The organism is Variovorax atrisoli (assembly GCF_014195185.1).
Lineage (GTDB): Bacteria > Pseudomonadota > Gammaproteobacteria > Burkholderiales > Burkholderiaceae_C > Variovorax > Variovorax atrisoli.
Genome location: NZ_JACIBG010000009.1, coordinates 55,890 through 111,130 on the forward strand (window position 1 = coordinate 55,890; position 55,241 = coordinate 111,130).

At 68.6% G+C, this 55,241-nt stretch carries 51 protein-coding genes and 1 riboswitch (1 of these 52 only partly in view); of the genes, 35 read left to right on the forward strand and 16 right to left on the reverse strand.

From position 1 onward, the window contains the following. The 9 genes from FHY06_RS27450 to yfcF all read left to right on the forward strand — a co-directional run. Positions 1-188, forward strand: partial view of an isovaleryl-CoA dehydrogenase gene (locus tag FHY06_RS27450; RefSeq protein WP_126184816.1) — the 3' end only. The gene continues 985 nt to the left of window position 1, outside the view; 188 of the gene's 1,173 nt are visible here — the last part of the coding sequence; its start codon lies beyond the left edge, outside the window; it ends in the stop codon at positions 186-188. Positions 189-335: 147 nt separating this feature from the next. After that, positions 336-2,018 carry an AMP-binding protein gene (locus tag FHY06_RS27455; RefSeq protein WP_184606985.1) on the forward strand — a complete coding sequence of 561 codons (1,683 nt, stop codon included), beginning with the start codon at positions 336-338 and terminating at the stop codon, positions 2,016-2,018. Between the two features lie 117 nt (positions 2,019-2,135). Beyond that, positions 2,136-3,758: a carboxyl transferase domain-containing protein gene (locus FHY06_RS27460; RefSeq protein ID WP_019656409.1), complete on the forward strand. Its 1,623-nt coding sequence runs from the start codon at positions 2,136-2,138 to the stop codon at positions 3,756-3,758. 43 nt (positions 3,759-3,801) lie between these two features. After that, entirely contained in the window at positions 3,802-4,920 is a 1,119-nt protein-coding gene (locus FHY06_RS27465; RefSeq protein ID WP_184606986.1) for a dienelactone hydrolase family protein, read from the forward strand. Further along, positions 4,917-5,717, forward strand: a complete 801-nt coding sequence (locus FHY06_RS27470) for an enoyl-CoA hydratase/isomerase family protein (RefSeq protein WP_184606987.1) — start codon at positions 4,917-4,919, stop codon at positions 5,715-5,717. The genes FHY06_RS27465 and FHY06_RS27470 overlap by 4 nt, the downstream gene beginning before the upstream one ends. Before the next feature lie 25 nt (positions 5,718-5,742). Beyond that, positions 5,743-6,417: a DUF4126 domain-containing protein gene (locus FHY06_RS27475; protein ID WP_019656406.1), complete on the forward strand. Its 675-nt coding sequence runs from the start codon at positions 5,743-5,745 to the stop codon at positions 6,415-6,417. Positions 6,418-6,527: 110 nt separating this feature from the next. Continuing rightward, positions 6,528-8,540: an acetyl-CoA carboxylase biotin carboxylase subunit gene (locus FHY06_RS27480; protein WP_132800918.1), complete on the forward strand. Its 2,013-nt coding sequence runs from the start codon at positions 6,528-6,530 to the stop codon at positions 8,538-8,540. A gap of 72 nt (positions 8,541-8,612) precedes the next feature. After that, positions 8,613-9,569, forward strand: a complete 957-nt coding sequence (locus FHY06_RS27485) for a DUF4349 domain-containing protein (protein ID WP_184606988.1) — start codon at positions 8,613-8,615, stop codon at positions 9,567-9,569. Positions 9,570-9,652: 83 nt separating this feature from the next. After that, positions 9,653-10,282, forward strand: coding sequence for a glutathione transferase (gene yfcF, locus FHY06_RS27490; protein ID WP_126184810.1), 630 nt, complete (start codon positions 9,653-9,655; stop codon positions 10,280-10,282). 22 nt (positions 10,283-10,304) lie between these two features. Here yfcF and FHY06_RS27495 read toward each other — a convergent pair whose 3' ends face one another. Further along, entirely contained in the window at positions 10,305-10,619 is a 315-nt protein-coding gene (locus FHY06_RS27495; protein ID WP_019656402.1) for an EthD family reductase, read from the reverse strand. 128 nt (positions 10,620-10,747) lie between these two features. Between FHY06_RS27495 and FHY06_RS27500 the strand changes: the two genes are divergently transcribed. The 14 genes from FHY06_RS27500 (at position 10,748) to FHY06_RS27565 (ending at position 22,193) form a co-directional block, all read left to right on the forward strand. Continuing rightward, on the forward strand, positions 10,748-11,668 hold the full coding sequence (locus FHY06_RS27500) for a 2-hydroxyacid dehydrogenase (protein WP_019656401.1): 921 nt from the start codon (positions 10,748-10,750) through the stop codon (positions 11,666-11,668). Between the two features lie 96 nt (positions 11,669-11,764). After that, entirely contained in the window at positions 11,765-12,514 is a 750-nt protein-coding gene (locus FHY06_RS27505) for an IclR family transcriptional regulator (protein WP_132753390.1), read from the forward strand. Continuing rightward, positions 12,511-12,909: a cupin domain-containing protein gene (locus FHY06_RS27510; RefSeq protein WP_019656399.1), complete on the forward strand. Its 399-nt coding sequence runs from the start codon at positions 12,511-12,513 to the stop codon at positions 12,907-12,909. Before FHY06_RS27505 ends, FHY06_RS27510 begins: the two co-directional genes overlap by 4 nt. 31 nt (positions 12,910-12,940) lie before the next feature. Then, positions 12,941-13,957: a Bug family tripartite tricarboxylate transporter substrate binding protein gene (locus FHY06_RS27515; protein WP_132800912.1), complete on the forward strand. Its 1,017-nt coding sequence runs from the start codon at positions 12,941-12,943 to the stop codon at positions 13,955-13,957. Positions 13,958-14,084: 127 nt separating this feature from the next. Continuing rightward, positions 14,085-15,311 carry a CaiB/BaiF CoA transferase family protein gene (locus tag FHY06_RS27520; protein ID WP_184606989.1) on the forward strand — a complete coding sequence of 409 codons (1,227 nt, stop codon included), beginning with the start codon at positions 14,085-14,087 and terminating at the stop codon, positions 15,309-15,311. Then, on the forward strand, positions 15,308-16,477 hold the full coding sequence (locus FHY06_RS27525) for an acyl-CoA dehydrogenase family protein (RefSeq protein WP_184606990.1): 1,170 nt from the start codon (positions 15,308-15,310) through the stop codon (positions 16,475-16,477). The genes FHY06_RS27520 and FHY06_RS27525 overlap by 4 nt, the downstream gene beginning before the upstream one ends. Positions 16,478-16,493: 16 nt before the next feature. Then, positions 16,494-16,790, forward strand: coding sequence for an acylphosphatase (locus FHY06_RS27530; protein WP_126184805.1), 297 nt, complete (start codon positions 16,494-16,496; stop codon positions 16,788-16,790). A 139-nt stretch (positions 16,791-16,929) separates the two neighbouring features. Continuing rightward, a complete protein-coding gene (locus tag FHY06_RS27535) occupies positions 16,930-17,850 on the forward strand; it encodes a hydroxymethylglutaryl-CoA lyase (RefSeq protein WP_019656395.1) in 921 nt (306 codons plus the stop codon). 42 nt (positions 17,851-17,892) lie between these two features. Next, positions 17,893-18,528: a homoserine/homoserine lactone efflux protein gene (gene rhtB / locus FHY06_RS27540; protein ID WP_019656394.1), complete on the forward strand. Its 636-nt coding sequence runs from the start codon at positions 17,893-17,895 to the stop codon at positions 18,526-18,528. Between the two features lie 37 nt (positions 18,529-18,565). After that, positions 18,566-19,054, forward strand: a complete 489-nt coding sequence (locus tag FHY06_RS27545) for a YbaK/EbsC family protein (protein WP_019656393.1) — start codon at positions 18,566-18,568, stop codon at positions 19,052-19,054. After that, the gene (locus FHY06_RS27550; protein WP_019656392.1) at positions 19,051-19,320 is read left to right on the forward strand and encodes a DUF1289 domain-containing protein; all 270 of its coding nucleotides are present in this window, start codon (positions 19,051-19,053) and stop codon (positions 19,318-19,320) included. The genes FHY06_RS27545 and FHY06_RS27550 overlap by 4 nt, the downstream gene beginning before the upstream one ends. Further along, complete coding sequence (locus tag FHY06_RS27555; protein ID WP_184606991.1) at positions 19,317-19,964, forward strand: 2-hydroxychromene-2-carboxylate isomerase; 648 nt, start codon at positions 19,317-19,319, stop codon at positions 19,962-19,964. The genes FHY06_RS27550 and FHY06_RS27555 overlap by 4 nt, the downstream gene beginning before the upstream one ends. Before the next feature lie 189 nt (positions 19,965-20,153). After that, positions 20,154-21,848: an MFS transporter gene (locus FHY06_RS27560; protein WP_019656390.1), complete on the forward strand. Its 1,695-nt coding sequence runs from the start codon at positions 20,154-20,156 to the stop codon at positions 21,846-21,848. Between the two features lie 195 nt (positions 21,849-22,043). After that, positions 22,044-22,193: a hypothetical protein gene (locus tag FHY06_RS27565; protein ID WP_019656389.1), complete on the forward strand. Its 150-nt coding sequence runs from the start codon at positions 22,044-22,046 to the stop codon at positions 22,191-22,193. Between the two features lie 113 nt (positions 22,194-22,306). On the opposite strand, the gene FHY06_RS27570 is transcribed toward FHY06_RS27565, so the two are convergent. Then, a complete protein-coding gene (locus FHY06_RS27570; protein ID WP_126184800.1) occupies positions 22,307-23,419 on the reverse strand; it encodes an ABC transporter substrate-binding protein in 1,113 nt (370 codons plus the stop codon). 179 nt (positions 23,420-23,598) lie between these two features. After that, entirely contained in the window at positions 23,599-24,711 is a 1,113-nt protein-coding gene (locus FHY06_RS27575) for an ABC transporter substrate-binding protein (RefSeq protein WP_132753404.1), read from the reverse strand. Between the two features lie 186 nt (positions 24,712-24,897). On the opposite strand from FHY06_RS27575, the gene uvrA reads away from it, so the two are divergent. From uvrA to FHY06_RS27595, 4 genes are all read left to right on the forward strand, one after another. Beyond that, positions 24,898-30,726, forward strand: a complete 5,829-nt coding sequence (gene uvrA, locus FHY06_RS27580) for an excinuclease ABC subunit UvrA (RefSeq protein ID WP_184607131.1) — start codon at positions 24,898-24,900, stop codon at positions 30,724-30,726. 203 nt (positions 30,727-30,929) lie between these two features. Then, on the forward strand, positions 30,930-31,979 hold the full coding sequence (locus FHY06_RS27585; protein WP_184606992.1) for an ornithine cyclodeaminase: 1,050 nt from the start codon (positions 30,930-30,932) through the stop codon (positions 31,977-31,979). A 33-nt stretch (positions 31,980-32,012) separates the two neighbouring features. After that, positions 32,013-33,059, forward strand: coding sequence for a histone deacetylase family protein (locus FHY06_RS27590; RefSeq protein ID WP_184606993.1), 1,047 nt, complete (start codon positions 32,013-32,015; stop codon positions 33,057-33,059). A 125-nt stretch (positions 33,060-33,184) separates the two neighbouring features. Then, entirely contained in the window at positions 33,185-34,162 is a 978-nt protein-coding gene (locus tag FHY06_RS27595) for a tripartite tricarboxylate transporter substrate binding protein (RefSeq protein ID WP_184606994.1), read from the forward strand. Positions 34,163-34,176: 14 nt separating this feature from the next. Here the strand turns inward: FHY06_RS27595 and FHY06_RS27600 are convergent, their stop codons facing one another. Together FHY06_RS27600 and FHY06_RS27605 are read right to left on the reverse strand one after the other, a co-directional pair. After that, positions 34,177-35,241, reverse strand: a complete 1,065-nt coding sequence (locus tag FHY06_RS27600; RefSeq protein WP_184607132.1) for a Fic family protein — start codon at positions 35,239-35,241, stop codon at positions 34,177-34,179. Between the two features lie 106 nt (positions 35,242-35,347). Then, positions 35,348-35,920 carry a TetR/AcrR family transcriptional regulator gene (locus FHY06_RS27605; protein ID WP_019656381.1) on the reverse strand — a complete coding sequence of 191 codons (573 nt, stop codon included), beginning with the start codon at positions 35,918-35,920 and terminating at the stop codon, positions 35,348-35,350. A gap of 90 nt (positions 35,921-36,010) precedes the next feature. On the opposite strand from FHY06_RS27605, the gene FHY06_RS27610 reads away from it, so the two are divergent. Next, on the forward strand, positions 36,011-37,276 hold the full coding sequence (locus tag FHY06_RS27610; protein WP_184606995.1) for an MFS transporter: 1,266 nt from the start codon (positions 36,011-36,013) through the stop codon (positions 37,274-37,276). 181 nt (positions 37,277-37,457) lie between these two features. On the opposite strand, the gene FHY06_RS27615 is transcribed toward FHY06_RS27610, so the two are convergent. Then, positions 37,458-38,288: an HAD-IIB family hydrolase gene (locus FHY06_RS27615; protein WP_184606996.1), complete on the reverse strand. Its 831-nt coding sequence runs from the start codon at positions 38,286-38,288 to the stop codon at positions 37,458-37,460. Between the two features lie 95 nt (positions 38,289-38,383). Here FHY06_RS27615 and FHY06_RS27620 point away from each other — a divergent pair, with 95 nt between their 5' ends. The 3 genes from FHY06_RS27620 to FHY06_RS27630 are packed head-to-tail and all read left to right on the forward strand — an operon-like array spanning position 38,384 to position 41,045. Then, a complete protein-coding gene (locus FHY06_RS27620; RefSeq protein WP_184606997.1) occupies positions 38,384-39,379 on the forward strand; it encodes an ABC transporter ATP-binding protein in 996 nt (331 codons plus the stop codon). Further along, positions 39,376-40,227, forward strand: a complete 852-nt coding sequence (locus FHY06_RS27625) for an ABC transporter permease (RefSeq protein ID WP_184606998.1) — start codon at positions 39,376-39,378, stop codon at positions 40,225-40,227. Before FHY06_RS27620 ends, FHY06_RS27625 begins: the two co-directional genes overlap by 4 nt. A gap of 14 nt (positions 40,228-40,241) precedes the next feature. Further along, a complete protein-coding gene (locus FHY06_RS27630; RefSeq protein ID WP_126184787.1) occupies positions 40,242-41,045 on the forward strand; it encodes an ABC transporter permease in 804 nt (267 codons plus the stop codon). Positions 41,046-41,051: 6 nt separating this feature from the next. Here FHY06_RS27630 and FHY06_RS27635 read toward each other — a convergent pair whose 3' ends face one another. The 9 genes from FHY06_RS27635 to FHY06_RS27675 all read right to left on the reverse strand — a co-directional run bounded on the left by FHY06_RS27635 (position 41,052) and on the right by FHY06_RS27675 (position 50,125). Next, positions 41,052-41,711: an SIMPL domain-containing protein gene (locus tag FHY06_RS27635; RefSeq protein ID WP_184606999.1), complete on the reverse strand. Its 660-nt coding sequence runs from the start codon at positions 41,709-41,711 to the stop codon at positions 41,052-41,054. A 9-nt stretch (positions 41,712-41,720) separates the two neighbouring features. Then, complete coding sequence (locus FHY06_RS27640) at positions 41,721-43,349, reverse strand: peptide chain release factor 3 (protein ID WP_019656373.1); 1,629 nt, start codon at positions 43,347-43,349, stop codon at positions 41,721-41,723. A 73-nt stretch (positions 43,350-43,422) separates the two neighbouring features. Then, on the reverse strand, positions 43,423-44,037 hold the full coding sequence (locus tag FHY06_RS27645; protein ID WP_184607000.1) for a GNAT family N-acetyltransferase: 615 nt from the start codon (positions 44,035-44,037) through the stop codon (positions 43,423-43,425). Next, a complete protein-coding gene (locus FHY06_RS27650; RefSeq protein WP_184607001.1) occupies positions 44,034-45,122 on the reverse strand; it encodes an alpha/beta fold hydrolase in 1,089 nt (362 codons plus the stop codon). Before FHY06_RS27650 ends, FHY06_RS27645 begins: the two co-directional genes overlap by 4 nt. After that, positions 45,119-45,562 carry a hypothetical protein gene (locus tag FHY06_RS27655; RefSeq protein WP_184607002.1) on the reverse strand — a complete coding sequence of 148 codons (444 nt, stop codon included), beginning with the start codon at positions 45,560-45,562 and terminating at the stop codon, positions 45,119-45,121. The genes FHY06_RS27650 and FHY06_RS27655 overlap by 4 nt, the downstream gene beginning before the upstream one ends. Before the next feature lie 51 nt (positions 45,563-45,613). Continuing rightward, positions 45,614-46,534 carry an alpha/beta fold hydrolase gene (locus FHY06_RS27660; protein WP_184607003.1) on the reverse strand — a complete coding sequence of 307 codons (921 nt, stop codon included), beginning with the start codon at positions 46,532-46,534 and terminating at the stop codon, positions 45,614-45,616. Between the two features lie 43 nt (positions 46,535-46,577). Beyond that, the gene (gene phaP / locus FHY06_RS27665) at positions 46,578-47,072 is read right to left on the reverse strand and encodes a TIGR01841 family phasin (protein WP_019656368.1); all 495 of its coding nucleotides are present in this window, start codon (positions 47,070-47,072) and stop codon (positions 46,578-46,580) included. A 168-nt stretch (positions 47,073-47,240) separates the two neighbouring features. Next, the gene (locus FHY06_RS27670; protein WP_019656367.1) at positions 47,241-47,891 is read right to left on the reverse strand and encodes a single stranded DNA-binding domain-containing protein; all 651 of its coding nucleotides are present in this window, start codon (positions 47,889-47,891) and stop codon (positions 47,241-47,243) included. A 155-nt stretch (positions 47,892-48,046) separates the two neighbouring features. Beyond that, positions 48,047-50,125, reverse strand: a complete 2,079-nt coding sequence (locus tag FHY06_RS27675) for a hypothetical protein (protein ID WP_184607004.1) — start codon at positions 50,123-50,125, stop codon at positions 48,047-48,049. Between the two features lie 187 nt (positions 50,126-50,312). Further along, positions 50,313-50,381: riboswitch (S-adenosyl-L-homocysteine riboswitch) on the forward strand. A 66-nt stretch (positions 50,382-50,447) separates the two neighbouring features. Here FHY06_RS27675 and ahcY point away from each other — a divergent pair. The 4 genes from ahcY (at position 50,448) to FHY06_RS27695 (ending at position 54,222) form a co-directional block, all read left to right on the forward strand. Then, the gene (gene ahcY, locus FHY06_RS27680) at positions 50,448-51,887 is read left to right on the forward strand and encodes an adenosylhomocysteinase (RefSeq protein WP_019656365.1); all 1,440 of its coding nucleotides are present in this window, start codon (positions 50,448-50,450) and stop codon (positions 51,885-51,887) included. Between the two features lie 31 nt (positions 51,888-51,918). Next, positions 51,919-52,704 (forward strand): TlyA family RNA methyltransferase, encoded by a 786-nt coding sequence (locus tag FHY06_RS27685; protein ID WP_019656364.1) that lies wholly within the window; start codon positions 51,919-51,921, stop codon positions 52,702-52,704. Between the two features lie 10 nt (positions 52,705-52,714). Then, positions 52,715-53,539, forward strand: coding sequence for a methylenetetrahydrofolate reductase [NAD(P)H] (gene metF, locus FHY06_RS27690; protein ID WP_019656363.1), 825 nt, complete (start codon positions 52,715-52,717; stop codon positions 53,537-53,539). Positions 53,540-53,601: 62 nt separating this feature from the next. Then, the gene (locus tag FHY06_RS27695; RefSeq protein WP_184607005.1) at positions 53,602-54,222 is read left to right on the forward strand and encodes a septal ring lytic transglycosylase RlpA family protein; all 621 of its coding nucleotides are present in this window, start codon (positions 53,602-53,604) and stop codon (positions 54,220-54,222) included. Between the two features lie 28 nt (positions 54,223-54,250). Here the strand turns inward: FHY06_RS27695 and FHY06_RS27700 are convergent, their stop codons facing one another. Further along, entirely contained in the window at positions 54,251-55,204 is a 954-nt protein-coding gene (locus tag FHY06_RS27700) for a 23S rRNA (adenine(2030)-N(6))-methyltransferase RlmJ (RefSeq protein ID WP_019656361.1), read from the reverse strand. Positions 55,205-55,241: the final 37 nt, after the last annotated feature.

Genomic DNA, 55,241 nt, shown 5'->3' on the forward strand with positions numbered 1-55,241 from the left:
TCTACTCGGCCGAGAAGGCGACGTGGATGGCCGGCGAGGCGATCCAGGCGCTGGGCGGCGTGGGCTACACCAAGGAGTTTCCGGTCGAGCGACTGTGGCGCGACGCGAAGCTGTACGAGATCGGCGCGGGCACGAGCGAGATCCGGCGCATGCTGATCGGCCGCGAGCTTTTCGCAGAGACGGCCTAGGATGTTTTTCTCCCTCCCCCTCTGGGGGAGGGCTGGGGTGGGGGCAAGCAGCGTCGAATGAGGCATTGCGCCGAACCAGCGCCGCCTGCCCCCATCCCCACCTTCCCCCAGAGGGGGAAGGTGCCAGACAAGGAGACAAGGAAGGAAATGAGCATGACCGCTGCATTGACCGAGAGCTACGGCAAGGGCGCCACCGACGTCCCCCTCATCGAACAGACCATCGGCGACTTCTTCGACGACATGGTCGCGAAGCAGCCCGATCGAGAGGCGCTCGTCAGCCGCCATGAAGGCAGGCGCTACACCTACCGCGAACTGCAGGCCGAGTCGAACCGCCTCGCCAGCGCGCTGCTGAAGCTGGGCCTCGTGCCCGGCGACCGCGTCGGCATCTGGTCGCACAACAACGTGCCATGGGTGCTGATGCAGATCGCCACCGCGAAGGCCGGCCTGATCCTGGTCAACATCAACCCGGCCTACCGCACCTCCGAGCTCGAATACGCGCTCAACAAGGTCGGCTGCAAGGCGCTGGTGACGATGGCGCAGTTCAAGACCAGCGACTACCTCGGCATGCTGCGCGAGCTGGGCCCCGCGAAGCTGCCGCAGCTGGCCCACACCTTCTGGATCGATGCGAAGCCCGGCGAGGGCGAGGAGCAGCCCGGCATGCAGCGATTCTCGCAGCTGCTCGCGAGCGGCGACGCCAGCGACCCGCGCGTCGCGCAGGTGCAGAAGACGCTGAAGGCCACCGATCCGATCAACATCCAGTTCACCAGCGGCACCACCGGCTTCCCGAAGGGTGCGACGCTCACGCACCGCAACATCCTGAACAACGGCTTCTTCATCGGCGAGTGCATGAAGCTCTCGCCAGCCGACAGGCTGTGCATCCCGGTGCCGCTGTACCACTGCTTCGGCATGGTGCTGGGCAACCTGGCCTGCCTCACGCACGGCTCGGCCATCGTGTACCCGAACGACGGCTTCGACCCGCTGACGGTGCTGGAGACGGTGCAGGCCGAGAAGTGCACCGCGCTGCATGGCGTGCCTACGATGTTCATCGCCGAACTCGACCATCCGCGCTTCAAGGAATTCGACCTCTCGACGCTGCGCACCGGCATCATGGCGGGCTCGCCGTGCCCCATCGAGGTGATGAAGCGCGTGGTCAGCGAGATGCACCTTGGCGAGATCACCATCGCCTACGGCATGACCGAGACCAGCCCCGTGAGCTGCCAGAGCAGCACCGACACGCCGCTGGACCGCCGCGTGTCGACCGTGGGCACGGTGCAGCCTCACCTGGAGGTGAAGATCGTCGACCCCGAGACCGGCGCGGTCATGCCGCCGGGCAAGTCGGGCGAGCTGTGCACGCGCGGCTATTCGGTGATGCACGGCTACTGGGACGACGAGGCGAAGACCCGCGAGGCCATCGACGCCGAGCACTGGATGCACACCGGCGACCTCGCCACCATGGACGCGGAGGGCTACGTCAACATCGTCGGCCGCATCAAGGACATGGTGATCCGCGGTGGCGAGAACATCTACCCGCGCGAGATCGAGGAGTTCCTCTACCGCCATCCGAAGGTGCAGGACGTGCAGGTGGTCGGCCTGCCCGATCCCAGGTACGGCGAGGAGCTGTGCGCGTGGATCATCGTCAAGCCCGGCCAGAGCGCCACCGAAGACGACATCCGCGAGTTCTGCAAGGGCCAGATCGCACACTACAAGGTGCCGAAGTACATCCGCTTCGTCGCCGAGTTCCCGATGACCGTGACCGGCAAGATCCAGAAGTTCAAGATCCGCGACGAGATGAAGGCGCAGCTGGGGCTGGACGAGGCTCGTACTGCATGAAGACGGATGCCGGACGCGCAGGGCTCGAAGGTTTCGCGAAAGACGCGAAAGGACGACCAGACCGTTCGACTGAATTCTTCGCGTCCTCTGCCTCCTGCCCCCGAATTTGATTCCAACATGACCCAACTCGAAACCAAACTCAACGCCCGCTCGGCGGACTTCCAGGCCAACGCCTCTGCCATGCGCGCACTGGTCGACGACCTGCGCGCACAGTTCGCGAAAGTGGAGCAGGGCGGCGGCGAGGCCGCGCGCGCCAAGCACACGGCACGCGGCAAGCTGCTGCCGCGCGACCGCGTGGCCGAGCTGCTCGACCCGGGCACGCCCTTCCTGGAGATCGCGCCACTGGCCGCGCATGCGATGTACCTCGACGGCAAGGGCGTGGAGTCCGCGCCGGGCGCCGGCATCATCGCGGGCATCGGCCGCGTGAACGGCGTGGACTGCATGATCGTGTGCAACGACGCGACGGTGAAGGGCGGCACCTACTACCCGATGACGGTGAAGAAGCACCTGCGCGCGCAGGAGATCGCCGAGCAGAACCGCCTGCCGTGCATCTACCTCGTCGACTCGGGCGGCGCCAACCTGCCGAACCAGGACGAGGTGTTCCCCGACCGCGAGCACTTCGGCCGCATCTTCTACAACCAGGCCAACATGAGCGCCCAGGGCATCCCGCAGATCGCGGTGGTGATGGGCTCGTGCACGGCCGGCGGCGCCTACGTGCCGGCGATGAGCGACGAATCGATCATCGTGAAGAACCAGGGCACCATCTTCCTGGGCGGCCCGCCGCTGGTGAAGGCTGCCACAGGCGAAGTGGTGACGGCCGAGGACCTGGGCGGCGGCGACGTGCACACGCGCCTGTCGGGCGTGGCCGACCACCTCGCGCAGAACGACCTGCATGCGCTGGCGCTCGCGCGCGCGGCGGTGGCGAACCTCAACGCCAAGGCCGCACCAGCCCCGGCGAAGGCCGAGGTGCGCGAGCCCGCGTACCCGCGCGAGGAGCTCTATGGCGTGATCCCCACCGACACGCGCAAGCCCTTCGACGTGCGCGAGATCATCGCGCGCATCGTCGACGGCAGCGAGTTCCACGAGTTCAAGGCGCGCTTCGGCGCCACGCTGGTCTGCGGCTTCGCCGAGATCGAGGGCATGCCGGTGGGCATCGTCGCCAACAACGGCATCCTGTTCTCCGAATCGGCGCAGAAGGGCGCGCACTTCATCGAGCTGTGCTGCCAGCGCAGGATTCCGTTGGTGTTCCTGCAGAACATCACCGGCTTCATGGTGGGCCGCAAGTACGAGAACGAGGGCATCGCGCGCCACGGCGCCAAGATGGTGACCGCCGTGGCCACCGCCAACGTGCCCAAGTTCACCATCATCATCGGCGGCAGCTTCGGTGCCGGCAACTACGGCATGTGCGGCCGCGCGTACAGCCCGCGCTTCCTCTGGATGTGGCCCAACGCGCGCATCAGCGTGATGGGCGGCGAGCAGGCCGCGAGCGTGCTCGCCACCGTGAAGCGCGACGGCATCGAGGGCAAGGGCGGCAGCTGGAGCAAGGAAGAGGAAGAAGCCTTCAAGGCGCCGATCCGCCAGCAGTACGAAGACCAGGGCCACCCCTACTACGCCACTGCGCGGCTGTGGGACGACGGCATCATCGATCCGGCCGACACGCGCCGCGTGCTGGCGCTGGGCCTGGCCGCTTCGCGCAACGCGCCGGTGCCGGAGCCGAAGTTCGGCATCTTCCGGATGTGAGGCGATGACGCTCGCGCCCATGATCGGCTCAAGGATTCGGCGGATGGCGGCCCTGCTCGGGCTTGCCGCTGCCGCGCTGGCATGCACGCAGGCGCTGGGCGCGGCTGCGCTGCCGGAATCGGTGGTGATGGTGCCGAAGAAGTCCGGCCTGTTCACGACCGAGCTGGAGACCACGATCTACCGGCCCGATGGCGCCGGGCCGTTTCCGATCGCCGTGATCAACCACGGCAAGGCTGGGGGCGATCCGCGCTTCCAGGGCCGCTACAGGCCGCTGGGTGCGGTCCGCTTCTTCCTGGCTCGAGGCTACGCCGTGGTGGTGCCGATGCGGCAGGGCTTCTCCAAATCTTCCGGCAGCTACATCGGCGGCGGCTGCAACGTGGAGAGCAATGGCCGCGAGCAGGCCGGTGACGTTGCTGCCGTTCTCGACTACGTGACGGCGCAACCCTGGGCCGACAAGACGCGCATCGTGGTGGCAGGCCAGTCGCATGGCGGCTGGACCACGCTGGCCTTCGGCACGCTGGACTATCCGGGCGTGAAGGGGCTGATCGACTTCGCCGGTGGGCTCAAGCAGGAGCAATGCGTCGGCTGGCAGCAGGGCCTGATCGGCGCGGCCGGCAGCTACGGCAAGCAGACCGGCGTGCCTTCGCTCTGGTTCTACGGCGACAACGACAGCTACTTCCCGCCCTTCGCATGGAAGGGCATGCACGAGAGCTACACGGCTGCGGGCGGCAAGGCGAGGCTGATCGCCTTCGGCACCTTCGGAGGCGACTCGCATTCGATGTTCGGTGCTGCTGACGGCGCACGCATCTGGCAGCCTGAGGTCGCCAGGTTCCTGCGCGAGATCGGCCTGCCCGACGAACCGCGCGCGGAGTTCGCGCGCTACGAAGCGGAACCGCCGATGCCGGCCAGCGGCTATGCGGCGCTCGATGAGATGGAACGCCTGCCGGACCAGAGCGCAGCCGCGCTCGATGGCTACCGCGTCTTCCTGGGCAAGTCGTCTCCCCGCGCCTTCGCCGCCAGCGCGCAGGGCGGCTGGGGCTCCGCCTGGGGCGGAGAGGATCCGCGCGGCCGCGCCATGGAAAGCTGCGCGCGCAAGGCGCGGTCCGGCGGATGCCAGCTCTATGCCGTCGACGGCAACGTCGTCTGGAAATCGACACCATGAACGAATACACCAAGCTCCAACTGAACTTCGAAGGCGCCATCGCCCGCATCTGGCTCGACCAGCCCGATGCGCGCAACGCCTTCGACGACGTCGTCATCGCCGAACTCACGCGTGCCTTCACCGAAGCCGGTGCCGCGCCGCAGGTCAAGGCCGTCGTGCTGGGCGCGAACGGCCCGGCCTTCTGCGCGGGCGCGAACCTCAACTGGATGCGCCGCATGGCCGACTACACGCGCGACGAGAACATCGCCGACGCGGGCAAGCTGGCCGCGATGCTGCGCACCATCGCCGAGTGCCCCAAGCCGACGATCGCGCGCGTGCAGGGCGATGTGTACGCGGGCGGCATGGGCCTCGTTGCCGCATGCGACATGGCGGTGAGCGTCGATACCGCCTGGTACTGCCTGAGCGAAGTGAAGATCGGCCTCGTGCCCGCGACCATCAGCCCGTACGTGCTGCGCACGATGGGCACGCGCGCCTCGCAGCGCTACTTCCTCACGGCAGAGCGCTTCACCGCGGCGGAGGCGCATCGGATCGGCTTCGTGCACGAAGTGGCGAGCGCGGACGCGCTCGATGCGAAGGTCGACGAGCTCGTGAAAGCACTGACCGGTGCGAGCCCTGCCGCGGTGCGCGCCTGCAAGCAGTTGATCGCCGACGTGGCCGGCCGCGAGATCGACGATGCGCTGATGGCGAAGACTGTCGAGGGCATCGCCGACATCCGCGCGAGCGACGAAGGCCGCGAAGGCGTGCAAGCCTTCCTGCAGAAGCGCAAGCCCTCGTGGCTCGAAGCGAACAAGTCCTGAAGACCCATCCTCCGGAGGTCGCGCCATGAACACCAGCCTCGACATGCCGCAGCTGCTCGCACTGGCCGCTGCCATCGGCTGGGCCAGCGGCGTGCGGCTCTACCTGGTCGTGCTGCTGACGGGCCTGGCCGGCTACTTCGGCTGGGTGCCGCTGCCGGGCGGGCTGCAGTTGCTGGCGCATCCGGTGGTGATCGCAGCCAGCGGCTTCATGGTCTTCATCGAATTCTTCGCCGACAAGATCCCCGGCCTCGATTCGCTGTGGGACGTCGTGCACACGGCGATCCGCATCCCGGCGGGCGCGGCGCTCGCGGCCAGCGTGTTCGGTGTGGACCACGGCGTGATGGCGATCGTCGCGGCGCTGCTGGGCGGCAGTTTCGCGGCCACGGCGCATGCGGCCAAGGCCACGACGCGCGCGGCCATCAACACTTCGCCCGAGCCGTTCTCGAACGTCGGCGCCTCTCTGGCGGAAGACACGATGGTGCCCGCGGGGCTGTGGCTCGCGGTGGCGCACCCCTTCGTCTTCCTCGTGCTGTTCGTGCTGGTGCTTGTGGCGAGCGTGTGGCTCATCCGCAAGAGCTGGCGCTTCCTCAAGGCGCTGTTCGCCCGCGTGGCCCGCATCTTCAGCGGCCGGCCCGATCCGGGCGTGGTGCCCGCGTTTCAACTGAAAAAGAATCCTCCGGGAGACACTCCGAATGTTTAAGAAGATCCTCATTGCGAACCGTGGCGACCAGCCGCGAAGCGGCGCAGCGGCGAAACCAGATTGCCTGGCACGCGCAGCGTGCGCAGGCGATTCCACCGCGAAAGTCCACCATGTTTAAAAAAATCCTTATCGCCAATCGCGGTGAAATCGCCTGCCGAGTTGCCGCGACTGCCCGCCGCATGGCGATCCGCACGGTCGCCGTGTATTCCGATGCCGACGCGCACGCCAACCACGTGCGCGCCTGCGACGAGTCGGTGCACATCGGAGGCAGCGCGCCGAAGGACAGCTACCTGCGCTGGGAAAAGATCCTCGAGGCCGCCAAGGCCACGGGCGCAGAGGCTGTGCACCCGGGCTACGGCTTCCTGAGCGAGAACGAGGAGTTCGCGCAGGCCTGCGCCGACGCCGGGCTGGTCTTCATCGGCCCGCCGCCCTCGGCCATCAAGGCGATGGGCCTGAAGGCCGAGTCGAAGCAGCTGATGGAGAAGGCCGGCGTGCCGCTGGTGCCCGGCTACCACGGCCACGACCAGAACCCGCAGCTGCTGCAGCGCGAGGCGGACCGCATCGGCTACCCGGTGCTCATCAAGGCCAGCGCGGGCGGCGGCGGCAAGGGCATGCGCGCGGTCGACAAGGCCGAAGACTTCGCAGCCGCGCTCGCCTCGTGCCAGCGCGAGGCCATCAACAGCTTTGGCGACGACGCGGTGCTGATCGAGAAGTACGTGCAGCGCCCGAGGCACATCGAGATCCAGGTGTTCGGCGACACGCACGGCAACTACGTCTACCTGTTCGAGCGCGACTGCTCGGTGCAGCGGCGCCACCAGAAGGTGCTCGAAGAGGCGCCCGCGCCCGGCATGACGGAAGCGATGCGCAAGCAGATGGGCGAGGCGGCAGTGGCGGCAGCGCGCGCCGTGAACTACGTGGGCGCGGGCACTGTGGAGTTCATCGTCGAGCAGCGCGAGGGCGGCGAGATGAACTTCTTCTTCATGGAGATGAATACGCGGCTGCAGGTGGAGCATCCGGTGACCGAGGCCATCACGGGCCAGGATCTCGTCGAATGGCAACTGCGCGTGGCCTCCGGCGAGGCGCTGCCCGCGAAGCAGTCGGAACTGCAGATCCACGGCCATGCCATCGAGGCGCGCATCTGCGCCGAGAACCCCGACAACAACTTCCTGCCGGCCACAGGCACGCTGCGCGTCTACCGCAAGCCGCAGGCCACCGCCTTCCAGCGCAGCCGCGTACGCATCGACGACGGCGTGCGCGAGGGCGGCGAGATCTCGCCCTTCTACGACTCGATGATCGCCAAGCTGATCGTGCACGGCTCCACGCGCGAGGAAGCGCTGGCCCGGCTCGATGCGGCGCTGGCACAGGTGCAGATCGTGGGCGTGGCGACCAACGTGCAGTTCCTGCGCGGCATTTTGGCGACGCAGTCGTTCTCGAAGGCCAACCTCGACACCGCGCTGATCGAGCGCGAGCGGGCGGTGCTGTTCGACCGAGAGCCGCTGGGGCTGCCGCTGGCCGCGGCCGCCGCGATCACGCGCACGCTGATCGCCGAATGGCCCGGCAAGTTGCCCGAGCCCTTCGCGCGGCGCGACGGATGGCGCTCGCTGGGCGAGTACCGGCGGCACTTCGACTTCGAGTTCCGCGGTGCCGAACAGACCGCCGTGCTGACCTACAGGCGCGACGGCAGCCTGTGGCTCGAAGCCGGCGGTGCCGAAGGTCCGCTGGTCATCGGCCAGTTCCCGACCGGCGAGTTCGAGGTGGAGTTCGCAGGCAGCCGCCAGACGCTCGACGTGCACCTCGATGGCTCCGTGGCCCACGTCTTCGCCTCGAAGGGCGCGACGAAGATCACCGCCATCGACCGGCTGGCCCACGCGGGCGACACGCAGGCCGAAGGCGGCCGGCTCACCGCGCCGATGCCGGGCAAGGTGGTGTCCTTCGCAGTCAAGGCCGGCGACAAGGTCAGCCGCGGCCAGCCGCTGGCGGTGATGGAGGCCATGAAGATGGAGCACACCATCGCCGCGCCGGCCGACGGCACGGTGGAGGAGCTGATGTTCGCGCCGGGCGAGCAGGTGGCCGAGGGCGACGAACTGCTGCGCATGAGCGCGGCGGCGGTGGCGGCTGCCTGAAAAAAATTTAACCCCGTTGCGGGCGCCCCCCCGTATCAGCTGCGGTAGTCAACATTCAAGGGAACACCTTCCATGACCTATCGCATGCCCACTTTCTCCGTCCGCCGCCATGCGGGCATCGCCCTGCTGGCCCTTTTGGCCCTGTCGGCCGCGCTGTCGCTGGCGGGATGCAACCGCAACGGCGGCGAAACCGGCGTGGTCGCCGAATCGGCTCCGCCGCCGGCGCCCATGCAGGCCGCGGCCGGCTATGCCGGCGGCATGGCCATGAAGGACCAGCGCATGCGCTCGGTCGAGCCTGCCGCCGAGCCTTCGGCCTCCGAAGCACAACAGGACGGCACGCCCCTGCAGCGCTTCCTGGCCGTGCGCCAGGATCTGAGCGTCGAGGTGCCGGCCGAGCAACTGGCCGATGCCTGGGGCAAGGTGCGCGACCTGTGCGGTACGCTGAAGTGCGAGCTGCTGTCGTCGTCGCTGCTGCGCGAGACGCCGCAGCAGCCCGGCAATGCCATGCTGGAGATGCGCGTGGAGCCCGCCGACGTCGACAGGCTGCTCGGCGGCCTCGCCGGCGTGGCCAGCGTGGTCTCGCACACCACCACCAGCGAGGACAAGACCGCCGAGGTGATCGACGTCGAGGCCCGCATCAAGAACCGCACCGAGTTCCGCGACAGCCTGCGCACGATGCTGCGCGACACCGTCACCAAGCGCACCATGACCGACCTGCTGGCCATCCAGCGCACGCTGTCGGACACCCAGGCCGAGCTCGACGCCATCGCCACGCAGCGCAAGGTGCTGGCGCAGCAGACCAGCAAGCAGCACATCCAGATCCAGTTCACGGCCAAGCGGGCGCTGGTGAGCAGCGGCGACGGCTACAGCCCGATGCGCAATGCGCTGCGCAACGCGGGCTCGGTGCTGTCTGAAAGCGTGGGCTCGCTCATCACCTTCATCGCGGCGGTGCTGCCCTGGCTGCTGCTGGTGGTGCTGCCGCTGGGCTGGCTGGCGCGGGTGCTGTGGCGCCGCCGCCGCGCCAGCTAAGAATCAGTCAGTAAGATCGCGCACCTACCGCTTCAAGGCCTTTTGTTTTAAAGGCACCCATTCGCGCAGGAGCCTTCTTCCCGATGCCGGACCCGTTACGCCTCTATGTGGACGCCCAGTTCGTCAGCCCCTATGCCATGTCCGTGTACGTGGCGCTGCACGAGAAGCAACTGGACTTCCACATCTCCGCCGTCGACCTGGGGGCGCTGGAGCACCGGGCGGCCGGCTTCTCGCAGCTGTCCCTGACCCAGCGCGTGCCGACGCTGTTGCACGGCGATTTCGCGCTCTCCGAATCGTCCGCCATCACCGAGTACATCGACGAGACCTTCGCCGGCATCGCGCTGTATCCGCGCGACCCTCAGGCGCGCGCCCGTGCGCGGCAGCTGCAGGCCTGGCTTCGCAGCGACCTGATGGCGGTGCGCCAGGAGCGCTCCACGGAGGTGATCTTCTACGGCCCGGCCGGCGTGCCGCTGTCCGCAGCCGCCCACCATGCGGCCAAGACGCTCTTCCAGGTCGCACAGGCGCTGCTGCCCGAAGGTGCCGAGAACCTGTTCGGCGACTGGTCGATCGCCGACGTCGACCTGGCGCTGATGCTCAACCGCCTGGTCATGAACGGCGATGCCGTGCCGAAGCGGCTGGCGTCCTACGCCGACCGCCAGTGGCAGCGGCCCTCGGTGCAGCGCTGGGTGGCGCTGGAGCGGCCGCCGCGCTGAGCCTGCGGCGGCGGCGAATCCGTCAGCCCACCACCACTTCGCTGACCTGCGACACCGGCGCGATGTCGGTGTAGTTCTTCACGTCGCCCAGGATCTCCTTCGCGTGCGGGCCGAAGGACTTCTGGAAGGATTCGATCGATTCGGCGAAGACGTGGCACATGGCGACGTAGGCGGGCGCGGAGCCCGGCGCGCCGCCGGCGAGGCCCTTGTCGATGGTGTACGAGAGGCAGGCATCGCCCATGCGGGCCTTGAGCAGGGGCATGTGCTTGTCGCGGTAGTAGTCGTGATCGAACCGTGCGCCGGGGGTGTGGGGGTACATCACGCTGAACTTGATCATTGCAGGAGTCTCCGGAGGTGGGCGTTCGAGGATAGGAGATGGTCCATGCCCCCACAACCCGGGGGCGATGCCGGGGCGACGCGGGCGCGACCCGGCGCGAGCGTGGGCAGGCCCTAAGATGCGCGCCCATGCGAATCACCGTCTACCTCACCGACAACCGCCCCGAACCCTGGGTCGAAGGCCTGAAGGCCGAACTCCCCGATGCCGTCATCGAAGCCTGGAAGCCCGGCGCGCCGCAGGCCGACCATGCCGTGGTGTGGGCGCCGCCGCAGGAGTTCCTCGACGAGCAGCCGAAGCTGCGCGGCATCTTCAACATCGGCGCGGGCGTCGATGCGCTGCTCAAGCTGAAGGTGCCGGCGCACACGCGCATCGTGCGGCTCGACGACGCGGGCATGTCGGTGCAGATGGCCGAGTACGTCTGCCACACGCTGATCCGCCACTTCCGCGAGTTCGACGTCTACGAGGCCGATGCACGCGAGGGCAAGTGGAGCTACCGCAAGCCGAAGATGCGGCGCGACTTCCCGGTGGGCATCATGGGGCTGGGCGTGCTCGGCGAGCGCGTGGCGAAGGCCGTGGGCCAGTTCGAGTTCCCGGTGCTGGGCTGGAGCCGCTCGCCGAAGCAGATCGAGGGCGTGCGTGTGTTCAGCGGGGAGGCGCAGTTCGACGAGTTCCTGTCGTCCACGCGCGTGCTGGTCAACCTGCTGCCGCTGACCGATGCGACGCGCGGCATCCTCAACCGCGACACGCTGGGCAAGCTGAAGCCCGAGGGCTATCTCATCAGCATCGCGCGCGGCGGCCACCTGGTGGAGGACGACCTGATCCCGCTGCTTGACGCCGGCCGGCTCGCGGGGGCGACGCTCGACGTGTTCCAGGTCGAGCCGCTGCCTTCCGACCACGCCTTCTGGCGCCATCCGAAGATCACCGTGACGCCGCACGGCTCGGCGCGCACGCTGCGCGAGGAGTCCATCGCGCAGATCGCCGGGAAGATCCGCGCGATGGAGCAGGGGCTGCCGATCTCTGGCGTGGTCGATCCGGCGCGCGGCTACTGACGACGGGGGCACGGCCTCCCTCCGGGCCCGCCGGAGTGCATCGCGGGCAGGGGAAACCCTGAAACATTGATTTTTCACAAGTATGAAAATCTTTTCATGACTGTGAAAACTGCGTTTCGGGTGATCGAGATCGTCGAGCTCTTCGCCCGGGAGAAGCAGCCGCTGGCTCTTTCCGAGATGGCGCGGCTGCTCGACATGCCGGTGTCGAGCTGCCTGGGCCTGATCCGCACGCTCGAGGAGCAGGGCTACATGTACGAGACCGGCCGCCGCCAGGGCTACTACCCGACCGGCCGGCTGCTGGCGATGGCGCAGGTCATCGCCGCCCACGACCCGGTGCTCGACCGGGTGAAGGCCACGCTCGAGGAACTGCGCGACGCCGCGCGCGAGACGGTGGTCTTCGGCAAGTTCCGCGACGCGGGCCAGGTGGTGTACCTGGAGGTGCTGAGCGCGCCGCAGAGCATCCGCTACACGGCAGAGTCGGGCGAGACGCGCCCGGCCTACGCCAACTCCATCGGCCGCGCGCTGCTGTCCACGATGGACCCCGATGAGCGCCGCCGGCTGCTCGAAGGCGCGACGCTCGCGCCGCTGACCGACGCCACGCTCACCACTGCCGAGGCCATCGAGGCCGAGCTGCAGCGCTCCGCCGTCCGCGGCTGGTACGGCAACGTCGGCGAGAGCATTCCCGACCTGATCGGCCTGGCGTGGCCGCTGCGCATCGGCGGCGAGGCCTATGCCATTTCCGTGGCCGGCCCGCGCTACCGCATGGAGGCACGCATCGAGGAGATCGCCGCGATGCTGCGCTCCGCCTGCCTCGCCATCGAACCCAAGAACGAAAGCCCCCGATGACAGCAACGACCGCCGCAACCCCCCGCTATTTCGTCCGCGAAGCCGAGATCGCCGGCTACCACCCCGCCAACCACACCGGCACGCTGAACAAGCGCCTCATCGGCCCCGAGACCGTGGGCGCGAAGCAGCTCGAGGTGCTGGTGGGCCACATCCAGAAGGGCAAGGGCGCTCTGCCGCACGCGCACCCGGGCATCGAGCAGGTCTGCTACATGCTCGAAGGCCGCGCGGTCGCCGAGGTGGGCGGCCAGCGGCAGGAACTGCACCCGGGCGACAGCTGCTTCTTTCCCGCCGACGCGATGCACACCTTCACCGTGGTGAGCGACGAGCCGGTGCGCGTGCTGGTGATCTACAGCCCGCCCTACGAGGAATCGCCGGAGCGCGTGATCCGGCCCTGAGAACCGACAGCACAACAACCGGAGACAAAGCATGCAGACAACGAAGAACGCGACCGGGCAACCGGCCGCGATGGCGAACCGTCGCCGTTTCATTTCCATCGGCGCGGCCGCGGGCCTCGCGGGTGCCATGCCCTGGGCCTTCGCGCAGGACGGCTACCCCAGGCAGCCGATACGCATCGTCGTGCCCTTCGCCGCCGGCAGCGGCACCGACGCGGTGGCGCGCATCGCGGGGCAGATGCTCGGCGATGCGCTGAAGGGCTCGGTCATCATCGACAACAGGGCGGGCGCCAACGGCGTGATCGCGGCCGAGTACGTCGCCAAGGCGGCGCCCGACGGCTACACGCTGTTCATGACGACCAACACCACGCACTCGGCCAACCCGAGCCTGATGAAGTCGCTGCCCTACGACCCGGTGAAGGACTTCGCGCCGGTCAGCCGCATGGGCAACCTGCCCTTCATGCTGGTGGTGAACAACGACCTGCCCGTGAAGAGCGTGGCCGAGCTGCTGGCCTGGGGCCGCGCGCACCCGGGCAAGCTCACCTACGCGAGCGGCAACAGCACCGGCATCGTCAGCGGCGCCACGCTCTCGCGCATGAGCGGCGTGCCGATGCTGCACGTGCCCTACAAGAGCACGCCGCCCGCCATCGCCGACCTGATCGGCGGGCAGGTGTCGATGATGGTGGTCGACCTCGCCGCGGGCCTGGCCACGGTGAAGGCCGGCAAGATGCGCGCGATCGCCGTCACCACGCAGGAGCGCACCAAGCTCTTCCCCGAGCTGCCGCCGCTGGCCGACACGCCCGAGCTCAAGGGCTTCGACATCACCTCGTGGAACGGCGTGTTCGCGCCGGCCGGCACACCGCGCGACATCGTGCTGAAGCTCAACAAGGTGCTGGCCGAGATGGCGAACGGCCCGGTGTTCCGCGAGCGCGTGGCGAAGCTGGGCTTCGACGCCTTCGGCAGCACGCCGGAAGAGCTGGGCGCGTTCACCGTGTCGGAGCTGGCGAAGTGGAAGAAGCTGATCCAGGCCGCAGGCATTCAACCCGAATGAGCGAGCCGAATTTCTCCCTCCCCCGCTGGGGGAGGGCAGGGGTGGGGGCAAGCGGCGTACCCGATGGGCGCTCTGCCTGCCCCCATCCCAGCCTTCCCCCAGAGGGGGAAGGAGCCACGACCAAGACATGAACACCTCCGGACCTCTTCAAGGCATCCGCATCCTCGACCTCACGGCCGTGGTGATGGGCCCCTACGCCACGCAGACGCTGGGCGACCTCGGCGCCGACATCGTGAAGGTCGAGCCGCCCGGCGGCGACAACCTGCGCGCCGTCGGGCCGATGCGCAACCCGGGCATGGGGGCGATGGCGATGCACCTCAACCGCAACAAGCGCTCCATCGTGCTCGACCTCAAGCAGCCCGAGGGCCGCGAGGCCTGCCTGCGGCTCGCAGCGGGCTGCGACGCGCTGATCTACAACACGCGGCCGCAGGCGATGGCACGGCTCGGGCTCGGCTACGAGGCGGTGTCGGCGGTGAACCCGAAGATCGTCTACCTCGGCGCCTTCGGCTATGGCGAGCAGGGGCCCTATGCAGGCAAGCCGGCCTACGACGACCTGATCCAGGGGGCGGCCGGCGTCGCCTCTCTCTTCGCGCAGCAAAGCGGCGGCGCGCCGCGCTATGCGCCCGTCACGCTGGCCGACCGCGCGGTGGGGCTGCAGGCGGCCATCGCGCTGCTCGCGGCCGTGCTGCACGCGCAGCGCACCGGCAAGGGGCAGGCGGCCGAGGTGCCGATGTTCGAGGCGCTGTCGCAGTTCGTGATGGGCGACCACCTCGGCGGCCACAGCTTCGAGCCGCCGCTGGGCCCCACCGGCTACGCGCGCCTGCTCGCGCCGCACCGCAAGCCCTACGCCACGGCCGACGGCTACCTCAGCGTGCTGATCTACAACGACAAGCACTGGCAGGCCTTCTTCGACGTGATCGGCCGGCCCGAGCTGCGCGGCTCGCCGATTTTCGGCACGCACACGGCGCGCGCCGCGAACATCGGCGCGGTGTATGCCTTCGTGGCCGAGGTGATGGCCACGCGCACCAGCGACGAATGGTTCGCCGCGCTGGCCGGCGCCGACATCCCGGTCGCGCGCCTGCACAGCACCGAGAGCCTGCTCGACGACCCGCACCTGCGCGCCGTCGGCTTCTATCCCGAGCTCGACCATCCGAGCGAAGGCCGCATCCGCACGCTCGCGCCGGTCGGCCGCTACAGCGCCACGCCGGCCGCCATCCGCCGGCCGGCGCCGCGCATCGGCGAGCAGAGCGTGGAGCTGCTGCGCGAGGCGGGCTATGGCGACGAGGCCATCGAACGCATGCTCGAGCGCGGCGTCACGCTGCAACCGGAACCCACGAAAGACAGCGAAGAATGAACTTCTCCCTCAACGAAGACCAGCGCTCGCTGGTCGCCGCCATCGAACGCCTCTGCGAGGACTTCCCCATCGACTACTGGCGCGACCACGACGACCGCGCCGTGTTCCCGCACGAGTTCCATCGCGCCGTGGCCGAGAGCGGCTGGCTCGGCATCGCCATGCCCGAGGCGCAGGGCGGCGCGGGGCTCGGCATCACCGAGGCGGCGCTGATGATGCGCGCCATCAGCGCATCGGGCGCGGGCATGTCGGGCGCGTCGTCGGTGCACATGAACATCTTCGGACTCAACCCGGTGGTGGTGTTCGGCAGCGAAGCGCAGCGCCAGCGCTTCCTGCCGCCGCTGATTGCGGGCACCGAGAAGGCCTGCTTCGCGGTGACCGAGCCCGATGCGGGGCTCGACACCACCCGCCTCAAGACGCAGGCCGTGCGCCAGCCCGGCGGCGGCTATCTGCTGCACGGCCGCAAGATCTGGATCTCGACCGCGCAGGTGGCCGACCGCATGCTGATCCTCACGCGCACCACGCCGCTCGACCAGGTGAAGAAGCCCACGCAGGGCCTCACGCTCTTCTACACGCCGCTGGACCGCAGCAAGGTCGAGGTGCGAGAGATCCACAAGCTCGGCCGCGCGGCGGTGGACTCCAACATGCTCTTCATCGACGGGCTTGAGGTGCCGGAGGAGGACCGCATCGGCGAGGAGGGCCGGGGCTTCGAGTACATCCTGCACGGCCTCAACCCCGAGCGCATATTGATCGCGGCGGAAGCCATCGGCATCGGCCGCGCCGCGCTGCGCATCGCCTCGCAGTACGCGCAGGAGCGCATCGTGTTCGGCCGCCCCATCGGCCAGAACCAGGGCGTTGCGCATCCGCTGGCGCGCGCCTGGGCCAACCTGGAGGCGGCCGACCTGATGATGCTCAAGGCCGCCACGCTCTACGACGCGGGCGAGCCCTGCGGCACCGAGGCCAACGCCGCCAAGTACCTCGCTGCAGAGGCGGCGCACGACGCCTGCCAGAACGCGGTGCTCACGCTCGGCGGCATGGGCTACGCGAAGGAATACCATGTGGAGCGTCTGCTGCGCGAGAGCTACATCCCGCGCATCGCCCCCGTCAGCCCGCAGATGATCCTGAACTTCATCGCCGAGAAGGCGCTGGGGCTGCCCAAGTCGTACTGATCTCTTCTCTCGAGCCATGAACACCGTCACCCGCCATCTCTTGATCCGCGGCCTCGTGCAGGGCGTGGGCTACCGCTGGTCGATGGTGCAGGCGGCCAGGCGGATCGGGCTGCGCGGCTGGGTTCGCAACCGGCGCGACGGCAGCGTGGAGGCGCTGGCGGCCGGCGAGGCTTCCGCGGTGGAGGAGCTGATCCGATGGGCGCGTCGCGGACCGCAGGGCGCGCGCGTCGATGCGCTCGACGCGGGCGAACCGGCTGGCGCCATCGCGGCCCAGGCGCTGCCCGACGGCTTCGAGCAGAGGGAGACGGCCTAGCAACAGCTGGCTGGCGCCATTTGCAACCTCGCAGGCGCGCATTGCTACCTTCCCCGACTGCCGCCGCGGACAGGGGATTTCCATGTGGCCGACAATCCAGGGCGGTCTTCCATCCTCCAGCGATACAAGAGACATCCCCATGAAACTCCCCACCAAAGTCCAGCTCGTCGACGTCGGCCCGCGCGACGGCCTGCAGAACGAGAAGCAGCCCGTGTCCGCCGAAGTGAAGATCGGCCTCGTGCACCGCCTGCAGGATGCGGGCCTGAAGGAGATCGAGGTCACCAGCTTCGTGAGCCCGAAGTGGGTGCCGCAGATGGCCGACAACGCCGAGGTGATGCACGGCATCGAACGCAGGCCCGGCGTGCGCTATTCGGTGCTCACGCCCAACATGAAGGGCTTCGAGGCGGCCATCGCCGCACCGCGCGAGGAGTGGCCCGACGAGATCGTGGTGTTCGGCGCGGCGAGCGAGGCCTTCAGCCAGAAGAACATCAACTGCTCCATCGCCGAGAGCATCGAGCGCTTCGCACCGGTGGTGGCCGCGGCGCTCGAAAAGGGCATCCAGGTGCGCGGCGCGATGTCGTGCACGGTCGGCTGCCCCTACGAGGGCGAGATCGCGCCGGCCAAGGTCGGCTACCTCGCCCAGCTGATGAAGGGCATCGGCGTGCAGCGCGTGGACGTGGCCGACACCATCGGCGTGGGAACGCCGCGCAAGGTGCAGGCAGCGATGGAGGCCACGCTGGCGCACTTCGGCGTCGACGCCATCTCCGGCCACTTCCACGACACCTACGGTCAGGCGCTGGCCAACACGCTGGCGGCGCTCGAGCTGGGCGTGTGGAACTTCCAGTCGTCCTCGGCCGGCCTGGGTGGCTGCCCCTACGCGAAGGGCGCGACGGGCAACGTGGCGACGGAGGACGTGGTCTACATGCTGCACGGCATGGGCATCGAGACCGGCATCGATCTCGACCGGCTCATCGACGCGGGCGTCTATATCAGCGAGGCACTCGGCCGCGAGCCGAACTCGCGCGCGTCGAAGGCCATCCGCACGAAGCGGGCCGGCTGAATTTCCTTGTCGATTGCTGTATTGAATGAAGGGGAGTAGGTAGTGGATCTGCATGTCTGGCTTGCATTCCTGGTGGCCAGTTGCGTCATCGCTGTGTCGCCCGGTTCTGGCGCTGTGCTCAGCATGAGCCACGGGCTCAGCTACGGTGTGCGGCGCACCACGGCGACCATCGTCGGGCTGCAGCTGGGGCTCGCGGTGATCCTGCTGGTGGCCGGGCTCGGCGTGGGCGCGGTGCTCACCGCCTCGGCCAGCGCCTTCCTGGTCGTCAAGGTGGTCGGTGCGTGCTATCTGCTGTGGCTGGGCTGGCGCCAGTGGCGCGCCCCCGTCGCGAAGATCGAGGGAGACGCGGCGGAGGCGGCCGAGCCCGACCTCAGCGCATCGCAGCGCGTGCTGCGCGGCTTCCTGACCAACGTGACCAACCCCAAGGGCATCGTCTTCATGGCGGCCGTGCTGCCGCAGTTCATCCAGCCGACCCGGCCCCTGTGGCTGCAGCTGCTGGTGCTGCTGGCCACGACGGTGATGGTCGACGTGACCGTGATGCACGGCTATGCCTGGCTGGCCGCGCGGCTGCAGGGCATGCTGCGCAGCGTGCGTGCGCGCCGGGCGCAGAACCGCGTCTTCGGCGGCGTGCTGATGGCCATGGGCGCGATGCTGTTCATGTTCAAGCGCAGCGCCTGAGGGCGCCCCTTCTCAGCCTGATAGATTCGAAGCCATCATGTGCGGATCCGAACTCCATAAGCTCCCCGAAGGCGTCCAGCGCGTTTCCCGCGCCCTGCAGGATGCCGGCCATCCCCATTCCCCACGCATGCTCGACGACGCCTGCCGCACTGCGCAGCAGGCGGCCGACGCGCTCGGCATCTCGGTCGGGCAGATCGCCAAGAGCATCATCTTCCGGCGCAAGAGCGACGAGTCGGCGGTGCTGGTCATCACCTCGGGCGACAAGCGCGTGGACGAGAAGAAGGTCGATGCGCTGGTCGGCAAGACCGGCCGTGCCGACGCCGACTTCGTGAAGTCGCGCACCGGCTTCACCATCGGCGGCGTGTCGCCCGTGGGCCACCTGACGCCGCCCGTGGTGCTGATCGACCGCGAGCTCTTCCGCTTCGAGGAGATCTGGGCGGCAGCCGGCCATCCGCACGCGGTGTTCCAGCTGCGCCCGCACGACCTCGAGAAGCTCACCGGCGCGCCGGTGGCCGACGTGGTGTGAACTTCGCGGAAGCCGAGACGCTGGCCGAACGAGCCGTGGCGGTGCAGGCCGCGGCGGGCGACGTGCCTTCGCCGTGCTGCTCGGTCTGCCGCATGGATCGCCTGAGCGGCTTCTGCGAAGGCTGCCTGCGCACCATCCCCGAGATCGCGGGCTGGAGCAAGATGGAAGACGAGACCCGGCGCCACGTGTGGCGGGCGATCGAGCTGCGGGCCAAGGCCGGCATCTGGCGCGTGCCCGCGGCGAATCCAGGAGACAGCAGCCCATGAAGCACATCGACTTCCATCTCGACTTCATCTCTCCGTATGCGCATCTCGCCTTCGAGCACCTGCCGCAGGCGCTCGAGGGGCTGAGCTACAGCGTCGCCTACAGGCCGGTGCTGCTGGGCGCGCTGCTCAAGCAGCACGGCCAGCTCGGACCGGCGGAGATTCCGTCGAAGCGCAGCTGGACCTATCGCCACGTGCTCTGGCTCGGCCGCACCCACGGCATCGAGATCCGCATGCCGGCCTCGCATCCCTACAACCCGCTGGCGCACCTGCGGCTGGCGGTCGCCACGAGCGACGACGGCACCATCAGCCGCCTTGTGGCCGAGACCATCTTCCGCCACGTCTGGCGCGGCGGCGAGGAAGCCGCGGACCCGGCGCGCCTTGCCGCGCTCACCGGGCAGCTCAAGCCCAAGCGCGACGCGAACAGCGACGAGAGCAAGGCCCTGCTCAAGCGCAACACGGACGAGGCCCTGCAGCAGGGCGTCTTCGGCACGCCGACCTACGTGGTCGACGGGCGCCTGTTCTGGGGCTTCGACGGCCTGCAGATGCTGCGCGCCTACCTCGCGGGCGACGCGTGGTTCGACGGCCCGGACTGGGCTTCGTCCGACCAGCGCCCGGCCTTGCTGCGCAGCAGCAAGCCCGCCTGAGGACAAACCCGCGGTACGCGGGAAAGCGCCCCGATTTCCTACAGGCTGAAACGAGCCGCGCGGGTTTCACCCTAGAACGTAAGCGCCGGTTCAGTTTCGCGAAAGGATCGGGTCAGTCGCGTCTCCAAGAATGCCTTCACGGTCCCGGATGCCGGGTGCCGCAATGAACGCAAACACAGGAGACGACCAATGGCAGCCACACTAGATTCGAGGGGAGTGCCGCACCCGGCCCCCCGGCCCATGTCCTCGGAGGAGAAGAAAGTCATCTTTGCCTCCTCGCTCGGCACCGTGTTCGAGTGGTACGACTTCTACCTCTACGGCTCGCTGGCCGCGATCATCGCGAAGCAGTTCTTCAGCGGCCTCGATGCGGGCGCTGCCTTCATCTTCGCGCTGCTGGCCTTCGCGGCGGGCTTCCTGGTGCGTCCGTTCGGCGCTATCGTGTTCGGCCGGCTGGGCGACATGATCGGTCGCAAGTACACCTTCCTGGTGACCATCCTGATCATGGGCCTGTCGACCTTCATCGTCGGCCTGCTGCCGAGCTACGCGACCATCGGCGTCGCGGCGCCGGTGATCCTGATCGCGCTGCGCATGCTGCAGGGCCTCGCGCTCGGCGGCGAGTACGGCGGTGCCGCCACCTACGTGGCCGAGCACGCGCCGCACGGCAAGCGCGGCGCCTACACCTCGTGGATCCAGACCACCGCCACGCTCGGCCTGTTCCTGAGCCTGCTGGTGATCCTGGGCGTGCGCGAGTTCATGGGCGAGGCCGCGTTCAACGACTGGGGCTGGCGCGTGCCGTTCCTGGTGTCGATCCTGCTGCTGGGCATCTCGGTGTGGATCCGCCTGACGCTGTCGGAGTCGCCCGCCTTCCAGAAGATGAAGGCCGAGGGCAAGACCTCGAAGGCGCCGCTGGCCGAATCCTTCGGCCAGTGGAAGAACCTGAAGATCGTGATCCTGGCGCTGGTGGGCCTGACGGCCGGCCAGGCGGTGGTCTGGTATTCGGGCCAGTTCTACGCGCTCTTCTTCCTGACCGCGCAGCTGAAGGTCGACGCGACCACGGCCAACCTGATGATCGCCGCCGCGCTGCTGCTGGGCACGCCCTTCTTCGTGGTGTTCGGCACGCTGTCGGACAAGATCGGCCGCAAGCCGATCATCATGGCCGGCTGCCTGCTGGCCGTGGTCACCTACTTCCCGGTCTTCAAGATGCTGACCGAAGCTGCCAACCCCGACCTGGCCCGCGCCCAGGCCACCGCCGGCGTGACGGTGACGGCCGACCCCGCGACCTGCTCCTTCCAGGGCAACCCGGTGGCACGCGAGATCGACTTCAAGAGTTCCTGCGACATCGCCAAGCGCTACCTGGTGCAGAACTCGGTGAGCTATGAGAACGTGGCCGGCGCGCCGGGCTCGAAGGCCATCGTGAAGATCGGCGACAAGTCGATCGAGGCGCCCATCGGCAACGTCGTCAATTCCAAGTTCGACGAGAACTCCACCAAGGAGATCGCCGCCTTCAAGAAGGGCGTGGCCGAGGACCTGAAGGTCGCGGGCTACCCCGCCAAGGCCGACCCCGCGAAGATGAACAAGGTGCTGACGGTGGTGCTGCTGTTCTGGCTGGTGCTGCTGGTGACCATGGTCTACGGTCCGATCGCCGCGATGCTGGTCGAGCTCTTCCCCACGCGCATCCGCTACACCTCGATGAGCCTGCCGTACCACATCGGCAACGGCTGGTTCGGCGGCCTGCTGCCGACCACCGCCTTCGCCATCGTGGCCTCGACCGGCAACATGTTCAACGGCCTGTGGTATCCGATCATCATCGCCGGCATCACGCTGGTGGTGGGCACGCTGTTCATCCGCGAAACCAAGGACGTGGACATCTACGCCAACGATTGATTGACCCCCAGGCTTCGCGCACTTCGTGTGCTTCGCCAACCCCCTCTCCGAGGGGGCGACACCAGCGGCCCGGCAGAGCCGGTTCCGCGGTGTTCCTTGCGAAATACCGAGACCGCCTTTTCTGCCTGTTCAACAAAGAGGCTTCATGCCGACCGCATGAGGCCTTTTTCTTGAACCATCCAGGAGACAAAACCCATGTGGAAACTCGTCGTCGGCTTCGTCATCTTCGCCGCCATTGCCCTGTACGTGATCTCGAAGGCCGGTGACAAGGTCGACATGTCGGGCGAGAAGCATGGTGGCGACACCACCACGCACGAGCCCGCGCCCGCCGCAGCGCCGAAGTAGGCCCGAGGATTCTTCGGCCGGAACACCGCGGAACCGGCTTTGCCGGGCCGCAGGTGTTGCCCCCGGTAGGGGGTGGAGAGGCGACACGAAGTGCGCGAAGCCTGGGGGCGAGCCTATCGCTTGAATCGGCCGTCGCTCACGATCGAGAGGTCGACGTAGTCGATCCCCGTGTGGTCGGTCGGCGAGTAGCTGACGTCGAGCCCGCCGCCCACGTCGTACTGGAAGCTGTTGAGCGTGGCGATCAGCTTCGCGCGCGTGGGCTTCGGGCCCGTGCGGCGCAGCGCCTCCACCATCACCTTCGTGGCGACGAAGCCTTCGAGCAGTGCAGGCGAGAGCTCGTTCTGGCCCTTGGCCTTGGCCAGCGCCAGCGCTTCCTTGATGAGCGGATGGCCGAAGGCGCGCTCGTAGGGCAGCACCTGCGTGACGATCACGCCCGCACTGGCCGAGCCCAGTTCCTTGATGAAGCCGGAGGCCGCGTTGTTCGACAGCGTGATGATCTGCGCCGCCGAGCCCGCCGCGCGCAGCGCCTTGATGCCGTCGGTCACGGCGGTGCCGGAGCCGATCCACAGCACCGCCTGCGCGTTGGCCTTGGTGAGCTGCGGCACGATGGCCGCGTAGTCGGGCTTGCTGCGGTCGGCCAGCGCCACCACGGCCGGCTTCAGGTTGGCCTTCTCGAAGCCCTTGCTCGCGCCTTCCATCGCGTCCTTGCCGAAGGAGTCGTCGGCCTGCACGACGGCGATGCGCTGGATGCCGGTGGTCTGCAGGTGCTGCACCGCCTTCTCGGCCTCGCGCTGGTAGGTCGAGCGCACGTTGAAGATGTTCTTCTGCACCGGCTTGTGCAGCGCCATCGCGCCGGTGGAGGGGCCGACCAGCGGCACGCCGTGCTTGTCGAGCAGCGGGATCACCGCGAGCGTGTTCGGTGTGCCGCGGTTCAGCAGCAGCGCGAGCACCTTCCTGTCCTCGATGAGCACGCGCGTGTTCTCCAGCGAGCGCTTCGCGTCGAGGCCGTCGTCCATGCGGATCACCTCGATCTGCTCGCCGTTGATGCCGCCCTGCGCGTTGACCTGGTCGATGACCAGTTGCGAGCCCAGGATGGTTTCCTTCACGCTGGCGGCCACCGGGCCCGAGAGGTCGGCCGACTGGCCGATCAGTATCTGGGCCGCCGCGCCCGGCGCCGCCAGGGCGAACAACAGCGCAGCGGCGCAGGACGTGAGCGTCTTCTTCATCGAGCGAAGCCTTTCCGGGGCGGGTGCCTGTGTCAGAAACTGTGTAATGTGTTGCTGAACGTCACTTGTTGCCAGTTGACGCAAACCCTGTCAAACCAAGGTTTCCAGCGCCCGGAAAAAAAAGCGGCCCGCCGGTGCGCCGGCGGGCCGTTCAAACTCGCCCCTTCCGGGGCGGGGACTCAACGCTTGAAGCGACCGTCGCTGATGATCGACAGGTCCGCGAAATCGATGCCGCTGTGGTCGGTGGGCGAGTAGCTCACTTCGAGCCCGCCGCCGAGGTCGTAGCCGCGCAGGCCGTCGAGGGCGGCCACCATCCTGGCCCGCGTGGGCTTGGGCCCGGCGCGGCGCAGCGCCTCCACCAGCACCTTGGCCGATGCGAAGCCTTCGAGCGCGGCGGGCGACAGCTCCGACTGGCCCTTGGCCTGTGCGAGCGCCAGGGCTTCCTTCACCATCGGATGGCCCAGCGAGCGCTCGTTGGGAAACACCTGCGTCACGATGACGCCCTTGCTCGCGTCGCCCAGCTGCTTGATGAAGCCCGACGAGGCGTTGTTCGACAGCGTGACCACCTGCGCGGCCGAACCCGCGGCGCGCAGCGCCTTGATGCCGTCCACCACGGCCACGCCGGAGCCGATCCACACCACCGCCTGCGCGTCTGCGCCCTTGATGGCGGGCACGATGGTCTTGTAGTCGGGCTTGTCGCGGTCGGCCGGAATGGTCACGGTGGGTTTCGCCTTGCCCTTGGCGAAGCCGGTCATCGCGCCTTCGAGCGCGTCGGCGCCGAAGGAGTCGGTCACGTGCACGACCGCGATGCGCGTGAGGCCGATGGTCAGCAGGTGCTGCACCGCCTTCTCGGCCTCGCGCTGGTAGGTGGCGCGCACGTTGAAGACGTGCTTCTGCAGCGGCTTGTGCAGCACCATCGCGCCGGTGGAGGGGCCGATGAGCGCCACGTCGTACTTGTCGAGCCAGGGAATGATCGCCTGCGAGTGCGGCGTGCCGCGGCTCATGAAGAGTGCCAGCACCTTCCTGTCCTCGATCAGCACGCGCGCGTTCTCGCTGGCGCGCTTCACGTCGAAGCCGTCGTCCATGCGCAGCACCTCGATCTTCTCGCCGTGGATGCCGCCCTGCGCGTTGGCCGCGTCGATCACGAGCTGCGCGCCGCCGATGGTCTCGTTCACGCTCGCGGCCACCGAGCCGGTCATGCCGGCGGTCTGGCCGATCAGGATCTGGGCCGACGCGCCGAGCGCGCTGAAGGCCAGCAGGGCTGCGGCGCAGAGCGTGCGTGTTCTCTTCATGGAGTCCTTTCGAGGCAATGCAGTCGCGCTGTCAGGCAACGATGCAAACAAATGTGGTATTTGTTTCTGAAAGTGTCCTGAATGCCATCAGGACAAACCCCTGCGCGGCCATCGCCCTTGTGACCTAGTGCGCAGACCCGTCACGGACCACTCCCTAGAATGTTTGCCCCACCCCCCAAGGCACTCATGACACAGGGCTCCATCCGGATTCGCGGCGCGCGCCAGCACAACCTCCAGAACCTCGATCTCGACATTCGCACCGGCGAAATGACGGTGGTCACCGGGCCCAGCGGCTCGGGCAAGTCGAGCCTCGTTTTCGACACCCTCTATGCCGAAGGCCAGCGGCGCTACGTGGAGACCTTCTCCGCCTACGCGCGCCAGTTCCTGGACCGCATGGACAAGCCGGCCGTCGACAAGGTCGAAGGCGTGCCGCCCGCCATCGCCATCGACCAGACCAACCCGGTGCGCTCCTCGCGCTCCACGGTCGGCACGATGACCGAGCTGAACGACCACCTGAAGCTGCTCTTTGCGCGCGCAGCCAACCTGTTCGACCGCGAGACCGCGCTGCCGGTGCGCCACGATTCGCCCGACAGCATCTACGCGCAGATCGTCGAGCGAGCGGCTGCGGCAGGCGATCCGCGGCTGGTCGTCACCTTCCCGGTCGAGCTGCCCGCGAGCACCACGGCCGACGAGGTGCAGCAGTGGCTGTCGGCCAGCGGCTTCACGCGCGTGCAGGCCGAGCGCGAAGTGGCCACGCCCACGGGCCCGCGCAAGGTGCTCGACGTGGTGGCAGACCGCTTCCGCGCATCGAGCGCCGAGCGCTCGCGCGTGGTGGAGGCGATCGAGGTTGCGCTCAAGCGCGGCAGCGGGCGCGTCACGGTGCATGCCACGGGGGCCGAGGAAAACGCGCCGACCGATGTCTGGAAGTTCTCCACCGGCCTGCACTGCCCCGAGAGCGACATCCGCTACGCCGACCCGATCCCGTCGATGTTCTCGTTCAACTCGGCCGTGGGCGCCTGCGACACCTGCCGCGGCTTCGGCCGCGTGATCGGCGTCGATCTGGGCCTGGTCATTCCGAACGACAAGCTCACGCTGCGTGCCGGCGCCATCAAGACCATCCAGACGCCCGCCTGGAAGGAAGCGCAGGACGACCTCATGCGCCATGCCGAAACGGCCGGCATTCCGCGCGACACGCCCTGGAACAAGCTCACCGACGAGCAGAAGCACTGGGTGATCGAGGGCACGCCCAACTACAAGGAAGGCAACTGGAACAAGCAGTGGTACGGCGTGCGCCGCTTCTTCGCCTACCTGGAGAGCAAGGCCTACAAGATGCACATCCGCGTGCTCTTGTCCAAGTACCGCAGCTACACGCCGTGTCCCACCTGCAGCGGCGCGCGCCTGAAGCTCGAGAGCCTGCTGTGGCGCATCGGCAGCAAGGAAGAAGCCGACGCGGTGCTGCCGCCCGAGAAACGCTTCATGCCGACCGGCGCGAAGTGGACCCGCGCGCAGCTGGAGGCGCTGCCGGGGCTGTGCCTGCATGACCTGATGCTGCTGCCCATCGAGAGGCTGCGGCAGTTTTTCGACCGGCAGCAGCCCTCACCCCAACCCGCTCCCGCAAGCGGGAAAGGCAGGACGACCGAGCAGCCGGCCGGGGGTTCTGAATTACTCCCTCTCCCGCTTGCGGGAGAGGGCAGGGGTGAGGGCGAAACCCAGGCCCTCAAGCTGCTGTTCGAAGAAATCACCACCCGCCTGCGCTACCTCCACGACGTCGGCATCGGCTACCTCACGCTGGACCGCCAGAGCCGCACGCTCAGCGGCGGCGAGGTGCAGCGCATCAACCTCACCACCGCGCTCGGCACCTCGCTGGTCAACACGCTGTTCGTGCTCGACGAGCCCAGCATCGGCCTGCATCCGCGCGACATGAACCGCATCACCGAGGCCATGCTGCGCCTGCGCGACGCGGGCAACACGCTGGTGGTGGTCGAGCACGACCCGGCCGTGATGCTGGCCGCCGACCGCGTGATCGACATGGGCCCGGGCCCCGGCGCACGCGGCGGACAGGTGGTGTTCGACGGCACCACCGACCAGCTGCGCGATGCCGACACGCTTACCGGCCAGTACCTGGGCGGGCGCAAGAAGATCGGCATGGGCTTCAAGCGGCTGGTGAGCGAGAACACGCACCGGCTCATCCTCGAGGGCGTGCGCGAGCACAACCTGAAGAACGTGACGGTCGAGTTCCCGCTGGCGCGCCTGGTGTGCGTCACCGGCGTGAGCGGCTCGGGCAAGTCCACGCTGATCCAGGACGTGCTGGCTCCGGCGCTCATGCGCCACTTCGGCAAGGCCACCGAAAGCCCGGGCGCGCACGACCGCCTGCTCGGCGCAGACCACCTGGGCGACGTGGTGTTCGTCGACCAGTCGCCCATCGGCAAGACCGCGCGCTCCAACCCCGCGAGCTACGTGGGCGCCTGGGACGCCATCCGCGAGATCTTCGCCACGGCGACGCTGTCGCGCCAGCGCGGCTACACCGCGAGCAAGTTCAGCTTCAACTCCGGCGACGGCCGCTGCCCGACCTGCGGCGGTTCGGGCTTCGAGCATGTCGAGATGCAGTTCCTGTCCGACGTGTACCTGCGCTGCCCCGACTGCGACGGCAAGCGCTACCGCCCCGAGATCCTCGAAGTGCGCGTGGAGCGCAAGGGCAAGAGCTACAACGTCGCCGACGTGCTCGAACTCACCGTGGCCGAGGCCGCGGCCGTGTTCGAGGCCGACCGCGACGTGCTGCGCGTGCTGCAGCCGATCTCCGACGTGGGCCTGGACTACGTCAAGCTCGGCCAGCCCGTGCCCACGCTCTCCGGCGGCGAGGCGCAGCGCCTGAAGCTCGCCGGCTTCCTGGCCGAGGCTGCGAAGAACGCCACCGCCAGCAAGCAGTCGGTGGCGCGCAAGGGCACGCTCTTCCTGTTCGACGAGCCCACCACCGGCCTGCACTTCGACGACATCGCGCGGCTCATGCGCGCGCTGCGCAAGCTGCTCGATGCCGGGCACTCGCTGATCGTGATCGAGCACAACCTCGACGTGATCCGCGCGAGCGACTGGCTGATCGATCTCGGCCCCGAGGGCGGCGAGGGCGGCGGCCAGGTGGTGGCCGAGGGCACGCCCGAGCAGCTGCGCGAGAACCGCGCCTCGCTCACCGGCGCCGCGCTGGCCGACTACGAATTCGCCATCGGCCCCGAGGCCTACAAGGTGGCCGAGCGCGCCGCGCGCCGCTACGTCGCCAATGCCAAGACGGCGCCGGGCGCCGATGCGGTGCAGATCGTCAACGCGCGCGAGCACAACCTGAAGAACCTGAGCGTGGACATCCCGCGCGGCAAGTTCAGCGTGGTGACGGGCGTGAGCGGATCGGGCAAGTCGACGCTGGCCTTCGACATCCTCTTCAACGAGGGGCAGCGCCGCTACCTCGAATCGCTCAACGCCTATGCGCGCAGCATCGTGCAGCCGGCGGGCCGGCCCGAGGTGGACGCGGTGTACGGCATTCCGCCGACGGTGGCCATCGAGCAGCGCCTGTCGCGCGGCGGCCGCAAGAGCACGGTGGGCACCACCACCGAGGTGTGGCACTTCCTGCGCCTGCTGTACGTGAAGCTGGGCATCCAGCACTGCATCCACGACGGCGCGGCCGTGCAGCCGCAGACGCCCGACAGCATCGCCGCACAGCTGATGCGCAACTTCAAGGGCCAGCACATCGGACTGCTCGCGCCGCTGGTGACCAACCGCAAGGGCGTCTACACCGAGCTGGCCGACTGGGCGCGGCCGCGCGGCTTCACGCATCTGCGCGTGGACGGCGAGTTCCTGCCGACCACCGGCTTCCCGCGCATCGACCGCTTCAAGGAGCACAGCATTGAGCTGCCGGTGGCCAGCCTCGACGTGCTGCCTTCGAACGAGAACGAGCTGCGCGCGGCGCTGGCCAAGGCGCTGGAGCACGGCAAGGGCGTGGTGCACGTGCTCAGCGATCTCGACGGACTGCGCGCCGCGATGATGGCCGGCGTGTCCACAGCGGGCATCGGCCGCGTGAACGTGTTCTCCACGCTGCGCGCCTGCCCGGTGTGCAGCACCAGCTACGCCGAGCTCGATCCGCGCCTCTTCAGCTACAACAGCAAGCACGGCTGGTGCCCCGACTGCGTGGGCACCGGCGTCAAGCTCAGCAAGGACCAGCGCAAGGTGTTCGACGACTCCGTGCTGGCCGGAGACGACAAGGGCCGCGAGCAGACCTTCGCCGAGCCCGAGGTGGAAGACCTGGCCGACGTGGCCTGCCCGACCTGCGAGGGCACGCGCCTGAACGCCACCGCGCGCGCCGTGAGCTTCGGCACCGCGGCCGACGGCACGGGCGGCATCGGCATCACCGAGCTCGCGCGCATGAGCGTGACCGAGGTGCGCCAGTGGTTCGAGGGCCTCGCGCTCACCGGCCGCGAAGCCGAGATCGCGCGCGACCTGGTGCCGGAAATCAGGAGCCGTCTCGAGTTCCTGGAAGAAGTGGGCCTGGGCTACCTCACGCTGGACCGCGGCGCGCCCACGCTCTCGGGCGGCGAGGCGCAGCGCATCCGCCTGGCGGCGCAGCTCGGCAGCAACCTGCAGGGCGTGTGCTACGTGCTCGACGAGCCGACCATCGGCCTGCACGCGCGCGACAACCAGATCCTGCTCGACGCGCTGCACAAGCTCGGCGACAAGGGCAACACGCTGGTGGTGGTGGAGCACGACGAAGACACCATCCGCCGCGCCGACCACATCATCGACATCGGCCCGAGCGCCGGCAAGCGCGGCGGCCGCCTGGTGGCCGAGGGCACGGTCGCCGACATCCAGAAGGCCGACGACTCGCAGACCGGCCGCTACCTGCGCGACGCCATCCGGCACCCGCTGCAGGCGCGCCGGCTGATCCCGTCGCCCGACCCGAAGGCCGAGGAAAGCGGCGAGTGGCTCACGGTGCACGGCGCCGACCTGCACAACCTGCAGGACGTGACGGCCACGCTGCCGCTGCGCCGCCTGGTGGTGGTCACCGGCGTCAGCGGCTCGGGCAAGTCGACGCTCGCGCGCGACGTGCTGCTGGCCAACGTGCAGGCCATCGTGGCGCAGCGCTCGACCAAGGCGGGCCGCGATGCCGACGCCGCCGGCAAGCGCCCCGCGTGGGCGGGCTGCCGCAAGGTCGAGGGCTACGAGACCGTCGACCGCGTGCTCGAGGTCGACCAGACGCCCATCGGCAAGACGCCGCGCAGCTGCCCGGCCACCTACATCGGCTTCTGGGACACCATCCGCAAGCTCTTCGCCGACACGCTGGAGGCCAAGGCGCGCGGCTACGGCCCGGCGCGCTTCAGCTTCAACACCGGCGAAGGCCGCTGCCCGGGCTGCGAGGGCGCGGGCGTGCGCACCATCGAAATGAGCTTCCTGCCCGACGTGAAGGTGCCCTGCGAGGTGTGCCACGGCGCACGCTTCAACCCGGAGACGCTGGCCGTGAGCTGGCGCGGCAAGAGCATCGGCGACGTGCTGAAGATGGAAGTCGACGAGGCCGTCGAGTTCTTCGCGAGCATGCCCAACATCAGCCACCCGCTGCAGCTGCTGAAGGACGTGGGCCTGGGCTACCTCACGCTGGGGCAGCCCTCGCCCACGCTCTCGGGCGGCGAGGCGCAGCGCATCAAGCTGGTCACCGAGCTGAGCAAGGTGCGCGACGACATCACCCGCCGCGGGCAGAAGGCGCCGCACACGCTGTACGTGCTCGACGAGCCGACCGTGGGCCTGCACATGGCCGACGTCGAGAAGCTGATCCACGTGCTGCACCGGCTGGTGAACGGCGGCCACAGCGTGGTGGTGATCGAGCACGACCTCGACCTGATCGCCGAGGCCGACTGGATCCTCGACCTCGGCCCCGAGGGCGGCAGCGCCGGCGGGCGCATCGTCGCGGCGGCGCCGCCGGAAGAGGTGGTGCGGCTGGGCACGCACACCGGCGTGGCGCTGAAGCCGGTGCTGGCGCGCTGAGTGCGAAAAGGGCCTCGCCGGTGCAGGTCGCCGGCGAGCCTCTTCACCTCGGCGCATAGGCCTTTCGAGGGTATCGCCAAGGTCATGCAAAGCGGCGCACAATGGCTTCCAACCCTTGGCGCAGGCGCATCCTGAATCAGCCATGGTGGAGTGAACATGCGAGGGATGAAGCGCCGCGGCGGGGCTACGCAAGGAGCCATGTCATGACCCGCTTCATCGATGTTCACAGCCTGGTCCGCCTGGTCGACGAGACCGGTGTCCCGCAGTTCCTGACCGCGCTGGCCGACGCGCTGCGCGACGACTTCATGCGGTGGCGGGAGTTCGACAAGAAGGCGCGCGTGGCCAGCCATTCGCACCTCGGCGTGATCGAGCTGATGCCGGTGGCCGACGACGGCGCCTACGCCTTCAAGTACGTCAACGGACATCCGCACAACACCGCGGTCGGGCTGCCGACCGTCATGGCCTTTGGCGTGCTGGCCGAGGTCGACACGGGCTACCCCGTGCTGCTTTCCGAACTCACGCTCACCACCGCGCTGCGCACGGCCGCCACCTCGGCGATGGCCGCGAAGGTGCTGGCGCGGCCCGATTCGCGCAGCCTCGCGCTGATCGGCAACGGCTCGCAGAGCGAGTTCCAGGCGCTGGCCTTCCATGCGCTGCTGGGCATCGAGGAAGTGCGCGTGTACGACATCGATCCGCACGCCACCGACAAGCTGGTGCGCCACCTGTCGGCCTGCACGCCGTTGGAGATCGTGCGCGCCCGCTCGGTGGCCGAGGCGGTGCGCGGCGCGGACATCGTCACCACCGTCACCGCCTACCAGGGGCGTGCGACGGTGCTCACACCCGACATGATCGAGCCGGGCATGCACATCAACGCGGTGGGCGGCGATTCGCCCGGCAAGACCGAGCTGCATCCCGGTGTGCTCGGCAAGGCCCGCGTGTTCGTCGAGTACGAGCCGCAGACCCGCGTCGAGGGCGAGATCCAGCAGGTGGCCGCCGACTTCCCGGTGAGCGAACTCTGGCGCGTGCTGCTGGGCGAAGTGCCCGGGCGAGAGAGCCCCGCGCAGGTCACGCTGTTCGACTCGGTGGGCTTCGCGCTGGAGGACTACACGGCGCTGCGATACATCCAGCGCATCGCCACGGAGCGCGGCATCGGCCGGCAGATCGCGCTGGTGCCCGAGCTCGACGACCCGAAGGACCTGTTCGGGCTCACGGCCTCCGGTAGGCGCCGGGCGGTGCTGCGGCGTGCGGCATGATGGGCGGCTTCGCCACTGCCGCCTTCCGTCTTCATGCTCACCATCTACAACGACCAGCACGCTCTCCACCAGGGCAAAGTCGAGATGTTCCGCGGCGAGCTCGTGCCGTGCTTCGAGGTGCCTGCCCGCGTCGACCATGTGAGGCATGAGCTGGAGCGCAGGCGCATCGGCGCGCTGCAGGCGCCCGACGCCTTCGACGAAGCGCTGCTCGCGAAGGTGCATGCGCCGCGCTACCTGGATTTCATCGCCCATGCGTGGGACGAGTGGGTGGCGCTGGACCCGTCCAACGCGACGCGCGATGCGCTGCCCTCGTACTGGCCCACGCGCGGCATGCGCAGCGACGTGTTGCCGAAGAGCTTTCCCGCGCGCCTGGGGCTCTTCTCCTTCGATGCGGGCACGCCGCTGATGGCCGGCAGCTGGGCGGCGGCGCGACACGGCGCGGCCTGCGCCTGGACCGCGGCCCAGCGCGTTGTCGGCGGCGAGCGCGCTTCCTTCGCGCTGACGCGCCCGCCGGGCCACCACGCGGGCGCCGATTTCTTCGGCGGCTACTGCTTCCTCAACAACGCCGCCGTGGCGGCGCAGGCGCTGCGCGACGCGGGTGTCGAACGCGTCGCGGTGCTCGACGTCGACTACCACCACGGCAACGGCACCCAGGCCATCTTCTACGAGCGCGACGACGTGCACTTCGCAAGCCTGCACGGCGATCCGCTGACCGACTACCCCTACTACCTCGGCCATGCCGACGAGCGCGGCGCCGGACGCGGCGAGGGCTTCAACCACAACCTGCCGCTGCCCCGCGGCACCGACTTCACCGCATGGCGAGCCGCACTGAAGACCGCGCTGGCCCGCATCGCCGAAGTGAAGGCCGGTGCGCTGGTGGTCTCGCTGGGCGTCGACACCTTCGAGGGCGACCCGATCTCCGGCTTCAGGCTCAGGAGCGACGACTACCTGCGCATGGGCGAAGACCTTGCTCGGGCCGGATTGCCGACGGTGTTCGTCTTCGAGGGCGGCTATGCAGTGGCGGAGGTGGGCGTCAATTCGGTGAACGTGATCGAAGGGTTCGCGCAGGCCGGCAGCTGACGCACAGGCGACTCGGACGCCGGAATTCGCCCTGTTTTCCCACGGAAATCAGGGCAGCCCCGATTGCCTTCGCCGATGCGGCGGGGCCCAATCGGCGCTTTTCTCTCGTCAGGATCCAGTCAGCCATGCTCCGCCGCTCCACCTTTCTCCGTACCGCCGCCGCCATCGCCGCAGCCGGCGGCCTCGCCCTTCCGATGGCAGCGCTCGCGCAGGCCTTTCCCGCCAAGCCCGTCAAGCTGGTGATCGCCTTCCCGGCGGGCGGCCCGACCGACATCACCATGCGCCAGCTCGCGGAGAACGCGAGCAAGATCCTCGGCCAGCCGGTCATCATCGAAAACAAGCCCGGCGCCGGCGGCACGCTGCCCGCGCAGGCGCTGCAGACCGCGCAGCCCGACGGCTACACCGTCGCGCAGATCCCGCTGGGCGTGTTCCGCCTGGGCTACACGACCAAGATCAACTGGGATCCGCTCAAGGACATCACCTACGTCATCAACGTCACCGGCTACGCCTTCGGCATCGTCGTGCCGGCCGACAGCCCGTTCAAGACCTGGGCCGACTTCGTCGCCTACGCCAAGGCCAACCCCGGCAAGCTGACCTACGGCTCCACGGGCACGCTGACCAGCCCTCACCTGACCACGGAGATCATCGCGCAGAAGGCCGGCATCCAGCTGCAGCACGTGCCCTACAAGGGCAGCGCCGACCTGATGCTCGCGGTGGTCAGCGGCCAGCTGATGGCCGCGGCCGACAGCACCGGCTTCGCACCGCAGGTCGAGGCCGGCAAGCTGCGCGTGCTCAACACCTGGGGCGAGAAGCGCCTGGCCAAGTTCCCCGACGCCCCCACGCTGAAGGAACTGGGCTACGACGTGGTGCAGAACTCGCCCTTCGGCATCGGCGCACCCAAGGGCACGCCGCCCGAGGTGGTGAAGAAGCTGCACGACGCCTTCAAGCAGGCGATGGAAGAACCCAGCTACGTGGCCGCGCTGGGCCGCTACGACATGCTGCCGAACTACATGAGCTCGGCCACCTACACCAAGTTCGCGCAGGACACGGTGGTGAAGGAGAAGGCGATCATCGAGAAGCTGGGGTTGGCGAAGGAAAAGTGAGCCGACCTTAGGTGTCACCCCCTCAGGATGGATGCGAGCGCGATGTTGATGTAGTAGTTGCTCCGTCCCATCCTGTGTTTCTGGACGAAGCCGCCTTCGACCAGTGCCTCGAGATACTTGGTTGCGGTGAGGCGCGAGACCTGCAGGTCCTGCTGCACGAATTCGATTTTCGTGTAAGGGTGCATGAAGAGGTTGTTGATCAGGTCCTGGCTGTAGAACTTGTACTTCTCGCGAATGCGGTGCTTGTAGTCGAACAACGCCGACTTGATCGCATTGATCGTCTCGATGGTCTGGCTGGCGGTCTGCTCCACCGCCTCGAGCAGGTACAGCACCCACTCTTCCCATGCGTCCTGGTCCCGCACTGCCTGCAGTAGTCGGTAATAGTCGGCTTTCGTCCGCACTATGTGACTGCTCAGGTAGAGCACCGGAATATCGAGCAGCCGTTCCTTCACCAGGTAGAGCACATTGAGAATTCGACCGGTACGGCCGTTGCCGTCGTAGAACGGGTGAATGCTCTCGAATTGATGATGGATCAGCGCCATCTTGATCAAGGGATCGGCGGCGAACGAATCTGTCTCGTTGACGAAGCGCTCCAATGCGCGCATCAGCGCCTCGATCTCGCCCGGATCCTGCGGCGGCGTGTAGACGATGCGGCCAGCCGCGTCCTTCAGGGCGGTCCCTGGCAGCTTGCGAAAGCCCGCGTTGTTGCGTTCGAGCTCGGACTGGATCCGGATGATGTGGTTCGACGTGATCAATCCGCTCTCGCGGACTTGCTCGAAGCCCACACGCAAGGCCTGCCGGTAGCGCAGCACTTCCTTGGCTGAGGGATTCGCGAAGGCCTCCGGCAAGACATCGTCCTTGAACAACTCGTCGTGTGTCGTGACGATGTTCTCGATTTCCGAGCTGTCCTTGGCTTCCTGCAGGGCCAGCGTGTTGATCAATATTCCCTGATTGGGTATTGCGGCAGCAATTCCCTTGAGTTCAGCCAACCTGCGGCTGGCGCTGGCGAGCTTCTTCAGTATTGCGGGGGTGTCGAACCGCGTGGGGTTCAGTTGGTCGAGCGACGCAAGGATATGCATGGAAATCAAGGGTTTCCATACATGTTAGGCCCGACATGTATAGAAATCCTAAATTTCTATACATGAAGGCAGACTCAAGTCCGCAAAAACCAGAAAACTGCACAGATCATCGATGCGGATGGATTGCAAACAGCTCGTCCACCAGCCGGCCCGCCAGCTCCGGCTGCACCCCGTCGCCGCCGAACACCAGCCGGAACACGATCGGCGCGATCAGGTGGTCGATCACCTGCTGCGGTTCGGGGGCGCGCTCGCCGCGGGCGTGGGCCTGCTCGACCAGGGTGAGCGCTTCCCTGCGGCGGTTGCGCAGGCAGTCGGTGTCGGAGTTGCCGTTGGCCAGCGCGGCCGCGGCTTTCAGCAGCGAGGTGTTGCACGGCCTGGACAGGTGCTCGATGAGTTCGCGCGCCCAGGCTTCGAGGTCGGCGCGCAGGGTGCCGGTGTCCGGCAGCGGGCGGTTGGGATCGAGCCGGTGGGTGGCGGTTTCGGCCAGCAGGCCCTGCAGGTCGCCCCAGCGGCGGTAGATGCTCGATGCGCTGACGCCCGCCCGCTCGGCCACGGCCGGCACCGTGACGCGCTCCCGTCCCTGTTCGGCCACGAGTTCCTCGAGGGCGGTGCGCACGAGCGCCTGCACCTGGGCGCTGCGGCCGCCGGGGCGCTTGTTGGGGAGGGCGGTGTCGGTCATGGCGATGGACTTTAACGCAAAGATATTTGCTTTAGTGGATTTACAGTTCTAGAATCACAAAAGCAAAAAAAGTTGCGTTAAGGATTCGCCATGCCGTCCTCCTGCCCCGAACTCGCCTCCGCCACCGCCGAGATCGCTGCCCGCTCCAGGCCCTGGCGCCTGCCGCAGCGCGCCGCCTTCGCGCTGCTGGCGACGGTGCTGTTCGCCTTCTTCTTCGCGGCGGCGGCGCCTTCGCCTCTCTTCGTGGTGTTCCAGCACGCCTGGCACTTCTCGGCCTCGCTGCTCACGGTGGCTTTCGCGGTCTACGCGATCGCGCTGCTGGTCTCGCTGCTGGTGGCGGGGTCGCTGTCGGACCACATCGGGCGGCGTCCGGTGGTGCTGGCGGCGCTGGTGCTGCAGGCGGTGGCGATGGGGCTCTTCCTGCTCGCGAACGGCATCGGCGGGCTGATCGTCGCGCGCGTGGTGCAGGGCATCGCCACGGGCGTGGCGAGTGGCGCGCTGAGCGCGGCGGTGGTCGAGGCCGCACCGGCTTCGCGCAAGCGGCTGGGGGCGATGATCACCAGCGTGTCGCCGCTTGCCGGCCTTGCCGCCGGTGCGCTGCTCACGGGCGTGGCGGTGAAGTTCTCGGTGCAGCCGGTGATGCTGGTGTTCGGCGTGCTGGCCGCCGTGTTCGCACTCGGGGCGGCAGTGGTGCTGTGGATGCCAGAGACGGTCACGCCGCGCGCCGGCGCGCTGGCCTCGCTGGTGCCGCGCGTGTCCATTCCCGCCAAGGCGCGCGCCGAGTTCGCGCGCGGGCTGCCGGTGTTCGTCGTGGTTTGGGCACTCGGTGGGCTGTACCTGTCGCTGGCGCCTTCGCTGATGCTGCACGTGTTCGGCATCGACAACGGCGTGGTCAACGGCCTGACCGTGGCAGTGCTCTCGGGCACGGGAGCGATCGCGCCGACGCTGCTGGGCCGCCTCGCGGCACCGCGCCCGGCCATCGCCGGCATGGCCAGCATCGCGCTCGGGCTCCTGCTGCTGCTGGCTTCGCTCGCCACGCGCTCGCTCGCGCTCTTCTTCGTCGGCACGGCGGTGGCGGGCGTCGGCTTCGGCGGGGCCTTCTCGGCGCTGGTGCAGACGTTGGCACCGATGGCGCAATCGCACGAGCGCGGCGAGCTGTTCGCGGCGATCTTCGTGGTGAGCTACCTCGCGTTCAGCCTGCCTGCGATGCTTGCGGGCTTCCTGGTCGCGCCGCTGGGCTTGCTGAACACCACCGAAGGCTATGCAGCGGTGCTGCTGCTGATCGCGGCCTTCGGCACCTGGAGCCAATGGGCCTTGCTGCGCCGGATGCGGCGCGAGCTGCCCTTGCGCGGGTGAGCGAAGGGAGTTGCTCGGGTCAGGCCTTCCACGCCCTGGTTCCAGCCGTCTCGGCTCCCGCGGCGTGACGGATATCGGCAGCTACCTGTGGGCCGGCTTCCGGCTCGAAGCGCCCATCACCCACGATGAGGGCGCCACCGGCATCTCCGGCTTCAGTTGACGCCCTACCGCGAGCCCGGCCTCAGCGTGCCGACAGAACCGTGCGCGCCGCCTCGGCGAAGCCGGTCCCGCGCTCGCCCTGCGTCACGTAGCGCGGCAGATGCTCGAGCTGCGGCACGAAGCGCGCGACGTTCGCCACGCCGATGCTGTGCGCGAAGGTGCGGAACATCAGCTGGTCGTTGGTGGAGTCGCCCACGTAGGCCCAGCGGTCCATCTCGTCGTCGAGCCGGCGGCCCCACAGCTCGCGCACGATCCAGCGCGCGCCCTCGAGCTTGTCGTTGTCGCCGTACCAGCCGTTGACGTGGATGCTGCTGACGGTGGCGTGCATGCCCTCGCCGCGCATCAGCGCAACCACCTGCGCGATGGTGGCTTCGCTCAATTGCACGAACTCGCTGTGGTCGATGGCGATGTCGGTCTCACGCCCCGGCGAGTCGGTGGCGCGGCCCACGCCCGGCAGCTCGCGCTCGATGCGCTCCAGCACCGACTGCATGCGCGCGAAGTTGGCCGCGCGCGTGGGCTCGTCCTGCTGGTAGCGTTTCTCGACCTTGCCATCGGCAGAGGGCAGCAGCGCCACTGCGCCGTTCTCGGCGACGATGGCATCGACAGGCCAGGCGTTGACGAAAGGAAGGCTCCAGCCCACCGGGCGGCCCGTGATCGCCACCACCGAGAGGCCCGCCGCCTTGAGATCGCCCAGCGCCTGCAATGCATCTGGCGTGATCGCGCCCTCGTGCGTGAGCGTGTCGTCGATGTCGGTGAACACGCCGATGAGCCCGGCGCGCGCAGTCTCGGGCCAGGCGGCCAGCGGCAGCAGATGATGGGGCGAGGAGGGCAGGGAAGGCGGCTGCGAAGGCATGGCGGAAAGAATGCGAAAAGGAGCGGCGATCGTACCGGCGCTTTCGTGTAGCATCCCGCCCCCGCCGTGCCATGGAGGCCGGTGCGGCGCTCTCCATGCCCCACATCCTCGTCGACGACCTCCGCAAGACCTACCGCATCTCCGAACGCGACCCTGGCGTGATCGGTGCGCTGCGCGGCCTCGTGCAGCGCCGCCATCGCACGGTGGAGGCACTGTCGGGCGTGTCGTTCTCGCTGGAGCGAGGCGAGCTGCTGGGCTTCATCGGGCCAAATGGCGCGGGCAAGTCGACCACCATCAAGATCCTCTCGGGCATCCTGCGGCCCGACGGCGGGCGCGTGGAGATCGACGGGCGCGACCCCTTCGCCGACCGCGAGCGCCACGTGGCGCGCATCGGCGTGGTCTTCGGCCAGCGCACGCAGCTGTGGTGGGACCTGCCCGTGGGCGACGGCTTCGACCTGCTGCGCGACATCTACCGCGTGGAGCCCGCGCGCTACCGCCGCACGCGCGACGAACTGGTGGCGCTGCTGAACCTGGAGCGCGTGCTCGCGCAGCCGGTGCGGCAGCTCTCGCTGGGCCAACGCATGCGCGCGGAGATCGCGGCGGCGCTGCTGCATGAGCCCGACATCCTCTTTCTCGACGAGCCCACCATCGGCCTCGACGCGCCCTCGAAGCTCGCGGTGCGCGACTTCGTGCGCCGCGCCAACCGCGAGCGCGGCACCACCGTGCTGCTGACCACGCACGACATGCACGACATCGAGGCGCTGGCCCGGCGCGTGATCATCATAGGCCACGGCCGCGTGCTGGCCGACAGTCCGGTCGAGGCGCTGCGCGCGCAGGTGATGGCCGAGCGCCGCCTCGTCGTCGATTTCGCGCAGGGTGCCGAACTGCCTGTGGAAGTGGCCGGCGCCAGGGTGCATTCGCGCGACGGCCAGACGCTGGTGCTCGACTTCGATCCATCGCAGACTCCGGCGCCAGCGCTCATAGCGCGCATCGCCGCCGCGCACCCGGTGGAGGACATCCGCCTCGAAGGGCTGGCGATCGAAGCCGTCATCGCGCGCTTCTACGCCATGCACGGGGCGGCAGAGGCATGACGGCGGCCAGCCCGCGCGATCTTGCGCGCCCGTACCTCGCGGCCTTCGCATCGCGCTTCCTGCAGATGCTGCAGTACCGCACCGCCGCGCTCGCCGGCTTCGCCACGCAGTGCTGGTGGGGCGGCATCAAGGTGATGGTGTTCGCGGCCTTCTACGGCCATGCGGCAGTCACGGGTGCGAGCAGCTCGATGTCGCTCGCCCAGGCCATCACCTACACCTGGCTCGCCCAGGGGCTGCTCGTGTTGCTGCCCTGGCTGGGCGATCCGGAAGTGGCGCAGGCCGTTCGCACCGGCGCCGTCGCCTACGATCGGCTGCGGCCCGTCGACGCCTACGCGCTGTGGTTCGCGCGCAGCGCCGGCTGGATCGCCGCGCGCGTGCTGCCGCGCGTGGCGCTGATGGCGGCCTTCGCGATGGTCGCGCTGCCGCTGCTCGGCCTGGGCGAGTGGGCCTGGCAGCTCCCGGCGGGCGTGGCGGCGGGGCTCGCGTTCGTGCTGTCGGCCGTGCTGGCGCTGCTGCTGTCGACGTCGATGGTGATGTTGCTGAACGTGGCGGCCACCGCCGCGCTCAACGAACGCGGCATCAGTGCGGTCGCCACGCCGGTGGTCATCGTGTTCTCGGGCAACCTGCTGCCGCTCGCGATGCTGCCCGACGGCTGGCAGACCGCGCTGCTGCTGCAGCCCCTGGCCGGGCTGATGGACATTCCGGCGCGGCTGTACTTCGGGCAGCTGCAGGGCTGGCAGGCCATCGGCGGGCTAGGGCTGCAGGTCTTCTGGATCGCGGTGCTCGTGGCGCTGGGGCACCTAGCGATGGGCCGTACCATGCGCGGCCTGCAGGTGCAGGGCGGATGAAGGTGATGAGGGCGATGGGATCGATTCCGCTCTTCTTCCGGCTGGTGGGCGCTTCCCTCGGCGGCCAGGCGCGCTACCCCGCCTCGGCGCTGATGCTGACCGTCGGCCAGTTCCTCGGCACTGGTATCGAGGTGATCGCCGTGTGGGCGCTGTTCCACCGCTTTGGCGACGTGCAGGGCTGGCGCATCGGCGAGGTGGCCCTGTTCTACGGCCTGGTGAACTGCATGTTCGCGCTGGCCGATGCGCTGGGCCGCGGCTTCGACGTGCTCGGCACCGAGTTTTTGCGCACCGGCGCCTTCGACCGCCTGCTGCTGCGCCCGCGTCCGCTTGCGCTGCAGCTGATGGGCAACGACTTCCGCATCAGCCGACTGGGCCGGCTGCTGCAGGGGCTGGCGATGGTGGCTTTCGCGACGCAGCAGACGGGCATCGCGTGGACGCCGGGCGCCATCGCCATCGCGCTGCTCGCCATCGCGGGCGGCGTGGCGCTGTTCCTCGGCATCCTGGTGCTGCAGGGCACCCTGGCCTTCTGGACCGTCGAGAGCCTCGAGATCGCGAACGTGCTGACCTACGGGGGCGTGCAGGCCGCGCAGTACCCGCTGGCGCTCTATGCGCGCTGGTTCCGGCGCGTGCTGACCTTCATCGTGCCGCTGGCCTGCGTGGCGTACTACCCCGTGCTGGCGATCCTGGGGAAGACCGATCCGCTGGGGGCGCCGGCGTGGGTGGGGCTGGTGTCGCCGCTCGCGGGGTTCGTGTTCCTGGCGGCGGCGTTCGGGGTGTGGCGCTTCGGGTTGCGCCGCTATGCGTCGACGGGGAGCTGAGGAGCTTCAGCCGATCAGGAAGCGCACGCGGTAGCGCAGGGTGCGGGTCCGCATTGCTCCGGCCAGTTCCTCGAAGTCGCTTTCTGGGCTGCCGGAAGCCGATGCCGCGGCGCCTCCGGCGTACGCCCAGGTGTGGTCGCCATAGGCACCCGAGTTGTCCGCCTGCGAACCGAGTTCTTCCACCTGTGCGATTGCACCCAGCGTGACGCCCGCTTCCTTCGCAAGGATCAGCGCCTTGCCGCGCGCATGCCGGATGGCGGCCATCCGTGCCTCGGCTTCCGCGCCTTCCTGTGCTTCGAAGCGGGGCTGCTGCATGTCGACGCCCATGGTGTAGCGGGAGTTCGTGAACAGCGGTTCGAGCGCGTCGAGTGCCTGATAGAGCCGACGCGTCTCCTTGCAGGCGATCAGCACGCGGTGCGCCACTTCCTGGCCCACGCTGCGCTTGAGATACCAAGGCTGCCAGGCGTCGCGCCCGCCTTCCGTGATCTCGTCGGACGTGAGGCCCGCCTCTTTCAGCGTCCGGATCGTGTCATTGCGAAGGCTCGTCGCTTCGGTCAACGCCACCTCGGTCTTCGAGGCCTTGACTGTGATCGTCAATGTGGCTCGCTGCTCGGTGACCCGTTCGATCAAATCACCGAGCCCTGCGACCTGGATAAAGGTTTCCATGACGGCTCTCTAGCCCGCGCTCTGCAGCGCCAGCCCCGCATGCTCGCGCAGCGGATGGAAGTGGATCTTCGGAAACCGCTCCTGCGCCAGCCGCACGTCGTAGGGCGACGTGCACAGGAAGGCCAGCGTGTCCGCCGCATCCTTCGCCATGCGCTGCGGGTAGGCGTTCACGAATTCACGCAGCTCGGCCGGCGTGTCGGCCGTGATCCAGCGCGCGCCGGTGTACTGGCAGCCTTCTAGGCGCACGTCGGCGTCGTACTCGGCCTTCAGGCGGTGCTGCACCACTTCGAACTGCAGCTGGCCGACCGCGCCCAGCAGCATCGGGCCGCCGATCTCGGGGCGGAACACCTGGATCGCGCCTTCCTCGCCGAGCTGGGCCAGGCCCTGCTGCAGCTGCTTGGTGCGCAGCGGGTTCTTCAGGATCACGGTCATGAAGAGCTCGGGCGCGAAGAAGGGCAAGCCGGTGAACTGCAGGCTGGCGCCGTCGGTGATGGTGTCGCCCAGCTGCACGCCGCCGTGGGTGGTGAAGCCCACGATGTCACCCGCGTAGGCCTCTTCCACCGCCTCGCGGCGCTGGCTCATGAAGGTCACGACACTGGTGGGGCGCAGTTCCTTGGCGGTGCGCTGCACCTTCAGCTTCATGCCCGGCGTGTACTTGCCCGAGGCCATGCGCACGAAGGCGATGCGGTCGCGGTGGTTGGCGTCCATGTTGGCCTGCACCTTGAAGACCACGCCCGCGAAGTCCTTGTCCTCGGGCTGGATCTCCTTGGTCACCGGCTGGCGGTTGACCAGCGTGGTGCTGATGCGCGAGCGCGGCGAGGGCGCCAGGTCGACCAGCGCGTCGAGCACCTCCATCACGCCGAAGTTGTTCACGCCGGAGCCGAAGAACACGGGGGTCTGCTTGCCGGCCAGGAAGGCCTCGCGGTCCCAGGCGGGCGATGCGCCGGTGGCGAGCTCCATGCTCTCCATGGCGGTCTCGAAGTCGGCGCCGAAGCGCTTGACCAGCGTGTCGCGCTCGGCAAGCGGGATGGTCTCGAAGTCCTGCGGCAGGCGCTCGCTGCCCGACTCGAACACCGTCATCGCCTGCGTACGCAGGTTCATGATCCCGCGGAAGCTCTTGCCCTGGCCCACGGGCCAGGTCATGGGCACGCACGGCATGCCCAGCTCGCGCTCCACCTCGTCGAGGATGTCCAGCGGCTCGCGCACTTCGCGGTCCATCTTGTTGACGAAGGTGATGATGGGCGTGTCGCGCTGGCGGCAGACCTCGATCAGCCGCCGCGTCTGTGCTTCCACGCCGTTGGCCGCGTCGATCACCATCAGCGCCGAGTCGACGGCGGTGAGCACGCGGTAGGTGTCTTCCGAGAAGTCCTTGTGGCCGGGCGTGTCGAGCAGGTTGATGACGTGGTCGCGGTAGACCATCTGCATCACCGACGAGGCCACGGAAATGCCGCGCTGCTTCTCGATTTCCATCCAGTCGGAGGTGGCATGGCGCGAGGCCTTGCGCGCCTTCACCGAGCCGGCGATCTGGATCGCGCCGGAGAAAAGCAGCAGCTTTTCGGTCAGCGTGGTCTTGCCGGCGTCAGGGTGGGAAATGATCGCGAAGGTGCGGCGGCGGCGGGTTTCGGCTACGAAAGACAAGGTGGGCAATCTGCGGGGGGAATCCGCGATTTTAAAAGGCTTACGGCCCCTCCGCCCCCGTGCCAGGGGCGCTTCAGCTCCCCAGCGCCTCGCCCATCCCATAGGCCCGCATCTGTGCCTCGAACCGCGCCACGTCCTGGCTCAGCACCACCAGGTCGTGCGTCAGCCCCTGGCGGTCCTTCACGTGCCTGCCCAGCAGCGCCTCGGGCTTGAAGCCCAGGGCCTGGAAGACGGCGATGGCACCGCGCTGGTCGACGGTCATGCGGGCGACGAGCTTTTCGGCCCCGCGCTCGATGGCCAGCGCGCAGGCTTCGCGCGCGAGCTTGTGGCCCAGGCCGCTGCCGCGCAGCTCGGGTGCGGCGAGCACGCGCAGCTCGGCGACGTGGCTTGACCAGGAGTGCGGATCGCGGATCACCGCCGCGCAGCCGAGCACGGCCTTCTCGCGTACCGCGAGCACGCTGTCGATGTCGCCGCGCTCGATGGCGCGCACCCAGGCGTTCATCACCTTGGGCTGGGTGATGTCGCGCGGCAGAAAGAGCAGGTCGTGCGCCGGCAACGCCTGTGCGAAGGCGAGCACGGCATCGGCGTCTTCGGCGGCCATCAGGCGCAGGACGATGCTGCCCTCGCTGCTGGTCACGGTGCGCGGGTAGGTCCGCGAGAAGGAGTCGGTCACGGTGGTGATGCTCATGTCGATCGCACTCCAAGCCATTCGTCGAGTCTGGGCCACAGCCGGCGCACCGCGTTGGGCCCGGCGGCGAGGCTGACGTGGCCGCCCTTGAGCACCACTTCCTCCTTGTCGGTGGAGCCGATGCCGGCCACCAGCGGCTGCCCGGCCTCGTACGGAACGATGTGGTCGTGCTGCGCGAGCGCGTGCAGCACCGGCACCCGGATGTTCTTCAGCCGCACCTTCTGTCCGCCGATCACCAGCTCGCCCTTGTGCAGCTTGTTGCCCCACATGAGTTCCTTGACGGTCTGGCGGAAGTACTCGCCGGCCAGCGGCAGCATCTCGTTGCCCCAGCGGTCGAACATGCGGTACGACTTGACGAATTCGTCGTTGTCCATGTTGTCCCACAGCTGCACCATGCCCGCGCTTCGGCCGGCGGGGCGCAGCATGTCGAAGGAGGTGAAGAGCATCTCGGGCGGCACGTTGCCCACGGTGTCGACGAGGCGGTCGACGTCGAAGTAGCGGCGGTCCGACCACGCATGGAACAGCTTCATGCGGCTGAAGTCGACGGGCGTGGTGAAGAGCGCGAGGTTCTTCATCGGCCCGCCGGGGTGCAGCGCGGCATAGAGCGTGGAGAGCACGCCGCCCATGCAGTAGCCCACGAGCGTGACGTCTGCCTCGCCCGAGCGCCCCTGCACGCGGCGGATCGAGTCGGGGATGAAGTCGAGCACGTAGTCCTCGATGCGCAGGTACTTCTCCTGCGGGCGCGGCGCGTTCCAGTCCATCATGTAGACGTCGTAGCCGCGCAGGAGCAGGTGCTCGACCATGCTCTGGCCCGGCGCGAGGTCGAGGATGTAGCCGCGGTTGGTGGTCGCCATCACGATCAGCAGCGGCACGCGGTAGATTTCGTCGGCCATCGGCCGGTAGTGGTACAGGCTCAGCGTGCCGCGACGGTGGATGTCGTCCTTGGGCGTCTGCCCCACGGCGGGCGCGGCGGTGGTGAGGAAATCCAGGCCCTTGATGTTGCGCTGGATCGTGCGCTCGATCTCGGCGGCCATGTCGACCGCGATGTCGGGCAGGGCGAAGGTGTTGTCTGCCCCGGCGGTCATGGCGAGCGCTTTCCTGCGGGCTTGCGTGTGCGGGCCGGCGCCTTCGGCACTGGAGGCGATGTCGGGGTCATGGAGGCCGCAGGCGGCTGCCGGGTACGGCGCGGTCCCGGCGCCGCCTTGGCGGATGCAGCGGCCGCAAAGGGGCCGGCTTCCACCGCACGGGCGATGCGCGCCAGGTGGTCGTCGATGCGCTGCAGCTGCTCGCCCAGCACCTGCAGGTCGGCGCGCGTGGGCAGGTTCAGCATCGCGAGGTAGCGCGCCATCAGGTCGCCCAGTGCCTTCTGCGCGGTGAGCGAGGCGTTCATGCCGCCGTGCATGCCCTGTCGGAACGGGTCCGAGGCCATGGTCTCGTTGGCGAACTCGTTGGTGCTCTTCTCCCACTGGGCGGTGAGCTCGCGCCACATGGCCATCGGGTCGAGGGGGGAGAACTTGTTCGTCATGGCGGATGCTCCCTTCTTGTCTGTCGCCTCGTCGCTCGTGTCCCAGCCGTTTCAGGTGCCGGCGTGTCTCGCCGTGTGCGCCGCGATGGCGTCGATGATCCGCGGCCACATCGGGATCGGCAGGGCGTGCCCCATGCCCGGAATGCGCAGCAGCTGCGCGCCTGCGATCGCATCGGCCACGTCGATGCCGCAGGCCACCGGAACCAGCGGGTCGTCGTCGCCGTGGACCACCAGCGTGGGCACGCGCACCTTGCGCAGCGCGGGCTTGCGGTTGCCGGAGGCGAGGATGGCCGCGAGCTGCCGCGCCACGCCGGCCGGGTTGAGCCCGCGCAGGAAGACGAGCTGCGCCTTCTCGGCGTCGCGCGCTTCGTCGAGCGGGAAGCTCCCGGGCCCGCGCAGCACGCGCCACACCTTCGCGTAGTGCGCCTGGTAGGCGGCGAAAGTGGTCGGCGCGGGCGAGAACAGCACCGCCATCGCCTCGGGCGTGGGCGGCGGCAGGCCCGGCGCGCCGGTGCTCGACATGATGCTGGTGAACGACAGCATCCGCTGCGGATGGTGGATGCACAGTTCCTGCCCGATGGCACCGCCCATCGAGGCGCCCACGACGTGGGCCCGCTCTATGCCCAGCGCATCGAGCAGCCCGACGCAGTCGGCCGCCATGTCGCGCAGGTCGTAAGGCGTCCGCAGCGGAAGCCCGGCCACCGCTTGCGCCATCAGCGCCTGGATGTCGGGCACGCCCAGCAGCGTGAGGTGCGTCGAATGGCCGATGTCGCGGTTGTCGAAGCGGATCACGCGGTGCCTGCCGGCCTCGGCGAGCCGGGCGCAGAAGGCGTCGTCCCAGGCCACCATCTGCGCGCCGAGGCCCATCACCAGCAGCAGCGGCTCGGCGGCTGGGTCGCCGAAGCTGTCCCAGGCCAGCTCGATGCCGTTGGCGCGCGTGCGGTGCTCGATGCGCGGTGGAATTGCAGTCATGGCTGCGCGCGGAGGCCGTCCGTCGGAGCTGTCTCTTGCCGGCTCACTTGCGTTGCAGCATCTTCGTCACTTCGTCGACGTTCGCCTGGATGCGCTGGCGCACCACGTCGAAGGCATCGGCCTGCGACTTGGCCGCCAGGTTGGCCAGCTCCTTGATGTCGTCGATGGCGCGCTGGAATGACTGGCGGCCCAGTTCGTCGAGCTTGGCGAGGTTCTCCTTCGGGTCCTTGCCCGGCATCTCCTTGGCGGCGGCCTGCCACTCGGAGATGGCGCTCTTGATCATCTCGGTCTGGCGCTGCACGACGGTCTGCAGGCCCTGGTAGGACTTCTCGTTGGCCTCCATCAGCGCCGCAAGGTCCTTGCGTCCCGCTTCCAGCAGCTTGCCGGCGCCGCCGGTCAGGTTCAGGCCCTGCAGCCGGTCGGCCATGCCCTTCAGCGGATTGAGCATGTCCGCGACGTCGGGCGCCGCCTTCTTCGCGCTGGCGGTGCTGCTGCTGGCAGTGGTCTTCTTGGCGGCGGCTTTCTTGGCAGTGGCCATGGTGCGGAATCTCCTGTGACGGTGGACGTTGGTAGGGAGGGACCGGCCCGGCGGCCGGAAACCCTCGCCACGATACGCCGCGCCGGCGCGCCGGAGCTCACCGCAGCCGCAAAAATGCCTGCGGGATTTCCCTTGGGTGCGTGCCGCCTTCGCTGCCCGCCTTCACTCCTACATCGGCGGCGCGAAGCCGTTGCGCCCGGCCGTCACGCGCAGCGCGGTGGGCGTGCCGTTCTTCTCCTGCGCATTCACCAGCACCCGTGCGCCCGGCACCAGCAGTGCGTCGGTACCGGGCCGGAAGGTAACCACCGGAACGTCGGGCGGCACCACGACGGTCTTCTCGCCGCCCTTGTAGGTCAGGTGCAGCTGCTGGCCGCCGCGCACCGACTTCGGCGCCGCGGCCAGGTCTGCGACCGTGGCGTTGGTCATGGTGCTTTCGGGCAGCAGGTCCCAGGGACGATGGCCCTCGCCCGTGCCGCGCGCGGCCTCGGGGAACACGACGACTTCGAGCGCCTTCTGCGTGCCGTCGGGCTGCGGCATGGCGGCGGTGCCGATGAAGCTGCCGCGCTTGATGTCCGAGAGCTTGATCGGGTAGACCTCCGACACGGGCAGGCCGGCGGGCCGGGCGAGCGAGACGACCTCGCCGCTGCGGTCCTGCACGACCAGGGTGTTCGCATCGACGCGCACGAGGGTGCCGCGGATGCGGACGGTGTCGGCGTTCTGGGCGGACGCGCCCGCCGGAAGCAGGGCGGCGGCCAGGCCGACGGCGGCAGCAAGGGCTGCGAGCAAGGTCCTGGGCGTGCTGGAGGAGTGGATCTGCATGTTGGCTTTCAGGGGCTGTGGGCCGGCCAATGTACGTCGCGCCGGCGAAACGTGCAGGCGGCCGTCTTAGGCCTGAATGAGCAACGAAAAAAGGCCGCATGCCACGCGATGCGGCATGCGGCCTTCCTGGCTTTCAGGGCGAAGCGCCCGCGGCGTCAGTCGATCAGGCCGATCTCCATCGCGCCGGCCGTGGCCGGGTTGCGCGAGCCGACCATCGCGAAGAGCTTGCTGCTCTGGCTCGCGAAGTGGTAATTCGGGCCGATGAAGGTCGCCGCGCGCATGTTGAGCGGGCCGTTCGTGCCCATCGGAGCCAGCGACGCGTTGAGCGTGGCGCTGGTGCCGTCGGGCAGCGTCTGGGTGCGCGTGTAGTAAGACGCGTCGATGCCGGTGCTGCCCCAGCCGCCGCTGGTGGCGCCGCCGCGCGCGATGACGGTGGGCCATGTGGCGCGTTCGGGCAGGCCGATGCGGAACACCGACCTCGGGGGCGTGGACGCCACGTTGCCGGCCGAGAGGTAGATGTTCTCGCCTCCGACGCGCGCGACCGCGAAGGTGCCGTTGTCCGACGGATTGGCCACGTTCACGATGCGCCAGGTGTCCACGGTGGTGCCAGCCGACACGGTGTACGTCAGCACGGATGCGGAAGGACAGTTGTCGATCCGGTAGATCACGTTGTCGTTGCACAGGTAGAGCACGGTGCCGCCGTTGGCGATCTGGATCTGGGTGATCGACGAATCGCCGCCGGTGGCCGTCATGTTGATGCCCAGCCGGTTGTAGGTGCCGTCGAGCGCAGCCTGCGTCTTCACCAGCGCGCGCGATGCCACGAAGGGCCGCACGGCGTAGCTCTCGGGCGTGACCTGCGCGACCGCGAACGGGAACGCGCCGACCACCGTATCCGTCGTGAAGCGGAAGCGCGCCGTGTTGGCGGCGCTCGTGATGCGGCTGCTCGCGAAGATGAAGCTGCCCGGCTCGGCCGTGTCCTCGGCGAAGCTGCCCGAGGCGACGGTGCCGGCGGCATCGGTCATCTCGTAGCGCTTGCTGTCGACGTTCAGCGCCAGCGTCTGCCGCGAGCCGTTGGTGGCGTAGACCTTGTAGCGCCCGTTGCGTGCGTCGGGCGTGGCGCCGTTGTCGATCAGGTTGAGCTGGATGTAGCCCTGCGTGGCGGTGTTGCTGCGCGCGCCCACCAGCACCGAAAGCTCGCCGGCCTGCATCGCGAAGTACTTGTTCGCCCCGGTGAAGTTGACGCCGCGGATGCCCAGGGGCTGGTTCGCGTAGGCGGTGCTGTCCACCGGCATCGTCAGGGTGCCGTAGGTATCGTCGGTGCCGGTGGAGGTGCGCACCGTGCTGGTTGTGCTGATCAGGTTCGTGCCCCAGCTGCTCGTGGTCGACGAGCCGATGCCGCGCGTGGTGGGCCAGCTCGACGACTCGGGCAGGGCGATGCGCAAGAACTGCTGGGCCGGCGAGACGCTGACGCCTGCGCCGAGGTACACGTTCTGGCCGCCGATGCGCGCCACGCGGAAGTTGGCGACGTCGCTGCTGTTGGCCACGTTGGTCGCGACCCAGGCGTCGTCGACCCCCGGCGTGACCGCGTAGGTGCGCTTCGAGGCGGCGGGGCAGAGGTCGATCCTGTAGATGATGGCGTCGTTGCAGAACTCCAGCACCGTGCCGCTGCCCGACAGGCGCATCGACAGGATCGTCGAGTCCTGCGCGCCGCCGGGGCTGCGCGTGACGCTGAAGCGGTTGTAGGTGCCGTCGATCAGCGCCGCGGTGGTGACGAAGTCGCGCGCCGCCACGAAGGGCTGCGCGGCGTAGGCAGCGGGGCTCGAGTACGCGGTCTGGAACGGGAACGCGCCCACGATGGTGTCGCTCGTCACGCGGAAGCGCGAGGTGTTGGCCGCGGTGGTGATGCGGCTGCTCGCGAACACGTAGGTGCCCGGCTCGGTGAAGTCCTCGGCGAAGGTGCCGGATTCGGCCACGCCGAGGTTGTCCGTCATGGTGTAGCTGCCGGCGTCGAAGTCGACCGAGAGCTGCTGCTGCGTGCCGTTGGCCGCGTAGACGCGGTAGCTGCCGCTGCGCGCATCGGCCGTGGTCTTGGCTGCCGCCGCGGGCGTTTCCGGCTTCGTGTTGCCGCCGGTTCCCAGCGAAAGCCCGCCGCCGGAGCCTCCGCCGCCCCCTCCGCAAGCTGTCAGCAGGGCGACGAGGCCCAGGCTTGCGAGATGTCTTTTTTCCATCCTCATGTGACGCTTCCCTCTCTTTTTGAATGGGCCCGGCAGGGCGCCGGCCGGCTCCTGGACCGAGCCCGGGAGAATCGTAACCAAAGGTCAACACGGGGCCGGGGACGCCGGATGTCAGCCCCCCGGCAGCTGCGGCGCGGCCAAATCCCGCGGCATTGGCGCGCCCGGTCGCCCCGTCTACAATCCGCCCCTCCGAGGAGCGTTGCAGCGCCGTCAGGCGTGAGGCTCGGACCACATATCGCAACGACGCTCACCCGCTGTTCTTGCGGTGAGCCCATTTCCCGTATCCGGCGGCATCTTTCAAACCAGTTTTGTTGGAGTTCCCATGAGCGCTGTTCTCAAGCCCACCCCCGTTTCGACCGCCGACCAGGCGATCGCCGACCTGTCCCTGGCCGCCTGGGGCCGCAAGGAAATCCGCATCGCGGAAACCGAGATGCCCGGCCTGATGGCCATCCGCGAGGAGTTCGCGAAGTCGCAGCCGCTGAAGGGCGCGCGCATCACCGGCTCGCTGCACATGACGATCCAGACGGCCGTGCTGATCGAGACGCTGCAGGCGCTCGGCGCACAGGTGCGCTGGGCCTCGTGCAACATCTTCTCGACGCAGGACCACGCCGCCGCCGCCATCGCCGAGAAGGGCACGCCGGTGTTCGCGATCAAGGGCGAGTCGCTGAAGGACTACTGGGACTACACCCACGCCATCTTCGACTTCGGCCCCAAGGGCTCGAAGGGCGAAGGCCCGAACATGATCCTGGACGACGGCGGCGACGCCACGCTGCTGATGCACCTGGGCCAGCGCGCCGAGAAGGACCAGAGCGTGCTCGCCAACCCGACCAGCGAGGAAGAGCGCATCCTCTACGCCGCCATCAAGGCCAAGCTGGCCGTCGACGGCACCTGGTACACCCGCAAGTCGGCCGAGATCATCGGCGTGACGGAAGAAACCACCACCGGCGTGCACCGCCTGAACGAGATGTCCGCCAAGGGCACGCTGCTGTTCCGCGCGATCAACGTGAACGACTCCGTCACCAAGAGCAAGTTCGACAACCTGTACGGCTGCCGCGAGTCGCTGGTGGACGGCATCAAGCGCGCCACCGACGTGATGATCGCCGGCAAGGTCGCCTGCGTGGCCGGCTACGGCGACGTGGGCAAGGGCTCGGCCCAGGCCCTGCGCGCGCTGTCGGCGCAGGTGTGGGTGACCGAGATCGACCCGATCAACGCCCTGCAGGCCGCCATGGAAGGCTACAAGGTCGTGACGATGGAATACGCCGCCGACAAGGCCGACATCTTCGTGACCACCACCGGCAACCGCGACGTGATCCGCCACGAGCACATGGCCGCCATGAAGGACCAGGCCATCGTCTGCAACATCGGCCACTTCGACAACGAGATCGACGTCGCTTCGATCGAGAAGTACGAGTGGGAAGAGATCAAGCCGCAGGTCGACCACATCAAGTTCCCCGACGGCAAGAAGATCATCCTGCTGGCCAAGGGCCGTCTCGTGAACCTGGGCTGCGGCACGGGCCACCCGAGCTTCGTGATGTCGTCGTCGTTCGCGAACCAGACCATCGCGCAGATCGAGCTGTTCACCAAGCCCGACGCCTACCAGGCCGGCAAGGTCTACGTGCTGCCGAAGCACCTCGACGAGAAGGTCGCGCGCCTGCACCTGAAGAAGGTCGGTGCCATGCTGACCGAGCTGACCGACGTGCAGGCCGCCTACATCGGCGTCGACAAGAACGGCCCCTACAAGCCGGACACCTACCGCTACTGAGCGGGGGTGGCAGCGACAGCCGCAGCAGCGCATGCGCGCCGATCAGTTGCTGGTGGAGCGCGGCCTGGCCGCGTCGCGTTCGCAGGCCGTGCGGCTCATCGCCGGCGGCTTGCGCTGGCGTGACGCGGGCTCGGGCGACGCCTGGCGCAATGTCGTCAAGAACAAGGACGACGTGCCGGAGTCCGCCGAGCTCGAACTGGTCGATGCGGCGGAAGCGCGCTATGTTTCGCGCGGCGGGCTCAAGCTCGAGGGCGCGCTGGCGGCGAGCGGCATCGACCCGGCCGGCTGGCTGTGCCTCGACGTGGGCCAGTCGACCGGCGGCTTCACCGACTGCCTGCTGCAGCGCGGCGCCGCCCGGGTGGTGGGCGTCGACGTCGGCCACGGACAGCTGCATGCGCGGCTGCGCGAGGACGAGCGCGTGGTGGCCATCGAGGGCGTCAATGCGCGTGCGCTGTCGGCCGACGATCTCGGCGAAGAAGCCGATGAAGGTGGGCCACGCTTCGACCTGATCGTGGGCGACCTGTCGTTCATCTCGCTCACGCTGGTGCTGCCGGCGGTCGTCGGATTCATGGCCGATGAAGGGCGCCTGCTGATGCTGGTCAAGCCCCAGTTCGAGCTGCAGCCGGGCCAGATCGGCAAGGGCGGCATCGTGCGCGACGACGCGCTTTACGCGGTGGTCGAGAAGCGCCTGCGCGACGCCTGCGAGGCGCTCGGCCTGCGGGTGCTGCAGTGGTTCGACAGCCCGATCGCCGGGGGCGACGGCAACCGCGAGTTTTTCATTCACGCCGTTCGCGCTGTTCAGGCGAACGGTTCCTAAGGAGACGCAGGTGCGCCTTCCGTTGAGTTTCGAATTCTTCCCGACCAAGACGCCCGAAGGCGCGGTCAAGCTGCGCGCGGTGCGCCAGCAGCTGTATGCGCGCAAGCCGCAGTTCTGCTCGGTCACCTACGGCGCGGGCGGTTCCACGCACCAGGGCACCTTCGGTGCGGTGCAGGAGATCCTGTCCGAAGGCGTGGACGCCGCGAGCCACTTCTCGTGCATCGGCGCCACGCGCGCCACCGTGCGCGAGCAGCTCGCCGAGTTGAAGGCCATGGGCGTCAAGCGCCTTGTGGCGCTGCGCGGCGACCTGCCCAGCGGCTACGGCATCGGCGGCGAGTTCCAGTATGCGAGCGACCTCGTGGGCTTCATCCGCGAGGAGACCGGCCGCGACTTCCACATCGAGGTGGCCTGCTACCCCGAGATCCACCCGCAGGCCCGCTCGCCCGAGGCCGATCTGCAGGCCTTCGCCGCCAAGGTGAAGGCGGGCGCCGACTCGGCGATCACGCAGTACTTCTTCAGCCCCGAGGCGTATTTCCGCTTCGTCGACGACGTGCGCAAGCTGGGGCTCGACACGCCGATCGTGCCGGGCATCATGCCGATCACGAGCTCGACGCAGCTCATGCGCTTCTCGGACGCCTGCGGCGCAGAGATCCCGCGCTGGATCCGCCTGCGGCTGCAGAGCTTCGGCGACGACACGGCGTCGATCAAGGCCTTCGGCCTCGATGTGGTCACCGACCTGTGCGCGCGCCTGCAGGAAGGCGGCGCGCCGGCGCTGCACTTCTACACGATGAACCAGTCGGCGGCCACGCTGGCGGTGCTGGAGCGCCTCGATTGAGAGGGCGCGCGGGGTTCCGGGCGGCACTTGTCGCGGCGACCTGCGTTCTTGCGGGATGCGCCATGCCGCCTGCCACCGACGCCGAAGGCGGCGGTGACGGGACGAAGCTGCTGCCCCTGCCCCGCGCCATCGCGGTACCTCCGGGCGCGGCCGCGCGCTCCAGCGTACCCGCGGTGCGCTATGACCTCGCCGTCTCAGGCATGGGCGAGCAGGCCCCGGACGACGGTATTCCCGACGACGGGCCGCGCGAAATTTTCGAGCGCGGCGGCGCCTCGTGGTACGGCATCCAGTTCCACCAGCGCAAGACCGCCAGCGGTGAACGCTTCGACATGAGCGCCATGACGGCGGCCCACAAGACGCTTCCATTCAACACGCGCGTGTGCGTGCGCAGCCTCGTCAACGGCAGCGAGGTGCTGGTGCGCATCAACGACCGCGGCCCCTATTCGGCGGGACGCGTCATCGACCTGAGCCGCGCGGCGGCCGACCGGATCGGCCTGACGGGGCTGGGCATCAAGCAGGTGGCGCTGACGGTGATCGACCGCGACGGCATGCGCTGCGGCGGCCTGCCGGTCGAGGCCGGCGATGCGGCGGCGCCCGTCGCTTCGAGCGAACCGCAGCAGCGGGCGCGCGCGCAGGCTCCGGCGCGGCGCAAGGCCGTGGTGCCGCCCCGCCGCCGCAAGTAGGCCGGCAGATGCGACAAGGGCGGCTTGCTCAGCCGTCCGAATCGAGCGAGAAGGCGGCGTTGCGGTCCTGGCCCAGGCGCTGCACCAGCTGCGGCAGCGCGGCCGCCAGCAGCGGCTTCAGCGTGTAGGGCGGGTTGATCAGGAACATGCCGCTGGCCGGCAGGCCCGGCCGGTGCGTCGCGCCCGATGCAGCGTCTTTCGTGATCTTGCTGGACTTGACCGTCAGCGTGGCGTGGAGCCACGACTTGCCGGCCTTGGTCGCCATCGTCTTGAGCCGGCGCGGCAGGTCGTGCGCCTCGGGCCGCGGAATGATCGGATACCAGACCGCGTAGGTGCCCGTGGCGAATCGCTTGAGCGCCTCGGCCATGAAGTCGAGCACGCGGCCGTAGTCGGTCTTCATCTCATAGCTGGGGTCCATGAGCACCAGCGCGCGGCGCGACGGCGGCGGCAGGAACTTGGTGGCACTGCCGAAACCGTCCTCGCGCAGCACGGCGATCTGGCGGCCGGCCTCGAGCTGGGCGATGTTGGCGTCAAGCGTGCGCGCGTCGGTGGGGTGCAGCTCGAAGAGCTTGAGCTTGTCGTGGTCGCGCAGCAGGTGCTGCACGATGAAGGGCGAGCCGGGGTAGACGCGCGCGCCGCCCTTGGGGTTGAAGTCGCCGATCACGCCCAGGTAGCGGGCGATGGCGTCAGCCAAGGGGGCATCGGCCTCGGTTGCTGCTTTTTTGATAGCAGGCTTCGCCGGGGTGGCGGGGCTGTCGGACGTTTTGCTGTCGGAAAGGAGGCGCAGCACGCCGTCGGCAGCCTCACCGCTAGTGCCGGCGTAGTCGCCGTCCAAACGGTAGAGGCCGGCGCCGGCATGGGTGTCGACGACCGTCAGAGCTGCCTCTTTTTCGAGCAGGTGGTCGAGCGTGGCAATCAGCACCGTGTGCTTGAGCACGTCGGCGTGGTTGCCGGCATGGAAGGCGTGGCGGTAGCTGAACATAGGGGGAGGATGGTAACGGTGTTGGGGCCGCCAAGGC

What these genes read in the sequence shown, in the direction of transcription:
- FHY06_RS27620 (WP_184606997.1), top strand. Translation starts at nt 38,384, where the DNA reads ATGCCCCACATCCTCGTCGACGACCTCCGCAAGACCTACCGCATCTCC.
- FHY06_RS27465 (WP_184606986.1), top strand. Translation starts at nt 3,802, where the DNA reads ATGGCGGCCCTGCTCGGGCTTGCCGCTGCCGCGCTGGCATGCACGCAG.
- FHY06_RS27455 (WP_184606985.1), top strand. Translation starts at nt 336, where the DNA reads ATGAGCATGACCGCTGCATTGACCGAGAGCTACGGCAAGGGCGCCACC.
- FHY06_RS27575 (WP_132753404.1), bottom strand. Translation starts at nt 24,711, where the DNA reads ATGAAGAGAACACGCACGCTCTGCGCCGCAGCCCTGCTGGCCTTCAGC.
- FHY06_RS27610 (WP_184606995.1), top strand. Translation starts at nt 36,011, where the DNA reads ATGCCGTCCTCCTGCCCCGAACTCGCCTCCGCCACCGCCGAGATCGCT.
- FHY06_RS27555 (WP_184606991.1), top strand. Translation starts at nt 19,317, where the DNA reads ATGAAGCACATCGACTTCCATCTCGACTTCATCTCTCCGTATGCGCAT.
- FHY06_RS27595 (WP_184606994.1), top strand. Translation starts at nt 33,185, where the DNA reads ATGCTCCGCCGCTCCACCTTTCTCCGTACCGCCGCCGCCATCGCCGCA.
- FHY06_RS27460 (WP_019656409.1), top strand. Translation starts at nt 2,136, where the DNA reads ATGACCCAACTCGAAACCAAACTCAACGCCCGCTCGGCGGACTTCCAG.
- FHY06_RS27530 (WP_126184805.1), top strand. Translation starts at nt 16,494, where the DNA reads ATGAACACCGTCACCCGCCATCTCTTGATCCGCGGCCTCGTGCAGGGC.
- FHY06_RS27515 (WP_132800912.1), top strand. Translation starts at nt 12,941, where the DNA reads ATGCAGACAACGAAGAACGCGACCGGGCAACCGGCCGCGATGGCGAAC.
- FHY06_RS27500 (WP_019656401.1), top strand. Translation starts at nt 10,748, where the DNA reads ATGCGAATCACCGTCTACCTCACCGACAACCGCCCCGAACCCTGGGTC.
- FHY06_RS27590 (WP_184606993.1), top strand. Translation starts at nt 32,013, where the DNA reads ATGCTCACCATCTACAACGACCAGCACGCTCTCCACCAGGGCAAAGTC.
- phaP (WP_019656368.1), bottom strand. Translation starts at nt 47,072, where the DNA reads ATGGCCACTGCCAAGAAAGCCGCCGCCAAGAAGACCACTGCCAGCAGC.
- FHY06_RS27545 (WP_019656393.1), top strand. Translation starts at nt 18,566, where the DNA reads ATGTGCGGATCCGAACTCCATAAGCTCCCCGAAGGCGTCCAGCGCGTT.
- FHY06_RS27630 (WP_126184787.1), top strand. Translation starts at nt 40,242, where the DNA reads ATGGGATCGATTCCGCTCTTCTTCCGGCTGGTGGGCGCTTCCCTCGGC.
- FHY06_RS27570 (WP_126184800.1), bottom strand. Translation starts at nt 23,419, where the DNA reads ATGAAGAAGACGCTCACGTCCTGCGCCGCTGCGCTGTTGTTCGCCCTG.
- FHY06_RS27660 (WP_184607003.1), bottom strand. Translation starts at nt 46,534, where the DNA reads ATGACTGCAATTCCACCGCGCATCGAGCACCGCACGCGCGCCAACGGC.
- FHY06_RS27625 (WP_184606998.1), top strand. Translation starts at nt 39,376, where the DNA reads ATGACGGCGGCCAGCCCGCGCGATCTTGCGCGCCCGTACCTCGCGGCC.
- FHY06_RS27685 (WP_019656364.1), top strand. Translation starts at nt 51,919, where the DNA reads ATGCGCGCCGATCAGTTGCTGGTGGAGCGCGGCCTGGCCGCGTCGCGT.
- FHY06_RS27560 (WP_019656390.1), top strand. Translation starts at nt 20,154, where the DNA reads ATGGCAGCCACACTAGATTCGAGGGGAGTGCCGCACCCGGCCCCCCGG.
- uvrA (WP_184607131.1), top strand. Translation starts at nt 24,898, where the DNA reads ATGACACAGGGCTCCATCCGGATTCGCGGCGCGCGCCAGCACAACCTC.
- FHY06_RS27505 (WP_132753390.1), top strand. Translation starts at nt 11,765, where the DNA reads ATGACTGTGAAAACTGCGTTTCGGGTGATCGAGATCGTCGAGCTCTTC.
- FHY06_RS27615 (WP_184606996.1), bottom strand. Translation starts at nt 38,288, where the DNA reads ATGCCTTCGCAGCCGCCTTCCCTGCCCTCCTCGCCCCATCATCTGCTG.
- yfcF (WP_126184810.1), top strand. Translation starts at nt 9,653, where the DNA reads ATGCCGGACCCGTTACGCCTCTATGTGGACGCCCAGTTCGTCAGCCCC.
- FHY06_RS27605 (WP_019656381.1), bottom strand. Translation starts at nt 35,920, where the DNA reads ATGACCGACACCGCCCTCCCCAACAAGCGCCCCGGCGGCCGCAGCGCC.
- FHY06_RS27495 (WP_019656402.1), bottom strand. Translation starts at nt 10,619, where the DNA reads ATGATCAAGTTCAGCGTGATGTACCCCCACACCCCCGGCGCACGGTTC.
- FHY06_RS27695 (WP_184607005.1), top strand. Translation starts at nt 53,602, where the DNA reads ATGCCGCCTGCCACCGACGCCGAAGGCGGCGGTGACGGGACGAAGCTG.
- FHY06_RS27670 (WP_019656367.1), bottom strand. Translation starts at nt 47,891, where the DNA reads ATGCAGATCCACTCCTCCAGCACGCCCAGGACCTTGCTCGCAGCCCTT.
- FHY06_RS27675 (WP_184607004.1), bottom strand. Translation starts at nt 50,125, where the DNA reads ATGAGGATGGAAAAAAGACATCTCGCAAGCCTGGGCCTCGTCGCCCTG.
- ahcY (WP_019656365.1), top strand. Translation starts at nt 50,448, where the DNA reads ATGAGCGCTGTTCTCAAGCCCACCCCCGTTTCGACCGCCGACCAGGCG.
- FHY06_RS27645 (WP_184607000.1), bottom strand. Translation starts at nt 44,037, where the DNA reads ATGAGCATCACCACCGTGACCGACTCCTTCTCGCGGACCTACCCGCGC.
- FHY06_RS27475 (WP_019656406.1), top strand. Translation starts at nt 5,743, where the DNA reads ATGAACACCAGCCTCGACATGCCGCAGCTGCTCGCACTGGCCGCTGCC.
- FHY06_RS27485 (WP_184606988.1), top strand. Translation starts at nt 8,613, where the DNA reads ATGACCTATCGCATGCCCACTTTCTCCGTCCGCCGCCATGCGGGCATC.
- FHY06_RS27535 (WP_019656395.1), top strand. Translation starts at nt 16,930, where the DNA reads ATGAAACTCCCCACCAAAGTCCAGCTCGTCGACGTCGGCCCGCGCGAC.
- FHY06_RS27565 (WP_019656389.1), top strand. Translation starts at nt 22,044, where the DNA reads ATGTGGAAACTCGTCGTCGGCTTCGTCATCTTCGCCGCCATTGCCCTG.
- FHY06_RS27525 (WP_184606990.1), top strand. Translation starts at nt 15,308, where the DNA reads ATGAACTTCTCCCTCAACGAAGACCAGCGCTCGCTGGTCGCCGCCATC.
- FHY06_RS27700 (WP_019656361.1), bottom strand. Translation starts at nt 55,204, where the DNA reads ATGTTCAGCTACCGCCACGCCTTCCATGCCGGCAACCACGCCGACGTG.
- FHY06_RS27510 (WP_019656399.1), top strand. Translation starts at nt 12,511, where the DNA reads ATGACAGCAACGACCGCCGCAACCCCCCGCTATTTCGTCCGCGAAGCC.
- FHY06_RS27655 (WP_184607002.1), bottom strand. Translation starts at nt 45,562, where the DNA reads ATGACGAACAAGTTCTCCCCCCTCGACCCGATGGCCATGTGGCGCGAG.
- FHY06_RS27480 (WP_132800918.1), top strand. Translation starts at nt 6,528, where the DNA reads ATGTTTAAAAAAATCCTTATCGCCAATCGCGGTGAAATCGCCTGCCGA.
- FHY06_RS27470 (WP_184606987.1), top strand. Translation starts at nt 4,917, where the DNA reads ATGAACGAATACACCAAGCTCCAACTGAACTTCGAAGGCGCCATCGCC.
- FHY06_RS27650 (WP_184607001.1), bottom strand. Translation starts at nt 45,122, where the DNA reads ATGACCGCCGGGGCAGACAACACCTTCGCCCTGCCCGACATCGCGGTC.
- FHY06_RS27520 (WP_184606989.1), top strand. Translation starts at nt 14,085, where the DNA reads ATGAACACCTCCGGACCTCTTCAAGGCATCCGCATCCTCGACCTCACG.
- FHY06_RS27635 (WP_184606999.1), bottom strand. Translation starts at nt 41,711, where the DNA reads ATGGAAACCTTTATCCAGGTCGCAGGGCTCGGTGATTTGATCGAACGG.
- FHY06_RS27585 (WP_184606992.1), top strand. Translation starts at nt 30,930, where the DNA reads ATGACCCGCTTCATCGATGTTCACAGCCTGGTCCGCCTGGTCGACGAG.
- FHY06_RS27600 (WP_184607132.1), bottom strand. Translation starts at nt 35,241, where the DNA reads ATGCATATCCTTGCGTCGCTCGACCAACTGAACCCCACGCGGTTCGAC.